Genomic DNA, 57,671 nt, shown 5'->3' with positions numbered 1-57,671 from the left:
TTGCTATTGCATTTATGCTATTTACTTGCTGCCATTTTAAACTTTCCATCATTCTTATTTCAACTAAAAATAGATGGATGGAAAGTTAGTGCGGCATCAACTATTTTTATGAAAAGCAAATTAATGCTATTTTGAACGAAATTTTAATATGCAGAATATTTTATTCTTAAACAGGGTTGCCCTAATGGGTAATCTTGCATTTATCATAGCAATTGTAATGCGTTTTTGGGGTGATATTTTTCAAAATGAAACAATCAGTAGTTATGTCATTACTGCAGGATTTGCTGTAATTGTTCTTAACTCAGTTCTTTTCATTCTATTTCTATATAAAAAGAGTAGGTTTTATTTTCAACCGGTTCCGGCATGGTTGATGATTACCAATTTGGTTTTCTACTTAACAGAACTGTGGTTCTATTTTACTTTTGTACTTTAAGCACACTTACTTTTGAGTATTTGCTATCAATTGCTGATTCAATAACATTTCTACCACCACTTTATCAATGGGTAAGTGTACCGATTCTATAGTTAATTCGGAGAGCGGCAACCAACGTAACATTTCATACTGCCCATTTACATCTGCAATTTGTTGGGGTGTGAACTGAAATGGAGTTGCTGCAGTTTTTAAGTTGCATATTTCAGAGATGGGTGCAGTTACTTTATAATAAATAGACATAATTTGATCAACCGTATTGAATGCAGAAATTTGAAAAAAATCGGTGGTATAAAAATGATCCTGAACTACAATGTGCAAACCGGTTTCTTCCAAAAATTCACGTTGTAAACAATCTCTTGTTCCTTCACCTAATTCTAATCCACCGCCCGGAAATTTGGTAAAATAATTGCCCCTTATATATTCATCACTTACCAATATGCGTTGGTGCCGGTCAATCAACAAACCGTACACCCGAATGGTAAATTTTTGTGGTTTGGGTAGTGTTTGATAAGCAATGGGCTGATGCATCATATTCATTTAAAATTGCAAAGGTATTTCCCCTTTAAATACAAAAGTTGCCGGTCCGCAAAGCCATATATTGGTAAATGTTTCGCCCAATTTATCAAATTCAACAGCTAATTTTCCGCCCAAAGTATTTACTTCAATTCTGTTAAACCCGGCTTCATTGTGAGCAAATACCAATGCGGCAGCAGTAACACCGGTTCCACAACTCAGGGTTTCATTTTCAACCCCTCTTTCATAAGTTCTAACGGTAATGGTATCTGCATCGGTTACTTCTACAAAATTTACATTGATACCTTCTTTTTCAAAATCTTTACTGAATCGAATGGCTCTGCCTTCTTTAAATACTTCATAATTGGCAATATCCGTTACTGTTTTAATATAATGCGGTGAGCCGGTATTTACCAAAAAATCGCCATAATAGCGTTCTATGGTATCTACATTTTTCATCAACAAATCTACCCATCCGTTTTTTTCGAAATGAGCTTCATGTGGGCCATCAATGGCTTTAAAATGATATTTTTCTTTTTTTAGGCCAATATCATACGCAAATTGTACTAAGCAACGGCCGCCATTTCCACACATGGTACTTTGTTTGCCATCAGAATTATAGTACACCATTTCAAAGTCAAAATCTTTGCTATGGCTTAACAGCATTAAGCCATCAGCTCCAATTCCAAATTTTCGGTTACATAAAAAATTAATTTGCTCTGTCGTTAATTGAATGGCACCATTTCTATTGTCAAGAATAATAAAATCGTTTCCGGTTCCCTGATACTTATAAAATGTTAACTGCATAATTTAAAGAGTGCTGATAATTGCTAATGCTTTTTTGATTAAATTTTCTACGGCCATTGCGCTATTTTTACTAAATTCTTTACGGATTCGGTTGGCTACAATAACATTTACGGATAAACAATGGTGACCTAATAATTTACCCAATCCATAAATTGCGCTGGTTTCCATTTCAAAATTACTGATTCGGTGCTGTCCGCAGCTAAAACTGCTAAAATTATCTACCAAACCGGGATTGGATAAACCCAAACGCAGTACACGACCCTGTGGGCCGTAAAAACCGGGGCATGTAACCGTAATGCCATGATGAAAGCCCTTTACAAAATGTTTCATGATGCTGATACTGCCTGTAGCCAGATAGGGCTGAATATTTCCGGATAACTGGGTATGTTCTATAAAATGTTTTAAAATTTGTTGTTCCTCTTCATTGTTTACCTGACGATAATAATGCAACAAATTGTCTAAACCCAGCCCATGTGTGCCCACTACAAAACTATCTACCGGAATATCGGCCTGTAAAGCTCCGGAAGTACCTAAACGAATTATTTTCAACGTACTTAATTCGGGTTTAATGGTTCTGGTTTCAAAATCAATGTTTTTTAATGCATCTAATTCATTCAGTACAATATCAATATTATCGGGTCCAATGCCGGTAGAAAGTACCGTTAATCTTTTTTTCCCGATAAAGCCGGTATGGGCAATAAATTCTCTGTGTTGCCTTTTTATTTCAATTGAATCGAAATGCCTGCTTACTTTTTCAACACGGTCCGGATCGCCTACAGTAATAACGGTATCTGCCAGTTCTTCCGGTCTTAGGTCAATGTGATAAACAGCGCCTCTGCTGTTGATAATTAATTCAGATGGTGCAATACTATTCATGTATTTTTTTTGAAGTTGCAAAATTAGAATTTTGTATTTAGTTACGATGCTTTATTTTCGCAGCCCGAATGGTCCTGTGGCCGAGTGGCTAGGCAGAGCTCTGCAAAAGCTCGTACAGCGGTTCGAATCCGCTCGGGACCTCTCATCAAACAAAGGATTACAACAGTAATCCTTTCTTGTCTTTATGAAGTATGCACAAACTATTGGAATTATTGCGGCCATATTGATGGTAGCTGTGTGTTTTATGCCCTGGATTTACATTCCATCCTTACAACTAACCATTAGTGGTGTACATGGAACAGTGAATGAACAATTTACTTTTGGAAAGCAAATTCTGGCACAGAGTTTTTTTTCTGTATTGCTGATTGCATTTTTTGCATTGCCAAAAGTTTGGGCAAAACGAACCAATTTATTTGTAGGCTTTATTAATATGGCATGGGCCATTAAAAACTTTACCTTGTTTTCATTATGCCGAGAAGGCGAATGCCCGGAAGTAAAACCCGGCCTGTATATTACAGTGGGCTTAGCTGTAATTGTATTGCTGATGACTTTATTACCCAGATTAAAACTGCCTGCCGGATCAAAATAAATAACTCATCAACTATCAATTAATTTAGCAATGCCGAAGGCTGCGGCTGCAGCGGCGGCTCCAATCAGCATCACACGAAGACCTCCTTTCCACGGGTTAATGCCGGTTATTTTACTTTTGAAATAACCGAAAATGTAAAGACAAATTAAAGTAACAACAACAGAAATTTTTAAACCATTGAGCGCATCGGTAACGAAGAAATAGGGGCTAAGGGGCACCAGGCCGCCCACTACATATGATAATCCGATATTAAAAGCACTTTTCCCTGCTCTTTTGGGGTCTGGTTCTTCTAAACCAAGTTCATGCTTCATCATAAAATTAACCCATTTGTTTTTATCTTTTACAATTTCTTGCATAGCTTGCTCTTGCAACTGCTCACTTAAACCCCAATTTCTAAAAACCTCCCGCACTTCTTCTTTTTCTACTTCTGCTTTGTTTTCAATTTCCCAAAATTCTTTTTTCTGTTCACTGTTATAATGATCCTGCTCAGTTTTGCCTGCTAAATAGCCCCCCAGTCCCATAGCAATGGAGCCGGCTGCAATTTCTGCAATACCGGCAATCCATATTAAAGTTACCTGATTGCCAACCGCACCACTTAAACCGGCAGCCAAAGCAAATGGAACGGTTAGTCCATCGCTCATGCCAATTACAATATCCGTTAATAAATCTGAGCTTTGTAAATGCTCTTCTTTGTGGTGAAGGTGGTTTTGTATCATTACTGTAAAATTACTTATAAACAAATATTTTAATGAAATGATTGTAATGTTTTACTGATAATTTCAACCGCTTCCACAATTTGGGGTGCTGTAATGATGAGCGGTGGTGCAAAGCGAATTTTATCGCCATGTGTTGGTTTGGCCAATAAACCATTTTCTTTTAAAGCTAAGCAAATATCCCAGGCTGCATCCGGATTAGGGTGTTGTATTACGATGGCATTTAATAAGCCTTTGCCCCGAATGGTTTGTACAAACGGATTTTTGAGTTTAGCCAGTTCTTCCCGAAAAATAACCCCCATTTTTTCTGCATTTTCTACCATGCCTTCGTCTTTTATTACCTGTAGTGAGGTAATAGCTACGGCACAGGCCAAAGGATTACCACCATAAGTGCTGCCATGTTCGCCGGGCTGTATGTTTAGCATGATTGCATCATCACATAATACAGCACTAACGGGCATGGTGCCGCCACTTAAAGCTTTTCCTAAAATCAAAATATCCGGTCTTGCATTTTCATGATCACAGGCCAGCATTTTCCCGGTTCTGGCTAAACCGGTCTGAATTTCATCGGCTATGAATAATACATTATATTCTGTACACAATGCGCGAACCCCCTTTAAATAACCCTCATCCGGTACAACCACACCTGCTTCGCCCTGAATGGGTTCTACCATAAAAGCAGCTACATTTTTATCCTGAAAAGCTTTTTCTAAAGCAGCTAAATTATTGTAAGGTACCAATTCAAATCCGGGCATATAAGGCCCAAATCCTTTATAACTGGATGGATCGGTAGAAGAGGAGATGGCTGCCAATGTTCTGCCCCAGAAATTACCTTCGGCAAAAATTATTTTCGCATTGTTTTCAGGTATTCCTTTTTTGGCATAACCCCACCTGCGAGCCAATTTTACCGCTGTTTCGCCACCTTCAACACCGGTATTCATGGGTAAAACCTTATCGTACCCAAAATATTCAGTGATGTATTTTTCATATTCACCCAAAACATTGTTGTAAAAAGCTCTGGAAGTAAGGGTAAGTTTTTGTGCCTGTTGCAATAAACTGTTAATAATTTTAGGATGACAGTGCCCTTGATTGACTGCCGAATAGCCACTTAAAAAGTCGAAATAACGTTTTTGGTCAACATCGTATACAAATACACCTTCGCCTTTTTCTAAAACTACCGGTAAGGGATGATAGTTGTGTGCACCGTATTTTTCTTCTAAAGAAAGATAGTAAGCACTTTTATGGGATAATTGTTGCGTTAACATAAAATTCTTTTTAAAATTTGAGGAAATCACATAAACCTGTTACATGGTAAAAAATACCAGAACAATAGCTTATAATAAATAACAATAAGATTTGAGAATAATTAGATAGAAGATTACCCCAAGGGATGATCTAAAAAATCGAGGTTATATTGCAGAAAGTGTTTCATGATTTATTGCTTGCAAGTTACGAATAATTGGTACAGCTCAAAAAAATTTAGTAAATTTCTCTGCAATATTTGTTTTGGTTCTTTGCAAAATTTTTACTGAAAGCGGATAGATTGAATGAAATGAGTAGTAATGTGTATAATTTAGCTTGATTATTACGGCAAAATCTATATTTCCACGGCATGTGTATATTTTCTCTAAAAAAGATGTGATTAATATGGATATTTCATTTGTGTTCCTTACCTTTGCCGTCCCGAAAAAAAATAGCATCATGGCAAGAGTATGTCAGGTTACAGGAAAAAAACCATTAACAGGTAACAGCGTTTCACATTCTAACATTAAAACAAAACGCCGTTTTCTGCCGAATTTACAAACAAAACGTTTCTTTTTTGCAGAAGAAGACCGTTGGGTTACTTTAAAAGTATCTTCAGATGCCATTCGTACCATTAATAAAAATGGTTTGGCCTCTGTTATTAAACAATTGAGAGCTGACGGAGTAAAAATTTAATTAAACCAGTAAATTACCCATTACAATGGCAAAGAAAGGTAATAGAGTACAAGTAATATTAGAGTGTACCGAGCATAAAACATCAGGAATGCCCGGCACCAGTCGTTACATCTCTGTAAAAAACAAAAAAAATACTCCTGAAAGACTGGAGCTGAAAAAGTACAACCCTATTTTGAAAAAAGTAACTGTTCATAAAGAAATCAAATAACCATGGCAAAAGCAGCAAAAACAGCGATTAAGACTAAAGACCAAAAAGCCGCCGCTGAAGCAAAGAACTGGACAAAAGTGATTAAACCCATCCGCAGCCCTAAAACCGGCGCTTATACATTTAAAGAAGCCATTGTGCACAAGGATAAGGTGAAAGATTTTTTGGCCAAATAGTTTGATTGCTATAATATAATTTCTTGTAAAGCTTTCCTTTTAGGAAGGCTTTTTTGTTGTGCTGCCAGAAAACAATCAATACTTTTTTATAAAATACCATTGTACAATATGTTATTGATTTCTTTTAATGCAATTGCACAAAAAATGATTTTTAATCTTACTTTGTGCCTTTAAACATTTTTTGATATTTATTCTATTAACCATGGGATTTTTTGATAAATTATTTGGCAAGAAGGAAAAAGAAAGCTTAGATCAGGGATTGCAAAAAACCAAAGAAGGGTTTTTGTCAAAAATTTCTAAAGCAATAGCAGGAAAAAGTACCATTGATGCATCTGTTTTAGACAATTTAGAAGAGGCATTAATTAATGCCGATGTTGGTATTGATACTACACTTCAAATTATTGAACGAATTGAAGAAAGGGTTAAAAAAGAGAAATATGTGGGTACATCTGAATTGAATCATTTGTTAAAGGATGAAATTCAAAATGTATTACAGGATGCTGATGAAACGTATAAAAATTTTGAAATTCCTGCCGATAAAAAGCCTTATGTAATTTTGGTAGTTGGGGTGAATGGGGTTGGTAAAACAACCACTATCGGAAAATTAGCATACAATTATACCAAAGCAGGTTATTCTGTTTTATTAGGGGCAGCAGATACATTCAGGGCAGCTGCTGTTGATCAGCTTACCATTTGGAGCGAAAGAGTAGGTGTTCCCATTGTAAAACAAGCCATGGGCAGCGATCCCGGTGCGGTAGCATTTGATGCGGTACAAAGTGCAGTGGCAAAAGGGGTTGATATTGTGATGATTGATACAGCGGGAAGGTTGCATAATAAAACTCATTTAATGGATGAACTTTCAAAAATTAAGCGGGTTATTCAAAAAGTAATACCAAATGCTCCACATGAGGTAATGTTGGTTTTAGATGGCTCAACAGGACAAAATGCAGTAGAGCAAGCCAAACAATTCATCGTTGCAACTGAAGTGAGTGCAATCACCATTACTAAGTTAGATGGCACTGCAAAAGGTGGAGTAGTATTGGCCATTGCCAATCAATTTAAAATACCGGTAAAATTTATTGGTGTGGGTGAGCAGATAAATGATTTATTGGTATTTGATAAAAAAGAATTTGTAGATAGCCTTTTTACTTTGCAGGATGCATAGCCAATAGCATTCAGTAAACTTAAACTATAAAAAAAGTTTGAGGTTAAAACTAACCCCAAACTTTTTGATTAAATGAATAAATTTAAGTTAAAAGGCATAACGAATACCGAGTCCGCCCCAGCCTCCTTCAAAATAAGAATACCCAACCAAATTAAATGAAGGCTGCCAGTCGAAACTAACATTGATGGGAGCACCTTTAATTTTATAATCCAAACCCAAAACGCCATCAATACCAATGGCTACTGAATTATCACGGTATGGATAGTCTCTTTTCCAGTTATCATTATATGAACCAATATGTGCGCCGGGACCAACATACCATTTTAAACCCGGTGCGCCATTAATATCACCATGTATTTCATACAAACCGGTTAATCTAAAACCATACTGCCAAAAATAACCCAATCCCTCAATAGCATTATTGCCATTTACGAAATGTTTTACAGAAACAGCACCCGGATAAATTTTTAAACCTACTGCTGTTTGATAAGAACTGCTTAAATTTTGGGCTTCTGTTTTAGCAATACCCAGTGTTAAAATAATCAGGCTCAGGATGAATATTTTTTTCATAAATAATATTTTAGCAAAATTATAAAAAAATCGTGCCAAAATTTTGTGCATAAAACTTTGATTCTTACAAGTTTATTTGAATTTTTTCCTGTTAGTTTGCGGTATGCATACATTTGAACAACTTACTGAACAATTTGGTAAATATTTTTCAGTGCATCATTTTCCAAAAACGCCTGAAACATTATATGAGCCCTGCCACTATTTTTTACAAATTGGCGGCAAAAGAATCAGGCCGGTTTTTTGCTTAATGGGTAACGAACTTTTTGGCGAAATTCATGAAGATGCATACCGTGTTGCTACGGCTATTGAACTGTTTCACAATTTTACTTTAGTGCATGATGATATTATGGATGAAGCAGATTTACGCAGAGGAATGGCCACTGTACATGCTAAATATGGTAATAACACGGCTTTGCTGGCAGGTGATGTAATGGTAATTAAAGCCTATCAATATTTAGAGCATATTCAAAATGATTTTCTGAAACACATTTTGTATATTTTTAATAAAACAGCAGTTGAAGTTTGCGAGGGGCAACAATTAGATATGGATTATGCGCATGCAGCACACATTGAATTAACCGATTATTTAAAAATGATTGAATTAAAAACCTCTGTTTTGCTGGCGGCAAGTTTAGAAATGGGGGCCATTATTGGTGGTGCAAGCGAAGGCAGTTGTAAACATTTATATGCTTTTGGAAAAAATTTAGGTATCGCCTTTCAAATTCAGGATGACTATCTGGATGCTTTCGGGAATCCTGAAAAATTTGGCAAAGCGGTAGGTGGTGATATTAAACAAAATAAAAAAACTTTTTTATTGTTACATGCATTAGAAGTAGCATCACCTGCACAAAAAACAGCATTGATGCAACACATGCTGGGTAATGAACCTGATAAAGTTGAAAAAGTTTTAGCCATATTTAAAGATTGCAATGTGCACGAATGGGCCAATGCTTTAAAAGAACAATACTTCAATATAGCACTGCATCATTTAGAAGAAGTTGCTGTGCAAAGTGTGCGCAAAAAACATTTAAAAGAGGTTGCGGCTTTCCTCATACAAAGAGATTACTAATTTAATACTTATCTTACCTTTTTTATAAAACAGACAATTGCATGTCTACATTGTTTAGAAAAAAATCAATTGAAAAAATTGTTGCTGATTCAGAAGCAGGAATTAAGGATGGTCATCAACATTCACTGAATAAGGTACTAACGGTTAAGGATTTAACATTTATGGGCATTGCTGCCATTATTGGTGCAGGTATCTTTTCAACAATAGGAACAGCAGCTTATAACGGTGGGCCCGGTATAGCATTTCTTTTTATTATTACTGCGGTTACTTGTGGCTTTAGTGCTTTATGTTATGCTGAATTTGCCAGTAGAGTACCCATTGCAGGAAGTGCATACACGTATGCCTATGTTAGTTTTGGTGAATTAGTTGCATGGATTATTGGTTGGGCACTTATTTTAGAATATGCTATTGGAAATATAGTTGTTGCCATTAGCTGGAGTGGCTATTTTAATAATTTATTGGTGGGTTTGGGCATTCATTTGCCCGGTTGGCTGTTAACAGATCCTTTCACAGCAGCTAAAGATTTTCAGGAAGCAACTATTTTAACAGCATCGCATCAACCTTTACCACAACATTTATTGTCTGCAACAGATACCTGGATGCAGGCTCCTGTTCTGTTTGGTAAACACCTGCTCATAAATCTTCCTGCATTTATCATTGTAGTGTTAATTACAACGTTGGCATATATAGGTATAAAAGAGAGTAAAAAATCAACCAATTTTATGGTGATTTTTAAAATCATCGTCATCCTATTTGTAATTGCACTCGGATTTTTTTATGTGAAAACAGATAACTGGGTGCCCTTTCTGCCAAATGGATTTGGTGGTGTGTTAGCAGGGGTATCTGCTGTTTTTTATGCCTATATTGGCTTTGATGCTATTTCTACCACTGCTGAAGAATGTAAAAATCCTCAACGCGATTTACCACGGGGGATGATTTATTCTTTAATTATTTGTACTGTACTCTATATTTTAATAGCATTGGTATTAACCGGTATGGTACATTATTCTGAACTGAAGGTAAATGACCCATTGGCATTTGTGTTTAGTAAAATCAGCTTAAAATGGGTGAGTTATATTATTTCAATTAGTGCAGTAGTGGCAACTACAAGTGTAATGCTGGTTTTTCAGTTAGGTCAGCCGCGTATTTGGATGAGTATGAGCCGTGATGGATTGTTGCCCAAAAAGTTTTCGCAAATTCATCCAAAATTTCAAACACCGGCCTTTGCAACCATTATTACAGGATTATTGGTTTCTATCCCTTCATTATTTTTACCGAGTAGTTTAATGACCGATTTAACCAGTATTGGAACTTTGTTTGCTTTTGTGTTGGTTTGTTTTGGTGTATTGGTATTGCCACGAATGCAAAATACTACACAGGGCCGATTTAAATTACCTTACATCAATGGAAAGTATATTATCCCAATACTGTCCATGATATTTATTATCGGATTTCATGAACGCTTTACTGATGCATTTCAACATCTTAACTCAGAAAGTTATCAGGAAATATTATTTATCGTTTTTGTTTCTATCACAGTAATTGTTTCCGTGTTAAGCTTTATCAGAAATTATTCAGTTATTCCTGTTTTAGGTGCATTATTTTGTTTGTATTTAATGATTGAAATTCCTGCCATTAGCTGGTTGTGGTTTTTTGTATGGATGGGTATTGGTTTATGCCTGTATTTCTTTTATGGAAGAAAACACAGTAAGTTAAGAACCGAAATTTAACTAATGCAGCAATTTCGTTTTTACATAATACAACCGCTCAACTAATGCTGAACGAAATAAGTCGGTCTGATTTTTTTGAATGGAGATTGTTTTCCAATTCGTTGTTGGATATATTTTAATATGTTCACCTGGTGGATTCCATAAACTCAATGGCAAATTGAATGTAGGCAAACAATTACTCCATCTGCAACGAATGGAATGATTTACTGAATCCATCTGATATTCCAAAACAGGTATTTGCGTGGTTCGTAAATATTGATCGAAAACATATTGATAATTAAACCCTGCATGCTGATTGATGTAATTTTCAATTTGAGCCGAGGTAACCGTTTGATGGTAAAAAACTTTATTTAACCCGTGCAGTATTTTCCGAAATAGAACATCATTATGCACAGAGTGGCGAATAGAATGTATTAATGCACTGCCTTTATAATACATATCGCTACTGCCTTCTTTGTTTACCCCATAGGGGCCAATAATGGGTTTATCATTCAAAATATTTTTTCTGCTGCCTACATTATAATCGGTACCTGCTTCTTTTCCGTAATAATATTCGGTAAACAATGTTTCGCTGTAATTGGTAAATCCTTCGTGTACCCACATATCGGCCACATCTTTGGTAGTAATATTATTTCCAAACCATTCGTGCCCGCTTTCGTGTACAATAATAAAATCCCAACGCAAACCCCATCCCGTTCCACTTAAATCGCGCCCTAAATAACCGTTTTTAAAATGATTGCCGTAAGCAACAGCGCTTTGGTGTTCCATACCTAAATGCGGCGCCTGTACCAACTGATACCCATCTTCATAAAATGGATAAGGCCCAAACCAATACTCAAATGCCCGTAACATTGGTTTTACCTGTTTAAATTGCTGCCAGGCAATACTGCTATCATAATCCAAAACCCAATATTGAAGCGTTAATAATCCTTTTGCCCCCAACAGCGTATCTCGTTTGTTTACGTATTTGCCTATATAGGGAATAATGTCATAGTTATTAATAGGATTCACCACTTGCCAGGTATATATTTTTTTGTTGAACGAAGTGTTTCCTGTAAAGATTAATCTTCCATTCCCCACTGCCATTAATGTATCCGGAGCAATGATAGTCAATGTGGCTCCATTATCGGGTTCATCTTCCTGATAATCTTTACACGGATACCAAACACTGGCGCCTAAACCCTGACAGGCAACACTCATCCACGGCCTGTTCAATGAATCTTTCTTCCAAATCCATCCACCATCCCAGGGTGGACGAACGGCTTCCCGAGGCCGGCCATGATAATACACGGTAATTGAATCATGGAATCCCATACGATGCGGAATAGTGTTTTTAATGAAAATTACATTATTGGTTCTTGTAAAATAAAGAATGCGTTTGTGCTGTACAATACTGTCTACTTCCAAAGGCTGTTGTAAATCAATCTGCATGGTGGTAACCGGCTTTACTACAGCATATTGAATGGTAACTTTACCCTGAATGGTTTTCGTTTCAAAATCAGGATTCACTGAAATGGAATAATGTAAAACATTCCACCAGTTTCGTTGTGCATTATCACTGCCTCTTAATGTATCGGCATGGGTAAAATTATTTTTAGCTTGTAATAATTGTCCAAAACCCAATACTGGAAATACGATAATTAGCGTGGCTAATAAAAATTTATTGTGCATCTTTATTATTTAAAAATTTGAAACGCCTATGCGGGCATTAAAGTTCATACAAAAATACGGTTTCACAGAGTGCAGATTTGTATGTTGGATTGCTCTATGTATTTTCCTATTGTCATGCAATGCAGCACATTTAACCAATCAACAGGTTTTTGAATACAATGAAAGTACCGGAATAGCCACTTTAGATCCTGCATTTTCCAAAAACCAATCCATTATCTGGGCAGTACATCAGTTATACAATACATTGGTTGAATTAGATAGCAATCTGCATGTAAAACCATCTGTTGCCAAAAGCTGGGAAATAAGTACCAACGGTTTGGTATACACCTTTCATTTACGAACTGACGTTTATTTTCAAGACAATCCGGTTTTCTCTGGCGGAAAAGGACGTTTATGTACAGCCGATGATGTGGCATTTAGTTTCAATAGAATTATTGATAAAAATACTGCCAGCAGTGGTGCCTGGATATTTAATGGACATGTGGCAGATGAACATCCATTTATGGCATTGAACGATAGTACCTTTCAGCTTACTTTAACACATCCTTTTCATCCAATTTTGGAAATTTTAACCATGCAGTATTGCAGTATTGTGCCCAAAGATGTGGTATTACATGAGGGTAAAAACTTTGGAAGAAATCCCTGTGGTACCGGACCGTTTCAATTGTTTTTATGGCAGGAAGGAGTGGCTTTGGTACTTCATAAGCATCCACATTATTGGGAGAAAGATGCAAACGGAAAGGCATTACCGTACTTAGATGCTGTTAAAATTAGTTTTTATCAGAACAAGGCTACCGAATTTTTACAATTCAGACAGGGAACCCTTTCATTTATCAACGATATAGATCCTGCATTTAAAGATGAAGTATTAACCAAATCAGGTACATTAAGAAAAGAATGGGAGGGTAAAATGCAACTGCAAAAACATCCTTATCTCAATACAGAATATTTAGGAATTTTAATGGATACCGCCAATCCACTGGTAAAACAATCGCCCCTGCGATTTAAGAAAATAAGACAAGCCATTAATTATGCTATTAACAAAGAACAAATGATGCTCTATTTGCGCAACTCCATTGGTTATGCTGCCAATGCAGGGTTTTGCCCCAAAGGGCTGCCTTCCAATAATACCAAATTTGTACATGGCTACACTTACCAACCTGAAAAAGCAAGACAATTGATAAGTGAAGCGGGCTTTGCAGGCAAAGATTTTCCCGCAATCAAATTACTCACCATTCCAACCTATGCAGACCTTGCCAGTTTTGTTGCAAAGCAATGTGAAGAAGCGGGCATTAACATCCAGGTTGAAGTGGTTCAGAAAAGTGTTTTGCTGGAACAAACAGCATTATCAAAGGTATTATTTTTTAGAGGTAGCTGGATGGCCGATTACCCGGATGCAGAAAATTACATGGCAGTATTTTATGGAAACAATCCTGCACCGCCCAATTACACCCGTTATAAAAATAAATTATTCGATACATTATACACAAAAGCAATAGCCACTGTGAATGATTCAGTACGTTATCAGTTATACCGGCGAATGGATCAAATGGTAATAGATGATGCGCTGGTAGTACCACTATTTTATGACATGGTGATACATCTTGTACAAAATAACATAGCCGGTTTTATGCCCAATGCATTGAATTTGTTGGAATTAAGAAGTACCAGAATACTACCATAAAGCAATTCTAAAAACTTTGCGTTCACAGCAATGCAACTATTCAACCCCTTTTTTTAATTTGTTTTTAAACACTTTTTCAAATTTTTCCAACTTGGGTCTGATTACAAAACGACAATAAGCTGCATCACCATTATTGTTATAATAGTTCTGATGATACTGTTCTGCTCTGTAAAAATTTTTAAAGGGATCAATTGCAGTAACAATCGGTTTATTAAATGCACCACTTTTATCTAAAGCAGCTTTGTATTGTTCTGCTTTTTCACGTTGCATTTCATTGGTATAAAAAATCACGCTTCTGTATTGTGGGCCAACATCTGCACCCTGTTGATTTAAAGTTGTGGGATCGTGGGTTTTCCAAAAAACTTCTAATAATTCATCAAAAGAAACCTCATTAGGATCATAAATAATTTGAGCCAATTCCACATGGCCTGTATTTTTATCACATACCTGTTCATAGGTTGGGTTGGCTACATGACCGCCGCCGTAACCACTATTAACTTCATATACCCCTTTTAATCGTTGAAAAAAAGCTTCGGTACACCAAAAACAACCTTCCCCAAAATAAGCGGTATCGGTTATTATACCGGTTGGTATTTGTTTATTATCCATATTATGTTGTGGATTTACGGTTTTATTCTTTTCTACCGGCTGTGCGCAAGATAGCAGATAGCAGGAAAAGAAAAAACAACTGAATATATATTTCTCGTAATGCATAATCAAATTAATTCATTTTTAGAACAGTATTCACGAAGAATTGTTTGCAAGAGATGTTTATAACCCTGTAAGACAGAAAATTTTTGCTCAAAGTATTCAAAAAATAGCGCTTCGCATTGTATGCACTACCTAATTAACTTTGCTTTATACTATTTGTTTTCCAATATTATGCGATTATACCCCGATTCAGCAGCATTTCAATTAGAGTTTGAAGCAATCCAGCAATTACTGGTTCATTTCTGTAAAACAGCATATGCCGGCCAAAAAGCAGCAGCATTACGTATTCATACAAAAAAAGATTTTATTGTGTTAGAACTGCAACAGGCTTATGAATTTAAATTACTGTTGCAACAAAACCAATATTTCCCTATTGATTGTACGGCCAATTTGCAAAGGGAAATAAAATTATTGGGCATTAGCGGGGCTACTTTATCGGGAGAAGAATTGATACAAATTAAACTGCTGGCTCAAAATATACAATCTGTTTTTCGCTGGTTCGATACAGAACGAAGAGTAGCTTATCCGGGTTTGGCGAAAGTAATTGAACAAAGCTATTTTGAAAAAAACATCATTGAATATATTGATGAAATTTTAGATGATGCAGGTAACGTAAAAGACAATGCCAGCGATGATTTACAAAGTATTCGACTACGATTATATAAAAAAAGAAACGAATTGCGAAGAGTGTTTGATAAAGTGCTGCAAAAACTATCAAAAGCAGGATATACGGCTGATATTGAAGAAAGTTTTAGCAGTGGCAGAAGGGTAGTGGCTATATTTTCAGAACATAAGCGCCAAATAAAAGGTATTTTACATGGCGAAAGTGACAGCAGAAAAACCACTTTTATTGAGCCCGAAGAAACCATTGAATTAAACAATGAAGTATACAGTTTAGAAAATGATGAGCGGGCAGAGGTACAACGTATCTTAAAAGCTTTAACTGCTAAACTAAGTACATATGCACCCTTGCTTTCCAATTACCTGCATCTGATAGGAATGTTTGATTTTATTAGAGCCAAAGCATTATTAGCAATGGATATAAAAGGTGAAATGCCTGATATTGTTGATAAATCAATGCTGGATTTGAAAGCAGCCTATCATCCTATTTTGTTTTTAAACAATCAAAAAAATAAAAAAAACACCATACCGGTTTCTATACAATTAAATGATGAAAACAGAATTTTAATTATCAGCGGGCCAAATGCCGGCGGTAAAACCGTTACTATGAAAACGGTTGGACTGATACAGCTAATGGTACAAAGTGGTTTATTGGTTCCGGTACACCCACATTCACAAATTGGTATTTTTAAACAATTGTTTATTCACATTGGCGATACGCAAAGTATTGAATTTGAGCTGAGTACCTATTCATCCCACCTAATACACATGAAGCATTTCATTGAAATGGGGAATGGGCGTACTTTATTTTTTATTGATGAATTGGGCAGCGGCAGTGATCCCAATTTAGGTGGTGCATTTGCTGAGGTAATTATGGAAGAGCTTTGCCGCAAACATGCTATTGGAATTGTAACTACCCATTATCTGAATTTAAAAATAATGGGGAATAAAACGCCGGGCATCATCAATGGTGCAATGGCATTTGATGAAAAAAAATTGCAACCACTATATCAGTTAATGATAGGAAAACCCGGAAGTTCATACACCTTTTCAATTGCAGAAAGAATTGGTTTGCCTACTGCTTTAATAAACAGGGCAAGAAAATTGGTAGATCAACAACATTTTAAATTAGATAAACTGCTCAACAATACCGAGCAGCATTTACAGCAATTACATTCAGAAAAAAATGAATTGAAACAATTGATGAAAGAAAATGTTGTACTCAAAAAAGAATTGGAAACCACCATTAACAGAGAAAAACACCGGCAACAAATTGAGTTACTTAAACACCAAAACAAACTTTCGGAAGAGAAATTAGAATATCTCAAAAACATGGAACGCAAGTTAAAGCAGATTGTGCTTGACTATAAAAAAGCAGAAGATAAAAACGAGGTAATCCGCAATTTGAAACATTTGTTATTTCATAAAAACGAAGTAGCACAAACCAAACAAGTAAAAAAAATAACCCACCAGTATAAAGAAATTGAAACCAACATTTCTGAAGGCATGTTGGTAAAACTGAAAAAAAATTATCAGGTAGGAACGGTTAAAGAAATCAGGGGAAAAAGAGCCATTGTTCAGGTTGGACTTTTACCCATGAATATAGAACTGTCTGATTTGGTGCCCGTTGAAAAGCAGGCAGAACAGGAAAAAGATAAACCGGCAATAACACAAAAACAGCCAAAATTATAAATCTTTCAGCATCCAGATAGTACAATCCGTATGGCCGGATGCCCCCATTGCAGCATCTAAATACTTAAAGCCAAATTTTTCGTACACTGAAACTGCTTTGCTTAACTCAGGCATGGTTTCTAAATATACCTGATGGTAGCCCATTTCCTTTGCCTTCTGCAAACAGGTTCCAATCAAAAAACGTCCTGTGCCTTTACCTCTGGCATTTTTGTGTAAATACATTTTCACTAATTCACAAACACCTTCAGGTAATCCATTCGTTGGATAAATACCTGCACCTCCTAATATTTCGCCATTACTTTCTGCCACATAATAAATTGCATCTTTATTGGCAGTAAACATTTCGTATAAGTGATCGGTACTCTCATCAAAATAAACCGTTCCGGGTTTATTGGCATTAAACTCTTCTAAAGCATTTCTAATAATTTTTGCAAGTGCAACATTATCTTTTGGCTGAATAAAACGAATTATAATGTCCTGCATTTGTTATTTTCTCATTTGTTTAAAGAGGTTAATTAATGCATTGGTAGAGGAATCATGTGAAGCAACCGGTTTGTCATCTTTTAACTCCGGTAAAATTTTTCCTGCCAACTGTTTGCCCAATTCAACGCCCCATTGGTCAAAACTGAAAATATTCCAGATTACCCCCTGCACAAAAATTTTATGTTCATATAAAGCAATTAAACTTCCTAATGAGTAAGGTGTAATTTCTTTCAATAAGAACGAATTGGTGGGCTTATTTCCGGCAAAAACTTTAAAAGGCACTAACTTTTTAACTTCTTCTTCATTGGGTATTACTTTCATCAGTTCTTCTTTCACTTCAGCTTCGGTTTTACCATTCATTAAAGCTTCGGTTTGGGCAAAAAAGTTAGAAAGCAGTTTTGTATGATGATCGCCCAAAGGGTTATGGCTAATGGCCGGTGCAATAAAATCGCAGGGAATAAGCGGTGTACCCTGGTGAATGAGCTGGTAAAAAGCATGCTGACCATTGGTGCCCGGTTCACCCCAAATTACAGGGCCGGTAGCATAATTTACAGGATTGCCCATTCTGTCTACACTCTTACCATTGCTTTCCATATTGCCTTGCTGAAAATATGCCGGAAACCGATGCATGTATTGATCATATGGTAATATTGCTTCGCTTTGCGAACCAAAAAAATTGGTATACCAAATACCTAGCAAAGCCATAATAACAGGAATATTTTTTTCGAATTTTTCTGTTTTAAAATGCTCATCTACTGCAAAAGCACCTTTTAATAATTGTTCAAAATTTTCATAACCAACAGTAAGGGCAATCGATAATCCAATTGCGCTCCATAAAGAATATCGGCCGCCTACCCAATCCCAAAATTCAAACATATTGGCTTTATCAATACCGAATTGCATTACTTCTTTTTCATTGGTACTTAAAGCCACAAAATGTTTGGCTATATGCGCTTCATCTTTTGCATGTTGTAAAAACCAATCTCTTGCCGAATGAGCATTGGTCATGGTTTCCTGTGTAGTGAACGTTTTAGATGCAATTAAAAACAGGGTTTCATCGGGTGTTACATTTTTCAAAATTTCTACCAGCTGGGTAGCATCTACATTACTTACAAAATAGGCTTGAATACCCTCTATCCAATAAGGCTTTAATGCTTCTGTTACCATCACCGGACCTAAATCGCTGCCTCCAATGCCTATATTGACAATATATTTAATTTTTTTGCCGGAATAACCTTTCCAGTCACCACTATGTATTTGTTGACAGAAAGTTTTCATGTGATTCAATACCTTTCTTACTAAAGGCATTACATCTTTCCCATCCACCAAAATGGGTGTATCAGAAAAGTTACGAAGGGCAGTATGTAAAACAGACCGATGTTCTGTTTCATTAATTTTTAACCCGGCAAACATGGCATGAATGGCTTCTTTCAAATGGCATTCTTCTGCCAGTTGCAGCAATAGCTGCTGTGTTTTTTGGTTGATGATGTTTTTAGAATAGTCAAATAAAATATCTTGAAAACGGATTGAAAATTTTTCAAACCTTTCCTTATCGGCCATAAATAAATCACGCATATGCCTACGATTCATTTCTTCATCGTGATGTTTTTTAAGCAAGAACCAGGCTTGGGTATTGGTAGGGTTTATTTTAGGTAACATAACGGTTAAATTTTATTCAGCAATATTGATTCTCTTCGATTACAATGAATTGATAACATCCATAGTTAATTGTACCATGGATGGATGGATATCTAAATGCAATACCATTCTTACCTGTGTTGGTGAAATGGCCATTACTTTAATATGATGTTTTTCCATTATTTCAGCAAATGCCTTTGGTGTAAACCGGCCTTTTACTTCAAAAATGATAATATTGGTTTCAACCGGCATTATTTGCCCAACGAAATCTTTCCTCTGCAGGCAAGTGGCAATAGCCTGGGCATGTTCATGATCCTGAGCCATTCTTTTCACATGATGGTCAAGTGCATAAATTCCCGCAGCAGCCAGATAGCCGGCCTGGCGCATTCCGCCACCAAAAACTTTTCTTACCCGTCTTGCTTTTTGAATGAAAGCATTGGTTCCTAATAAAACACTACCCACCGGTGTTCCTAAACCTTTGCTCAGGCAAATAGAGATGGAATCGAATAGCATACCATAGGTAGTGGGTACTTCATTGGTAGCCACCAAAGCATTAAACAAACGTGCTCCATCTAAATGAAGTGTAAGATGGTTGGATTCACAAATCCGTTTTATAGCGATAATTTCCTCTACTGAGTAACAGGCTCCACCGCCTCTGTTGCTGGTATTTTCAAGACTTACCAGCGTACTGACCGGTTTATGCACATCATTGGAATTAATGGCATCGGCAACCTGTTGCGCTGTTATTCTTCCTCTGTTTCCCTGTAATAACCGAACAGAAGCACCGCTATTGAATGCAATTCCGCCCCCTTCATACAGGTAAATGTGCGATAATGCATCGCATATTACCTCATCACCGGGTTGGGTGTGTACTTTAATGGCAATTTGGTTGGTCATGGTGCCACTGGGGCAAAATAATCCGGCTTCCATACCAAAAAGGGCTGCTGCTTTTTGTTCAAGCTCGTTAATGGAAGGGTCTTCTCCAAAAACATCATCTCCAACTTTGGCCGAAAACATGGCTTCTAACATAGCGGGAGTAGGCCGGGTAACCGTATCTGAGCGAAAATCAATAATAGATGGCATAGAATTGCGAAGATAAATGGGTTCAGATAAATTTTGATATTGGGCAGGGAGATTTAATTTTTTTTAAAAAAGCATTTTTTTCAGAAAACATTCGTTCAATAAGATGTTTTAACGTAAATTTGCACACTTTTGAAATTTATGAGGATAACTTTAACGCTACTATTGCAACCAAAATGCAACTTTTAGCGTCTATATGTCGTTAGTAAATAAATTGTAACTATATACTATGAGGCAGCTCAAAATTGCAACCCAGATTACCAACAGAGATTCTCAGGCCGTAGAAAAGTATCTGCAGGAAATTTCTAAAATTCCAATGATTACTCCCGAAGAGGAAACAACACTGGCCCAGAAAATTAAAATGGGTAATCAGAGAGCGCTCGACAAATTGGTGCAGGCCAATTTACGTTTTGTGGTATCTGTAGCTAAGCAGTACCAGCACCAAGGCCTATCACTTAGCGATTTGATTAACGAGGGTAACCTCGGCTTAATAAAAGCGGCGCAACGCTTTGATGAAACAAAAGGTTTCAAATTTATTTCTTATGCTGTGTGGTGGATTCGCCAATCGATACTACAGGCATTGGCAGAGCAGGGCAGATTAGTCCGCTTGCCTCAAAACAAAATTGGCACATACAATAAAGCCAATAAGGCTTATATGGCTTTTGAACAAGAGCATGAACGCGAACCTTCCACCGAAGAGCTGAGTGAAATTTTGGAAATGAGTGAAACTGAAATCAACAACATTTTCCAAAGCAACACCCGTCATACTTCGTTAGATGCACCGGTTCATGAAGCTGAAGATGTAGCAATGGGCGATTTACTGGAGGGTAGTGATGATACCGATGATGATGTGATGAAAGATTCTTTAAGAGAAGAAATCAGAAGGGTATTAAAATCACTCAGTCCACGTGAGGCTGAAATTGTGAACGCTTACTTTGGTTTAGATGGTGAAAATGGTGTAACTATTGAACAAATAGGCCAGAAATACGATCTTACCAAAGAACGCATCCGGCAAATTAAAGAAAGAGCGATTAAACGTTTACAAAAAGCCAGGTATAGCAATGCATTAAAAGCATACCTCGGTTAATCTCTCATAGCGTATTAAAAAAAACTCCCCCTGTTACTATGCAGGGGTTTTTTATTGGTTAACATTTCTCTGCTCTCACATTTCAACACTATCATTCCTTAACTTTGCAAAAATTTTTTAAGTATGGATAACGCACAATCAGAAAAAGTTCATGTATTAATAATAGGATCAGGTCCAGCCGGTTATACTGCTGCCATTTATGCAGCAAGGGCAAATATGAAACCCGTTTTATATCAGGGCATACAACCAGGAGGTCAGTTAACCATTACTACAGAAGTTGAAAACTATCCGGGGTATCCGAATGGTGTACAGGGGCCGGATATGATGATTGATTTTGAAAAACAAGCCACTAGAATGGGTGCCGATATTCGTTATGGTATTGCCACCAAAGTTGATTTTGGTGTACAACCTTATAAAGTATGGATTGATGATGAAAAACTAATAGAAGCTGATGCAGTAATCATTTCAACCGGTGCCTCTGCAAAATGGTTGGGTTTGGAAAGCGAACAACGCTTAAATGGATACGGCGTAAGTGCCTGCGCAGTTTGTGATGGATTTTTCTTCAAAGGTAAAGAAGTAGCTATTGTAGGTGCGGGCGATACAGCAGCCGAAGAAGCATTGTATTTATCTAAACTTTGCACAACCGTACATATGATTGTACGCAGAGATCAGATGCGTGCCAGCAAAATAATGCAGGAAAGAGTTTTGAATACCACTAATATCAAAATTTACTGGAATAGTGAAACAGACGAGATATTAGGCGATAAAAAAGTAGAAGCCGTTCGTATTAAAAACCGTATTAACAATACAGCAGAAACTGTTCCCATCAATGGTTTCTTCGTTGCAATTGGTCACCAGCCAAATAGTGACATTTTTAAACCCTGGATTCATATGGATGAAACAGGCTATATTCAAACCATTCCCGGTACTACCAAAACCAATTTGGAAGGCGTATTTGCTGCAGGTGATGTGCAGGATAAAAATTATCGCCAGGCAGTTACGGCTGCAGGTTCAGGTTGCATGGCTGCATTGGATGCAGAGCGTTATTTAAGTGCAAAAGGCCTTGTTTAAACATAAAATATGCTGTCAATTTACCTGAATAATGTGGTTTTCTGGGCATACCACGGTTTATACAAAGAAGAAAAGATAACTGGAAATGAGTTTGAAGTAAACCTTAGGGTTGATTATAATGCATCCAGACCGGCTTCATTTCAAAGTATTCATGATACCATTAACTATGTTGCATTATTTAAAATAGTGCAACATAGAATGGAAAAAGCCACACCCTTATTAGAAGCTATTGCATTGGACATTGCAACGGATATTTTATCTGAATTTGCAATGGCAGAGCGAGTTATAATTTCTATTAAAAAGTTAAATCCACCCATACCTGATTTTAAAGGTTCTGTAAGTGTTAGTTTTGAAATGGATCGCAACCACTTTAATCAGGCATCATAGCATGGCTTGAAAAAACTTACATATCGGAACCAATACATTCATTAGCAGATATGAAAAAAATTAGAATATTTTCAACAGCTATCTTTCTTTTGGCTGCACTGTTTGTTCAATATGCCGCTGCTCAGAATCTCCCATTATTATTTAAACAAGCCACCAATGCAGAAATTAATTTAAATGAACAGCAGGCTTTAGATATTTATAAGAAAATTCTGGTGATTGCTCCTGACAATCTCAATGCTTTGGTAAAAGCCACCGAGCTAAGTTGTTCTACCGGCGAACGATTACCTATTGCGAATGATAAACGCATTACCTTTCAATCGGCACTAGCATATGCTCAACGCGCTGTTGCAACACATCCGGAAGCTGCAGAAAGCTATTATGCACTTGCTTTGGCTTCCGCTAAAATGACGGAAGTAGAAAAAGATCGAAAACTTTTAGTTCAATATGTAAAAGACATAAAAACCAATGCCGATAAAGCATTAAACATCAATCCCAATTTAGGTATGGCCAATTTTGTAGAAGGCCGTTGGCATTATGAAATGAATAATTTGAACTGGGCTAAAAAATTAGCATTAAAAACCATGTATCCGGGTGGTATTCCACCCACCAGCTACGATTCAGCCATTGTATATTTGGAAAAATGCAGACAAACACAGCCCTACTATGTTATGAATTATCTCATACTGGCGAAGAGTTATCAGGCCAATAATAATCCCTCCAAAGCCATTGAAGTGTTAAAGCAATTGGTAAAATTGCCTGTTAGAACGCCGGATGATGCTGCTCTGAAAACAGAAGGCCAAAAAATATTGGATTCGCTGGAATAATAAGAAGGTTGCTCAACTAAAATTGCTTTTGCTGCCAGCTGCCTTTTTTAATGTACCAATAAGAGGGGATAAACAGTAATATCCAGTACACCCATTCACTTCCCCAACCAACGGTAATGGGTAAATGCCATTTTTCCAATATAAAATAACTGTACAGACAATACATGATGATGGCAAAAAACTCAATCAGCAGATTTACCTGGGTACTACCGGTTCCGGTAACGGCATTTAACCAAATAGTAGATACCGACATCAGTACCAATGCAGTAGAAACCACCCGTAAAACAGGAATGGCATGCGTAATAAAATCATTACCCTGGCCATAAAATGATAAAAATAATGTGGGAAAAATATTGATGATAATGCAAATACTACCTGCAAACAAAACAGACAGTTTCATAATTTTAATGATTAAGCCTTCTACTTTTATGTGCAAACCCTGGCCAATAATGTTACTAACCATTGTATTGGCAGCTGCTGCAAAAGCCCAGGTAAAGCATCCAAAAAAGCCAAAAATGTTGCGCATAATATTTGAAATAGCCAAATCCATTGAGCCATGGTGTTCAATTAAAATATAAAAAAACTCCCAGCTTACAATACTTAAACAGAATTGGGCTATAAGTGGTGCAGATAATCGTAAAATTAATGTAATATTATTTTTGTCAAATTCCCACGATTTAAAAAGTTGCAACTGCCTGTCAATTCCTTTTTTCCGAATAACAAAATAAATAGCCATTAATCCGGTAAACTCAGCAATAATGGAAGAGTAGGCGGCTCCATCAAACCCTAAATTGGGGAATCCCCATTTTCCATAAATCAAAACATAATCAAAAAATACATTGGCAATCGATTCTGCAGCAGTGCCAATAATTAAATATTTACTTTGATTGGTGCCCACCAATACAGCATTTCGTAATTGGTATAGGTATAAAAAAATAAGCCCGAAAATCCGGATACGCAAAAATTTTACAGCCATGCTAACATGCAGTGGATTGCTAAGTGTATGCTCTAAAATTACCGGTACCAAAAACCAGGTAATTAATATTCCTAAAAAGGCTAAAACAAATGAAATTCTAACACCTTGAGCAAATAAATTACCAATGGCTTCAATTTTATTTTCGCCGGCACGTCTGGCAATAATGGCCTGCATTCCATTATTTAAACCAATGCCTATTACTGCAAAAATTAAGTAATATACACCTGTAATACCAGCTACAGCAAGCGGCTGTTCGCCCAAATGCCCTAAAAATACATTGTTGATAATAAAATTTAACTGCGGTACCAAAGTGGCGGCAGCAATGGGTAATGCAATTTTTAATATTTGTTGATTAGAAGTTGTTACCCGATAATCGGCAGTAACAATAGCAGGCTCACTCATATTCATTGCAAATCTACAGTTTTGTTGATATTCGATTTAGACATTCTGAATGTATTCTTTTTTAAACAGTAATTGTATATTTGAACAATGGTTGAAAAAGAAATCAGTCAATACAGCCTTAACAGAGGGGAGCAGCCGGCTATAGAAAAGCAGCTCACTATTGAAGTAGGTTTGCATTATATCGCTTTAACTGAAACATCAATTGAATCTGCCTCTATTAGTGCGTTGGAATTATTTACTTTTCAAAAAATAGAAAGCGACTGGTATTTTATTTTTCAGGAAGTTCGCTTACAATCCATTTTATTTGATTTGCCCTACCACACCAAACAAATATTTTTAAATGGATTTGAGCAAACCATTATTCCTGAAAATTTGTATTCTGAATCTGCTGCTCAATCTTCATTAGAGTTGTTGTTTGGATGGAGTAATATGGAGATGAATACCGATGCCATAACATTACCTGAAACCAACTTGTATATTGCCTGTCAAATTCCGCAAAGTCTGCAACAAATGCTGGCAGGTACCTTTTCAGATACACCTGTTTACAATAGTTTGGGTAAACAAATTCAGCTTGCATTTCAAAGGGCAACCAGCTTTTCAAATTATTGGCTCATTTATTTTTATCCGGGTAGTTTTTCGATTGTAAGTATACAACAGCAACAATTGCAAACGGCAGCGCATTTCAGTTATACCTGTGCTGATGATGTGGTTTATCAAATTGTTGCTTTAGTGAATACCTATTCCAAACCCGAATTTGAACTGAAAGTAGAAATAAGTGGCATTATTAATGAAACAGATGAGGTTTATACTTCGTTACAAAAAATAATTCCTGACATGCAATGGCAGTGTGGTTTACCTGAACAGAAAATTTTAATTGAAAAAAACTATTATCCGTTACATTATTTACTACCTTTTTTTAATATTATTTTATGAGGATCATTTCAGGCCAATGGGGAGGAAGAAAAATTAAACCGCCTGCAAAAATGCCTTTTACCCGACCCACTACCGATATTGCCAAAGAAGGGCTTTTCAATATTTTACAAAACCGCATTAGTTTTGAGGGCATTCATACCTTAGATTTGTTTGGCGGTACCGGAGCCATTAGTTACGAACTGGCCAGCAGAGGTGCTGCATTGCTAACCATTATTGAAAAAGATCCTACAATGGCTGCTTTTATTGAAACAAACATGCAACAATTGGGAGCCCTACCCAATCAGTTTCAAATATTTAAACAAGATGTTTTTAGTTTTTTAAGTACCTGCACCGAACAATATCATTTTATTTTTGCAGGGCCGCCTTATGCTTTAGGCAATATCGATGATTTGCCGGCCATTATTGTAGCAAAAAAAATGATTCTGCCGGAAGGATATTTTGTGTTAGAACATACACCGCGTAATAACTATCAACATTTTAAAGGATACAGGTTTGAACGCAATTACGGCACCACCATTTTTTCTTTTTTTTCAATGGATGATGCAGATTGAGTAGTTGCTGTAAAAGAATTATTGATTCCGCAACATCTTCAAATACATTTTTTGAGTATAGTGTAGTTTTCATTTATGCAAACAAAATCAATTTTTATAACCGGTATTGGTACCGGGGTTGGTAAATCGGTAGTAAGTGCTATTGTAACAGAAGCATTACAGGCAGATTATTGGAAACCCATACAGGCAGGCCTTGACGATGGTACCGATGCAGCTACCATTCAACAATTAATTTCAAATACAGCTACTCAAATTCATAAAGAGGCCTATGTATTAAAAATGCCGGCTTCACCTCATATTGCTGCAGCTGCCGAAAATAAAATTCTGGAAATAAATAACATCCAAAATGCCATGCCCAAAACCAATAATCCATACCTGATTATTGAAGGAGCCGGCGGATTAATGGTTCCCATTAATCACCATCAATTTATGGCAGATGTTATAAAAGCACTTAAGGAACCGGTAATTTTAGTAAGTAGAAATTATTTAGGCAGTATTAATCACTCCTTATTAACGGCACTGGTGTGTAAACAATATAACCTGCCTGTTGTAGGCTGGGTTTTTAACGATCATTATTTGCAATATGAACAGGAAATTGTAAACTGGTCAGGTTTTCCTTATATTGGCAGTATCCCATTTACAGAAAAACCCAACCGGCAGTTTGTATTGGAGCAGGCAACAAAAATTAAAGAGCGATTGATTGAATTATTATGACCAAGTTAGAACTAAGAAATTTGTATTTACAAAAACGAAAATCAATTCCTGAAAAAGAGAAATTGATTGGAGAAGATTTAATGTTGCTGCAATTACAACAACTAAATTTTAACCACATACATTATGTATTGAGTTATTGGCCATTAGCAACCACCAATGAGCCCAATACACATTTATTTACGGGATATCTGAAACATTTTTATCCCAATATACGCATTGCCTATCCGGTTACCAATACAACCAACCACACCATGCAGGCAATATTAACAAATGAACATACCCAATTTGCCACAAACAAGTGGGGTATTTATGAACCAACGGAAGGGGATTTGTTAGTACCGGAAAGGATTGATTTAGTTTTTGTTCCACTAATTATCTGCGATAGGGCGGGTTACAGAGTAGGTTACGGCAAAGGATTTTACGACAGATTTTTAACAGATTGCCGCAAAAATGTTGTTACAATTGGCTTTTCTTATTTTGATCCCATAACTAAAATAAGCGATACCCAATCTTTTGATGTACCTTTAAATTATTGTATTACTCCCCAGAACAGATATGAATTTTAATGCTTTCTTTCTAAAATCATTCAGGGTATTGCTTTTACCCTTTGCTATTGTGTATGGTGCAGTTGTTTTTATCAGAAACAGAATGTATGATAAAGGAATTTTTCAGGAAACAACATTTAATTTTCCGATCATTTGTATTGGCAATATTGCAGTAGGTGGTACCGGTAAATCGCCAATGGTTGAATATTTGCTTACATTTTTGCAACCCCGCTTTAAAATAGCTACGCTAAGTCGCGGCTACAAACGTAAAACCAAGGGTTATGCTTTAGCCAATGAAAACACAACTGCATTAGAAATTGGAGATGAGCCGATGCAGTTTCATTTAAAATTTCCAAACGTGCCTGTAGCAGTAGGCGAGGAGCGTTTGATAGCTATTCCACAATTACTGCATGATGTACCCGATTTGCAAGCCATCATTCTGGATGATGCTTTTCAACACAGAGCTGTGAAAGCAGGTATAAACATTGTATTAACTGAATATAATAATCTGTACATATACGACTTTTTTTTACCTACCGGCGATTTGCGAGATGAATGGGGTTCGGTTAAACGTGCGGATATTATTATTGTAACAAAATGTCCTTCTGATTTGTCGGTTGAAAAAAAACAAAAATTATTACGTAACCTGCATCCATTACCCAAACAACAGGTATACTTTACTGCTATTGAATATGGAATTCCTTATCATATTTCACAGCACACAAAAAGGTCTATAACAGATAAAGATGAAATATTGTTGGTTTGTGGAATTGCCAATCCAAAACCGTTAAAAGACTATTTGGTGCAACGAGCCGCCACCTATTATCAAAAAAACTATACCGATCATCATATTTTTACCATCGATGATCTAAGGGAAATTATCGAAAAATTCAAATCAATTGATGTTCCTCAAAAAATGATTCTAACAACAGAGAAAGATGCAGTACGCCTCACTAAATTCAAACAAGAATTAGTAGATTTACCATTATATGTACTTCCCATCCGTCATCAATTTTTGTTTCATGAAGCCGCATTATTCGAATCTGCCATTGTGAATTACATTATAAATTTTAGCAACAACAAAAAAAATGAGTAAACAAAAAAATAAGAAACATAGTACCACAAAACATACCCATAAAGCATTATTAGAAACAGGCGTTTTAGAAATAACCAGAAGCGGTATTGGTTATGTGGTAATTGCAAACGGAACCGGTGATATATTAGTACGGCAAGGAAATTTTAACACAGCGCTTCATGGAGATACTGTAACAGTAAAAGTGATTAAAGAAAGTAGTACTACGAAAAAAAAAGAAGGAAGAATTGTGGATGTTTTAGAAAGAAGGCAAACAGAATTTGTAGGTCACCTGCAATTATCAACTAATTTTGCTTTTTTTATCCCGGATACAGAAAGGCCAATGCCCGATATTTTTATACCATTAGATAAGCTAAACGGAGCAAAACATAAAGAAAAAGTAATTGCCCGATTAGTAAAATGGGATAAAGACGATAGAAAGCCGGTTGGTGAAATTGTCAGTATTCTATCATCGGAAGATGAAAACGATGCTGCCATGAAAGATATTCTGGCACAGTCGGGCTTCCCTCTTTCATTTGATAAAACTGTATTGCAAGAAGCAGCCAGTCTTCCGGTAGTATTAGATAAAAAAGAAATTGAAAGTAGACGAGATTGTAGAGATATTTTAACCTTCACCATCGATCCCGTTGATGCAAAAGATTTTGATGATGCCATATCTATCAAAAAAATAAAAAATAATCTTTATGAAATTGGTATACACATTGCCGATGTAAGTTATTATGTAGTGCCTGAAAGTATTTTAGATGAAGAGGCTTATAAAAGAGCTACCTCCGTTTATCTGCCCGATAGAGTAAACCCAATGTTACCCGAAAAAATTTCGAATGAATTGTGTTCACTCCGTCCGCATGAAGATAAATTTACTTTTTCTGCAATTTTTGAAATTACTGCTGCAGGTGAAGTAAAAAACCATTGGATTGGCAGAACAGTTATCCATTCTAACCATCGCTTTACTTATGAAGATGTTCAAAGTATTATTGAAAATGAAGAGGGATTGTATGCAGAACAAATTTTATTACTAAATACCATAGCTCAAAAATGGCGAAAACAAAGGTTTCAAAAAGGCGCCATTAATTTTTCATCACAAGAAGTGCGTTTTATTTTAGACGAAAAAGGGAAACCCATCGGTATTACAGTTAAAGAAAGTAAAGAAGCCCATCAGTTGGTAGAAGAATGTATGTTATTGGCGAATAAAACAGTAGCTGAATTTGTTGCCCACACAAAAGTAAAAGATGATAAAGAAATTCCGTTTCCTTATCGCGTACACGACAAACCTAATGAAGATAAATTAACACCTTTTATCGCCTTTGCAAGAAAATATGGTCACCAATTCAATACTTCAACTCCCGAAAAAATAGCACAGAGTTTTAACGATATGCTAAAGGCAGTGCAAGGCTTACCTGAACAACATGTATTAGAGCAACTGGGTATTAGAACGATGTCGAAAGCTATTTACACCGAAAACAATATTGGCCATTACGGATTAGGCTTTACGTATTATTGCCATTTCACTTCTCCCATACGCCGTTATCCCGATGTGTTGGTACATAGAGTAGTAGCATCCATACTAAGAAAAAAACCATTACTGGATAAAAAAATGGAAGAAAAATGCAAACATTGCAGTGAAAGAGAACGAGCTGCAATGGATTGCGAAAGAGCCGGCAATAAATACAAACAGGTTGAATTTATGAAAGAACGATTGGGTGAAACTTTTGAGGGGATAGTGAGTGGTGTAGCCGGTTTTGGTTTCTGGGTAGAAACAGTTGAACACAAATGCGAAGGTTTGGTAACCATAGTAAGTTTGAATGATTATGATGAATTTAGACTGGTTGAAGCAGATTATGCTTTAGTGGGTAGAAGAAGTGGCCGGCAATTTAGAATGGGGGATAAAGTAACAATTAAAGTAGTAGCTGCTAATTTAGAAAAAAGACAATTAGATTATGAGTGGGTACCAGGTAGTGAGGTAAAAGCAGGCAAGGGTTTGGGAAGAAAAGTAGTAAAAGCCAAAAAAAGGAAATAGAAATATATTGTATCATCCTCAAAAACAACCAACATGCTTAACAAAAAAACAATACTGTCGGCGCTGGCTTTGTGTACCGCCTTCAGTTTATTTGCCCAAACCGATCCCAAAGAAACCGAACAATGGTCGCCTGTGCCGCCCATTGTTACGCCAGGTATGTCTGCATTTACCAACCCACCTTCAGATGCCATTATTTTATTTGATGGCAAAAATTTAAATGCATGGGAAAATGCCAATAACCCATCACAACCGGCTGATTGGATGGTATCGAAAGGCATACTTACTGTAAACAAAAAAGCAGGCAATATTCAAACCAAAGAAACTTTTACTGATTATCAGTTGCATATTGAATGGCGAATACCTGCCGATATTGAGGGGGAAGGACAGGCCAGAGGAAATAGCGGTTTATTTCTGGTTTCAACCGGACCGGGTGATGCAGGTTATGAATTACAAATTTTAGATAACTATAAAAATACTACTTATGTAAACGGACAAGCAGGTAGTATTTATAAACAATTTCCTCCGTTGGTAAATGCTTGTCGCAAACCTGGAGAATGGCAGTCGTATGATGTAGTTTGGACCGCACCACGTTTTAATGAAGATGGTTCGCTTGCATCTCCTGCACGAGTAACGGTTTTTCAAAACGGAGTGTTAATACAAAACAATACTGTTTTAAAAGGTCAAACTTTATACATTGGTAAACCTTTTTATAAAGCACATGGACCTGCCCCCATTAAATTGCAGGCACATGGTGATAAAAGTAAACCCATTAGTTTTAAAAATATATGGATTCGTAAGCTGAATTAGCTAATTTTAATTTGAAAAAATAGTTAAATAATGCCCATTTTTTTCATTAAAAATGTGGCATTTTTGTTTTGTGCAATGCCCTTACGCAATACATAATCAAAACTTAAATGGTTGTTTTCTATGGTGCTTTCAAAACAATAATTGGTAATGTTGTTTGGATACATTTCCTCCAATGAACTCAATTTTAAATCGTGTGTAGCAAATAAAACAATACAAGGTTGCTGTATTAACTGCAAAATAAATTGTACTGAACCTTCATATTTATCACATGAGTTGGTGCCTCTTAATATTTCATCAATTAAAATTAATGCAGAATGACGGGTTGATAATTGTGTTTTAATATCAGCCAATTTTTGAAGCTCAGCCATAAAATAGGAAGTATTTTCCTGCAATGAGTCTGAAATTCTGATACAGGTAAACAAATACATGGGCGTAAATGAAAATTGCGTAGCACAAATCGGCGCGCCTATTTCGGCCAACAAGATATTAATACCTACAGTTCTTAAAAAAGTACTTTTACCACTCATGTTAGAGCCGGTTATTAATAACACACCCGATTGTTGCAATTGAAATGAGTTTTTAACCAATTGCTTCCCGGATATCATGGGATGGCCTAAATTAGCTGCTTTAATGATAAATCCTTCTGTTTCAATTTCAGGATACACAAATGCGGGATGGTTATAAGCAAACAATGCCATACTATTCAGGTATTCAATCTCGCCTATGGCTTCCAACCATGCGTTGATTTTGTTTTTATTATTGTGGTGCCAGTTATCTAATAAAACAGTACAATGTACATCATACATCAATAAGCTATTTAAAAGGGTAGTGGCCAATAAATTGAATCGTTGATGAATCAGATTGGCAATGAATGAAAGTCTGACTATACTTTTACAGCCTTCATTTGCTTTTTCTTTTAGTTGTTGTAAAACAACTGCATCATTTACAGATACATTTTTAAATACATCTAAAAGCTTACTATAAGTATTCAGCACTTCCTGTTGCTTACCTAAAGTAGCAAATGCTTTACCGTTGTATTTTCCAGCAATTCCTACATGTAACCAATTCAATACAATACAAATGGAAAGCCATGCATAATTGCCGGTATCTAAAGTATAGATGAATGCCACAATAGAAAGGGCAGGAAGTATATACCTGATGCTATTCCAATAGGTACGGCCGGTTAATGAAGTAAAATTAGTTATCCATTGCTGAATGCCGTTGGTATGAACTGTTTCATCATTTTTGTACAGCATGGCTGTAGCAATCCAAGTTTCTATAATGCTGTATTGAGTGCTGTAAGTTTTTATGGCAGATTGATACAATAATATTTTTTCTTTTTGCAGCATTGGATTGCTCAATTGATGAAATAATACCTGTTTACCCAAGTAAGTAGTGGTTCTGTTCAACAAATGAAACAATGATTTTTTTCCGAAAATATCCAGATCGGCATAATAAGCTGTATTCATAAAAAATTCGTTCCCATCATCAAATGCATTGTCTTTTTCGTCCAATACATTCCATTCATTTTGTGCCAGCCATAATTTATTCTGGCAAATCTGTTTTTTGTTTTTAAAATTAAAATGAATGGAAATCAATGCCAGAAAACCGGCTAAACCAAGAAAAGACAATAATAGAATTACCTGATTGTTATTTGTAAAATATTGGTATAACAAATACAGCCATGCTACAAAAAATATAGCACGGAAAAATGCAACTGCATTTATTTTATTTTTTAACCGATGTACAGCTAAAGTATAATCCTGAATTTTATTTTGATAGAATACCTGTAACTGATGAATTGAATCACTCATAAATTTTAAATAGCATGCGTTGATGTAGTAAAACAAACTCCTTCCTGTTCTAATAAAGGCAAAACCGTGTTGTAAATGGCAGGATGTGTGGGTATATGCAGCCCTCTTACATTGAGCTGATTGTTTAACAGAAGTGTTGCTGCAATACCCAGTGGTAAACCTACTGTTTTAGCCATGGCAGTTTGCATGGCATTTTCACCTGTTATTTTTAATTCAGCAATATGATAAAATTTTTGGTCTTCAATTGTATACTCAATTTCATGAATCATCATCACCAAATCTTTATCGTTGGGTTGCAATGCCCATTTTTTTTCCAGAATAAATTGTAACACATCAGCAGCACTGCAAGTACCTTTGTTAATTTGAGTAGCAACATCATACCAGCCAATTTGTTGCAACTGACTTTGCATCAGTGGTGTTGTTGGGAGTTGATGGTACAGATCTTCCAAACCAATTTTTTCAAAATGCAGCTGATAAAATTCAGCAATACACATACCATCTGTTGCATATTGTAACTTTTCATCTGTTAATTGCCAATCAACCATCCATTGCCAGCCTTTACAAAAATCAGTATATCGAATGGTGGTGCGTTTAAAGGTTGCAGCATGTGATAACGCATATTTATTCATGTAATGCAAAGAATCTCTGTTTGAGTAATATACCAACCCGGGTATGGATGCATTTTTCAGTGGAGTACAATTGGCAAAAATTTGCTGATAAGGTATATGCACAATGGCATTATTTTCTTTAAATACTGCTCCGGCTTTTCCGGCCATCACTACATTTCGAGGGTTCCAACTAATTTTATAATGCCAGGCATTATCATCACTTTCCGGTGCCACCAAACCGCCACAATGCGATTGAAAGGAAGTAATTTTTCCGCCCTTTTTCTGAATGGAGGCGATCATTTGCATGGCACTCATATGATCAATGCCCGGATCTAAACCCATTTCACACAAAAAAAGCAATTGCTTTTCCTGAATGGCTGTAGCCATTTGCTGCAAATTTTCATCAACATAGCTGGCAGTCAGTAAATGCTTGTTGTGTTCTATACAATCTTTTGCCACAATATAATGTAAAGCCGGAGGAAGCATCGAAATTACAACGTTAGCCTGTTGTATCAGTGCAATACGCTGCGCTGCATTTTCAATAGCAACACCCACAGCTTTCACCAATGCATGCTGCCCAGCTTTTTCTGCTGCAATTGCAGCATTTGCATCTGCAACTGTAACCGACCAATTATATTGTGTGGCTGTTTTTTTTAAATATTCAATCAGTACGGTAGCCGATTTACCCGCACCAAGCAATAAAATATTTTTCATATGTATATGATTTGCTCCAATCCAATTTTATAATTTTATATTTACATCCGGGGTTGCAGCTATTCAAAACAAGCAACTGAAAACTTTCCTGTGTTTATAAAAAGTGAGTATTTAAATGGTTCGAAAGCGTTAGTACTTCCGCCATATTTAAATACCAAAACCTGTCTTTTTTTCAAAGATATGGCCATAAAATGGTTATTAAAAAGTGATACCTGAAATTGCCGGATAGAACCAACAATTTAATGTATATATCCTGTGGAAAAATCTATGAAAAAAGGGCTTTTAATGCCTGATTTTAGCAGCAAAAAAGCTATCTTCGCCATCCTGTTAAACTTGCACTTTGGGTTTACAGGGTTATTCATCTCATTAGTACTACAAAAGATACATGGAAGAAAATTTATTGCCCGAGAAAACAAACGATAACGACCGTATTATTCAGGTAAATATCGAGGAACAAATGAAAACCGCCTACATCGACTACTCAATGTCGGTGATTGTAGGCAGAGCCTTGCCGGATGTAAGGGATGGCTTTAAACCTGTACACAGAAGAGTGTTGTTTGCAATGCATGAATTAGGTAACAGCAGTAACAAACCTTATAAAAAATCGGCCCGTATTGTGGGTGAAGTAATGGGTAAATACCATCCACATGGTGATGCCTCCATTTATGATACATTGGTGCGGATGGCACAGGACTGGACGATGCGCAATGTAATGGTGGACAGTCAGGGAAACTTCGGTAATCAGGATGGAGATCCTCCTGCTGCGATGCGTTATACGGAGGTGCGTTTACATCGCTTTGCAGAAGCCATGCTGGAAGATATTGAAAAAGAAACTGTTGATTTCCAACTCAATTTTGATGATTCGCTTCAGGAACCTACTGTTTTACCTACTCGTATACCGCAATTACTTGTAAATGGCAGCAGTGGCATTGCCGTTGGTATGGCTACCAATATGATGCCGCATAACCTGAGTGAAGTAGTGGATGGTTGCGTAGCATACATTCAAAACCGATACATTACAATTGATGAATTAATGCAATATATTAAAGCACCCGATTTCCCGACAGGTGGTGTTATTTATGGCATGGAAGGCGTAAAGCAGGCATTTTTAACAGGCAGAGGCAGGGTAGTTGTTCGCGGGAAATGCCATATTGATACTAAACCCAGTGGCAGAGAGCAAATTGTGATAACCGAAGCACCTTATCAGGTAGGATTGGATGCGCTTACAGATAAAATTGGTCAATTGGTGAACGATAAAACCATTGATGGAATTGCACACGTCAACAATGAAAGCAACAGCAGGGAAGGAACCAGAATTGTATTGGATTTAAAACGCGATGCAGTTGCCAATGTCATCATCAATCAACTGTATAAATATACCGAACTACAAACCAGTTATGGTATTAATAATGTAGCTATTAGTCATGGTCGGCCTAAAATCATGAATTTAAAAGACCTTATTAGCGAATTTATTCAATTCAGGATGGAGGTGGTAACCCGCAGGGCTAAATTCGATTTAAGGAAAGCAGAAGAAAGAGCACATATTTTAGAAGGGTATCTGAAAGCATTGGATCATTTAGATGAGGTAATAGCACTGATTAGAGCCAGCCAAACCCCTGATGAGGCCAAGGCTGCTTTAATGCAAAAAAGCACCGAAGAAAAATGGTATCTGGCACAAGAATTATTTACAGATGTTTCATTAGAATTATACCAACAGGCAATTGGATTATCAGAATTACAGGCCAAAGCAATTTTAGAATTACGTTTACAACGCCTTACCGGCATGGAACGCAATAAAATTATTGAAGAATTCAATGGCCTGATAAATACTATCCGGCATTTAAAAGAACTGTTGGCCGATGAAGGTCTTCGATATGATTTGATTTCGAAAGAACTGATTGAAATTAAAGAAAAATTTGGTGATAAAAGACGCTCCGAAATTCAGTATTTGGCTGAAGAGATGAACATGCTCGACTTTATTAAGGAAGAAGATGTTGTAATTACCATCTCACATTTAGGCTACATTAAACGTACTACAGCAACAGAGTACCGTCAGCAAAAAAGAGGTGGAAGAGGAGCCATTGGTACTAAAACACGAGAGGAAGATTTTGTAGAACATCTTTTCGTGGCATCTACGCATGATACCATGCTCATATTCACCGAAAAAGGCCGTTGTTTTTGGTTGAAGGTTTACGAAATACCCGAAGGTGAAAAGCAAAGCAAAGGAAGAGCTATTCAAAATTTAATTCAAATTCCGCAGGATGATAAGGTAAAAGCCATTCTGAATGTGAATAATTTGGATGACAAAGCCTCGCTTCAGGATAAATTTATAGTGCTTTGTACCAAAAGAGGCATTATCAAAAAAACACATCTGGAAGATTTTAGTCGCCCCCGTGCTACCGGCGTAAATGCCATTACCATTAATGAGGGGGATGAATTATTAGAAGCCAAGATGACCAATGGCAATCATGAAATCATGTTAGCGGTAAAATCGGGCAGGGCAATACGTTTTCCGGAAATAAAAGTAAGACCTACCGGACGCGGTGCCATTGGTGTACAGGGTATTGAAGTAGATGATGCCACCGATGAAGTGGTTGGCATGGTATGTGTTGATAAAGCCGATAAAAGCAAAACCATTTTGGTAATTAGTGAAAAAGGGTTTGGTAAAAGAACGCCTTTAATTGATGCAGACGGAGAAGATGTTTATCGCATTACAAATAGAGGAGGAAAAGGGGTAAAAACCATTAATGTTACCGAAAAAACCGGTAAATTAGTCGGTATAAGAGCAGTGGAAGATACAGAGGATTTAATTATCACCTGCAAATCGGGTATTACCTTGCGTACGCCAATTGCCAATATTAAAGAAGCTGGCAGAGCAACACAAGGGGTAATTTTAATCAGATTGGATGCCGATGATGCCATTGCAGCCATATCAACTATTGAAGAACAGGATGCAGAACCAGATCCTTCAACTGAAAATACCGTGCTTTCAAGTGAGGTTAATTCGAATGCAAATAAACCCAATGATGATGCCTCAACCAATAACCTGGAACCAGATATTAACCCGAACGAACCTATTTCAGAAAATTAAAAATAAATTTAAAAATATCAGACACATATTCATAAAATCATTAACGCATAAAAAGTATGTAAAACTGATATATGATTTTATAAAACAATAAACATAAACACATGAAAAAACTTTTATTGGTTGCCTTTTTTGCAGTAGGCTTAACAGCTTTAAAAGCGCAGGATTTTAAAAAAGTGCAAACGGCATTGTTACTGAACCAGGTAGAAAATGCCAAGACAGAAATTGATAAATTAATGCAGGAACCCAAAGCACAAGCCAAAGCAGAAGGCTGGTTCTGGAAAGCCAAAGTGTATGCTGCCTTGTTTAAAGATGATAAAACCAGAGAAAAATATCCCAATACAGAGGTAACTGCTGCAGAAGCTTTTAAAAAATACAAAGAAATGGATCCGGACTATAAAATTTTAAAAGAAAATGGTGGTCAGGATATTCCATTTAACCTCTACGTTACTTCATTTAGCCAGGGTGTAAAAGAATTCAATTCCAAAAAATGGGATTCGGCCGCTTTTTATTTTGGTTATGCAGTTGATTACAGTGATGTAATTTTTGAAAACAAATGGAGTACCGCCAAAATGAATTTTGACACTACTTCCATTTTATATGCTGCTTATGCCAATCAGAATGACAAAAAATTAGATAAAGCGTATCAATACTATGGCAGACTTGCAGACAGCTCTGTTCATGGAAAAGAATATGAGGATATTTATAAATTTTTATTGGTAAGCGCCAGCAACAATAAAAACAAAGCCGATTTTGATAAATGGCTGGGCATGGCCAAAAAATTCTATCCAAATGGGGAATGGGATGATTATGAAGCCGATTATTTGAATAAAAATTATACCCTTCAGGAAAAAGCTGATTTATTTGATAAGGAAGATGCTGCCGGGACATTAACCGCTGCAAAATACCTTCAGTTTGGTGAGATGTTTGCCAATATACCCAAAGATGAGAAAGATAAATTAGACAGTACACAGGAAGTTTATTACAAAAACAAGGCAAGATTGGCTTTTGAACGTGCTTATACAAAAGATACTGCCAATGGTATTGCCGCTTACAATGCCGGTGTGTTGTATAATTTAGAGTTTAATGCATTAGATGATAAAATGAGAGACAATATTCGTTCACTCCAAAAATTAAATGCCGCAAAAGCCGATATTAAAGATCCAAAGAAAAAAGCAGCGTATGATGCACAAATTAAACCACAGGTAGATGCCATTAAAAAAGCCAATGCAGAATTAGATAAACCTGCTGCATCAGCTGCCGATAGCACTATTACATGGTTAGAAAACGCTTATAGGGCTTTAAAAGCTGTTCCTGATAAATCATCAGCAGAAAAAAATTGTTACAATAAGTCGTTAGATATTTTATACAATATGTATACTTACAAGCGTGATAAATCGAAGGCTGACCAAAAATTATTTGATGCCTACGATGCAAAAGTTAAATTCTATGATCAGTTAATTTCTGCAAACGGAAATTAATTAATATTTCAATTTCTCACTAAAAAAACTCATAAACATTTGTTTGTGGGTTTTTTTATGACTATGACTTATCAAAGTAACTTGATTTTTTGTTAGATATCCACCGCATTAAATAAGGTGATGGCCTTCCAATTTGTAATGCTATATTAATTTCTTAATTGTTTTATCCTGTTTAACATAATATAAATTATAGGATAAAATATAGCTGCACGAAATCCAATGCTCATTTTGTCAGCTATAATGTATATTATGTCTCCGCTTCGCTGCGGGCTGCGCCTAAATAAAAAGTGTTGTTGTTGTGGATAATATGTTTTGCTTTTTCAATTTGTTTTTCCATTTCATACTTATCCTTGCGGTATCGAATCGAAGAGTAGCTGCAAATCAGGTATCCATTATCTGTTTTTATTCTAATATTTTTACCATCTTCCCGAGTGATGCTTTTGTCAATTTGTTTCATCAGTTCATTTGACAAATTACCCAATCTCGCACCTACAATGTAATTGATTTCATTTTCCTTTAAAGCCTGAATATTTTCAGTGCTAATCATTGCTGCATCGGCAACTACCGTACCGGAATAATAGTATGTCCCTCGAAAGTGTTGCCTGCAAATACTTCATCAGCTATCGGAAAGCCTTCCTTTGTAACCATCAGGACAACTAAAATCTGTGGTTGCTGGGATTTGTTGTTTTTGGAAAACCCATCTTTGCATAACTCATCTTCGTCAAAGGTTTCAAAGTACAAAGTCGTTACATCTGTTGTGACATTTATTCAATAAGATCTTTGGCAATAAACAGCAAATCGGATTGCTCCTGCTCGTTATATGCAGTTCCAATATGCCTTACAATTACTCTCTTCCTGTTTTCTATCTTATAAACTTGAATCGAAACTGAGTTTGTAGCGTACTTTATTTGCCTGATTTTGTACATTTTGACCCATTAGGTCAGCAAATTATCAAAAAAATTAAAATAAATATCATATTATCAGTAACTTATAAATTAGCGAAAATATGGGTGGACAAGTCGGGCGCAATGCATGTACAAACTTTGTAACTTAGGTTAATTATTTGATTTAACTCTGGATGCTTCATCAATAGCACCGGCACTTTTACGGGGTGCTACACCGGCCTTTCCCTTGGCAAAGCGATAGGTAAAACTGATATTGAATACACGGTTATCCCATCTATTATATAATTGAACATCAACGTTTTGAAAATGGCTATATCCACTAAAATGTTGAAGATTCAGGAAGTCGCGGCAATTTAAACGTATGGTACCTTTATTTTTTAATACTTGTTTGCTGATGGCAAAATTTAACTGGCTCATTTCATTGGCAACTATGGTACCTTCCTGCGTTTGCGTTCTATAGAAGCCACCCAGTTCCATATTCAATCCTTTTTTTACCTCAAAACTACTGGTAAAGTTGGTATTGTAATTAATGCCTGAAACATGTATGGGTCCCTGATTAACAAAGCCATCATATTGGTTGATATTCAATTGATTATACCAGTTTATTTTCCAAAATTTAGTGATTGGTAAAGCCACATTTACACTTAGTGTATAATTCTGTACTTTAGCAATATTATCATTCTTTACATACGTAGTATGTGTGCTATCAACCTGGTTAAATACCTGCGTGATTAAATCATTAATCACTCCATAACTTAATCCGGTTGTCAATAATCCTTTGTAAATATGATTCAACTCAATATTCTGGCTGATTTGTGGCAGTAAATAAGGGTTACCTACACTGTATGTGTACTTATCTAAGAAATAATAAAACGGATTTAAATCTTGATAATCAGGACGTTGTATACGTCTTCCATAATTTAAAGAGAATTGATTCTTATCATTGGGTTTATAACTTAAAAAGAAAGTTGGAAATAATTGAGTATAATTCCTATCAAATGATACACCGTTAAACAATTGAATACCTTTTGCATGAGTGTTTTCAACCCTCGAACCCAATTGTATACTCCATTTTTTAGACAATTCCTTACTAAATGAAACATAAGCGGCATTAATATTTTCTTCATAAATAAAATGATTGCTTTGTGTACTATCCATCACCCACTGATTGTTTTGCTGATTATAGTAGCTGGAAACATTATCGGTTTTTACATAACTAAGCTTGAACCCGGCCTCCATTTTAATTTTATGCTTTAACATTTGTGTATAATCAGCTTTGGCTGAATATATATTGATATCTGAGGGCAAATTACCTTTCAATAATTGATCTGGCAGCATTTTATTGCCAGTATTATCGTAAAAAGAATTGATGAACATTTGGTCGTTTAGCGTATTATAATGCACATAATCAACATCCATGGTTAATTCCTTGCCGGTACTATCAAAAACATGTCTGCCATTTAAATTAAGGGCCACATTATTCAAATTGCTGTTTATTTGAGAAGCTGCTTTCGTGGTACTTTGTAATATACTATTCGGATCTAAAATATTGGTGGTATTTCCGTTATTTTCTGTTGATGGGTTAATAAAACCATTTACAACGAATCCCAATGTTGTTTTTTTAGAAGCATAATAATCCATGCCCACTTTATAGGAAACATTAGTTTGCCGGCGCTTCATGTTTGTTTGTTGTTTAAAGATGGAAAGAATATCTTCCCCATTATTGGTACGAAAATTTCGGGTAATATTTAACTCCTGATATCCGCCATAATAGTTGTACCCAAAATTTCCGAACAAATTCACCTTATTTCTACGATAATTCAGGTTAATACTGTTGTTGCTTTTGGGGTACACACCCTGGCCATAACCAACTGTTACACTACCATTATAACCCATCGTTTTTGATTTTTTGGTTTTAATATTAATGATACCGGAGTTACCGGCTGCATCATATTTGGCGGGTGGGTTGGTCATTAATTCAATTTGATCAATTGAACTACTTGACATGCTTTTCAATAAGTTAGCTAAATCTGTTGCACTTAAATAAGAAGGTTTTCCATCTATCAAAACCAAAACACCAGGCTTCCCTTTCATGCTGATATTGCCATCTTTATCTACTAATATGCCGGGCGACTTTTCCAACACCTCCATAGCAGTTAATCCGGTATTAGAGGGTGAAGCCTCTACATTGATAACAGTTTTATCTAATTTCTGCTCAATAAATGGCTTTTTTGTGGTTACAGTTACGCCAGTCAATTCCTTTTCTTCAGGTTTTAAACGGATATCAAGGGTTTGTGCAAATGCCAATTTAATTGGATTAGAATAATAAGTTTCATACCCAATGGCCATTACTTTAATGAGGTAGTTTCCTGTTTTGAGTTGCTGAAACATAAACTCGCCTGATTTATCTGAAACCGTCATTTTAATGGTTGCTGAATCTGATGCATTTAATACCATAATATTAGCAGCTTCAATAGCTCTTTTCTGAGCCGATACCTGGCCTTTTATGGTGAAGCTGGCAGTAGTTTGGGAACGTACAGTAGCAACAAAACCTGCTATTATGCTCACTAAGATGAATAAAAATGTATTTTTTTTCATGATGTTTATTTTTTTAGTTCTGGTATATAAATATTACATAACAAAACTAAGTAGCATGTTAAACATAGTACATTGTTTTATATCGGAAGGCATATTTTAAAGGATGAATGGCAGAAAAGTAGGAAGAAAGAAAAAGGACGATAGCATCATCAGTAGTTTAACGAAATACTTCTGCATTCGTTACACCCTTATAAACAAAATCTGTTAAAAAGATGGAGAAAAAAATGCCATCCCAAAAATAAATCGAAATGGCATGCATGTAATAATTATAAATGCGGTTTAGCTATGGGCCGGGTATTGTGGTAATTTAATTTTCTTTGAATAAAAATACAATACTATACCTGAAACAATCAATGCGGATGAAATAAGCTCGGCTTGTGTTGGTTGAAGTCCCCAAAAGTGGTATCGGGTATTTACCCGTATTTTTTCGATGAAAAAACGTTCTAACCCGTTCAAAATGAGGTATATGGCAAATATTCTGCCGGGCGTAGTAATTTTTTTGCGGATTATCCACAATACTGCAAACAATATCAAACACATTACTATTTCATACAAGGGTGTAGGGAAAACTCCAATTGGTAAATAAGAACAATAATTACCGGTACAATCAGCAAAACGAACGCCTTCATTTACTACATTGTGTGGATAATTATAAGCAAACAACCAATTGGGTAAACCCCAAAATGAATGCACAGAAAGGTGTTCTATTTTAAAGGTAGTAAACTGCTCGCTGTAATAATGCTGATTGGCTTGTAATGCCCTGGTAAACTGATCTACTGTTGCAGTCACCAATTTACCCTGAGCATTGCTTACATAAGCACTGTTCAAAATTCCCCAGTCCCCATCACCGGCAACCTGGCAACCAATTCTGCCCAAACCATACGCCAGCATTAAAGCAGGTGCTGCGGCATCGCAAAGGGCAATAAAAGGAATATTGTGTTTTTTGGTATAGAAATACAAAGCAATGGTTGCACAAATTAATCCACCATAAAAAGTAAGTCCGCTGAAAGATATAAGAGAACCAATAGGGTCACTGATAAAATCATCCCAGGTTTCAAGGCTATTAAAAATTTTAGCTCCTGCAAACCCAAATATGGCAGCATAAATTACAATATCACCCACCCGATCCTGCGGCCATACTCTAATAATTCTTTTTTCAGGTTTTGCTAATTTTTCTTTGTTTTTTTCCCGCCATTTTAATGCTGCAAATAATACACCCAACAAAATACCCATTGGTAAATTTCCCTGAGCAGATAAAATAAAACTTTGCGGATCCGTCAGAGCTGTTGGTATCAAAAATGCACCCACAATTTTAAATCCCATGATGAATCCAAGAAAAAAATTCAGCAATAATTCCTGCGTCGTGGCTGCCCCTCCTACTAAAATTGTTTTTTCTGTATAAGTTAAAATGCCTGCTGACTGTTTACGTTTCAATTCCAATGTTAATATCCATGCAGATATTACAAAAGAAAGGGCTACAAAAAAACCAAATGAATTAATTAATTTCAATCCGTTCCATTCAACCCCAAATAAGTCTTTGAATACATAATACAGGTTTGGATACATAGCCTTTTTTTGATGTGAAAATTTGAATTGCAATGTTAACTAGAAAATGCCAAAACTTTAAATTATTCTGTATGGTTGCATAAAGAAAAGTCCCGTAGAAACGGGACTTTGTACATTACTAACACATCTATAACAAAGTACAAAGAATTAGTTGCAATATTGTTCAAATTCATGAATTAAATATTGAGCAATCACTTGTGCCGGTCTTCCTTCAATTTGATGGCGCTCAATCATACTCACTAATTTGCCATCTTTAAAAAGCGCAATAGCAGGTGATGATGGCGGATAAGGCAATAAATGTTCTCTGATCTTGTTTACTGCCTCCATATCAAAACCTGCAAAACTGGTTACCAAACGAGTGGGTTTTTTGGTTGCATTATGCACTGCCATTAAAACCCCGGGTCTGCAGCTACCTGCTGCACAACCGCAAACAGAGTTTACAACTACAAGTGTTGTTCCTTCTTTTTGAAGGGTGGCATCTACATCGACCGCTGTGAGCATTTCCTCAAATCCACTTTCGGTTAATTCAGCCTTCATGGGTATTACAATCTCTTCGGGATACATATTTTCTGTTTTAGAAAGCAAAATTAATCAAAAACCGCATCATTGAATCAGTCAATTATTGCTTTTTACCTGAATCGAAAATGCCACAAAGACATACGAAATAAAAAAATAATGCCATTATGGCATAAATTATTTATATTTTTCTATTGGAATAAGATTTGAAAAGCTTTGTAAGAAAAAAAATTAAAAATTATGCACAATCGCACAACACAACACAGTTATATAAACCACGATCCATTTTTGAATACTTTAAATGGAATGAGTAGAAATTTTTCTGTTCCTGTTAATATTTATGAATCCTCCAATGCATTTGAAATTGAATTAATGGTACCAGGTAGAAATAAACAAGATTTTCAATTGAAAGCAGATAAAGGGCTATTGACAATTGAATACCAACCTACACCTGTTGAAAATGAAAAAAAGAAAATTGTACAACAGGATTTTACTGCCCACGCCTTTAAAAAAGTATTCAGTTTAACCGATGACATTCAAACTGATACTATTCAGGCAACTTATCAGGATGGTATTTTAAAGGTAGTATTGCCCATAAAAGCTGAAAAGACACCTATAACAAAAACCATTGCGGTTCAATAATTCAAAAATCATTATTTTTAAACTGCCTGTTGAAATGAACATTTTAGAACAGGCAGTTTTTTTAATGCAGGCGGTCTGTAATGCTCAAACCATTTTGTCGAAGCATTTCCAGCGCAGTATCGTAACCTGCATCTGCATGCCGAATTACGCCCATTCCGGGATCATTTCTTAACACCCGTTGTAATCTTTTTGCTGCGGCATCTGTACCATCCGCCACAATCACCATTCCCGCATGAATGCTATAGCCCATTCCTACCCCGCCGCCATGATGCAGACTTACCCAACTGGCTCCGGCAGCAGTATTAATTAATGCGTTTAAAACAGGCCAATCGGCCACAGCGTCACTTCCATCTAACATGGCTTCCGTTTCTCTGTTAGGCGAAGCAACAGAACCGGTATCCAAATGGTCACGTCCAATAACAATTGGTGCTTTCACAATACCCTTTCTAACCATTTCATTAAATGCTAACCCGGCCTTTTCTCTTTCGCCTTGTCCGAGCCAACAAATTCTGGCGGGCAACCCCTGAAAGGCAATGCGTTGTTGTGCCATCATAATCCATTTTTTTAAGCCTGCATTTTCAGGAAACAATTCAAGTATACATTGGTCGGTTGCAGCAATATCGGCAGGATCACCGCTGAGTGCTGCCCAACGAAAAGGGCCTTTCCCTTCACAGAACAATGGACGAATATAGGCAGGGACAAACCCCGGAAAGTCGAATGCATTTTGCAAACCTGCTTCCTTTGCCCTAGCTCTGATATTGTTGCCATAATCGAAAGTAATGGCACCATTTTTTTGCAGGGTTAGCATGTAGGTAACATGCAATTTCATGCTTTCATAACTTAAAGCAGTATAAGCCTCGTGGTTATCATGACGCAATACATTGGCCTGCTCATTAGTTAGGGTATGTGGAATATATCCGATTAAAGGATCATGGGCCGAGGTTTGGTCGGTTAAAATATCAACCGGAATATTTCTTTCAATCAATCGTTCCAGCAAATGAACTGCATTGCAAAGCACCCCAATACTTAAAGCTTGTTTATTCTTTTTTGCGTCTAAAGCTTTATCTATTGCTTCATCAATTGCCAGGCATTTTATATCCAGATAACGGGTTTGTAATCTTTTATCAATACGCCATTCTTCCACTTCGGCTACCAGACAAACACCATCATTCATAGTAACAGCCAGAGGTTGTGCACCACCCATACCGCCTAAACCGGCTGTAATAGTTAAAGTACCTGAAAGTGAACCATGGAAATGTTTTTTAGCTACAGCAGCAAATGTTTCAAATGTACCCTGTACAATTCCTTGTGAACCGATATAGATCCAACTACCGGCAGTCATTTGACCATACATCATCAATCCCTTCTTCTCCAGCAAATCAAAATGTTCCCAGGTAGCCCATTTGGGCACTAACTGCGAATTTGAAATTAAAACCCTGGGCGCATCTTCATGTGTGGTTAAAATTGCAACCGGTTTACCGCTTTGTATCAAAAGGGTTTCATTGTTATTTAAATCTTTCAGCGCTTTAATAATCAAATCGAGTGATGGGATATTTCTGGCAGCCTTTCCTCTCCCGCCATATACAATTAATTCTTCCGGCTTTTCTGCTACTTCAGGATTTAAATTATTCAATAACATACGCAAAGCAGCTTCCTGAACCCAACCTTTGCAGTTTAAATGATTTCCGACGGGTGTTTTATATTTCTCCGGATGAAATACAGCAGATTCAGTTGCTAACATGACAATCGTTTTAGCATTAAAGTTATAAAAAATTATATAGTCAGCACTTTTAAAATACCTTAATAAATCAAATCTTCATAAGCAGATTGCAATTCGTTATAAGTATGCTGATCATTGGCATTTTTTGCAGCCAGCATTCCTTTTTCATACCATTCAATAGCTAATGGCGTTTGTTCCAGCCTTTCCAGCAGTTTTGCCAGATGATAGTAACTGCCTACATAATCGGGCGAATCGGCTAAGATTTCTTCAAACAGTATTCTTGCTTTCAGATCATCTCCCATTTTTATGTATTCCAATGCAAGTGAATGTCTTAAAAAATTATCCTTTGGATTTTCTTTCAAAAAGTTCTTTAACTGCTCAATTCTATTCATTTTTAAAAATTTTGTGCAGCAATTTATTGGGTTAGAAAAAATAACAGGTACAAATTTTAAAATTAATGGAAGTTTTTTTGAACGGCACATGCTTTGTATAAAAAGCTTATTATATTTGCTAATAGTTGCATAAACAACTAATTTATTGAATTAGTGCACAAATGTAACAAATGGTTGAAAAATATTGTTTCATCTAAAAAACGCACATATGAAAATTTTGGTTTGTATTAGTAAAACACCTGATACTACTGCAAAAATTGCTTTTAAAAACAACAATACGCAATTTGAAGATGCAGGTGTTCAATGGATCATCAATCCTTATGATGAATGGTATGCATTGATAAAAGCGATTGAATTAAAAGAAAAAGATCCTTCTGTTATTTTACATTTAATTACGGTTGGTGGCGCTGATTGTGATGCCATTATTCGTAAAGCACTGGCCTTGGGTGGAGATGAAGCTATTAGAGTAGATACAGAAAGTGATGATAGTTATGTAATTGCTACACAAATTGCTGCTGTTGCAAAAGAAGGGAGTTATGATTTAATTTTTACAGGAAAGGAAACCATTGATTACAATGGCTCTGCATTAGGTGGCATGGTAGCTGAAATGTTGCAGATGCCCTACATAGCACTTGCTACACAATTTGAGTTGAATGGAAGTCAGGCAAAAGTTACGAGAGAAATAGAAGGTGGTGAAGAAGTTGATGAAGTAACACTTCCTGCTGTCATTAGTTGTCAAAAAGGAATGGCCGAACAACGCATCCCTAATATGCGTGGCATTATGGCTGCCAGAACCAAGCCGTTAAAAGTGGTTGCACCTGTTGCCACAGAGGCATTAACCCATATTGTTCAATATGAATTACCACCTGCAAAAGCCGGTGTTAAATTGGTGGCAGCAGATGATGTGGCTACGTTGGTTAAACTATTGCATGAAGAAGCAAAAGTAGTTTAAGTATTCAAATACATCCAAGGCATTGAAAATGCACTTGGATGCCAAATATATTTCATTCGAAAAATAAAAAAAATATGTCAGTTTTAATATTTATCGATCAGTCAGATGGTCATTTAAAAAAAGCATCTTTTGAGGCCGCAGCCTATGGGGCAGCTATCGCAAAACAATTCAATACCAATGCATTGGCATTGGTGTTGGGAAATGTGGCAGACGATCTAACGCAATTGGGTAATTATGGTATCAGCAAAGTATATCAGGTCCAAAATGACAGTTTCAATCATGTAGATGCGCTGGTATTTGCGCAAGTAATTGCTGCAGTTGTTAAACAATTAGAAGCTTCAGTAGTAGTATTCAGCCATACACAAACCGGTAAAGCGGTTGCACCCAGAGTGGCCGTTCAGTTAAAAGCAGGCTTGGTTGCAGGCGCCTGTGCATTGCCCGATACCACCAATGGTTTTGTAGTTAAAAAAACAGTATTTAGCGGAAAGGCATTTGCACTGGTAAATATTATTTCTCCAATTAAAGTGATATCATTAAATCCAAATAGTTTTGGTATACAAACCTTCTCTGGCATTGCTTCTATTGAATTATTGGATATTCCTGTACCACCTGCTTCAGTAAAAGTATTGGCCACCAACAAAATAAGTGGGGAGGTTCCATTAAGCGAAGCTGATATTGTTGTAAGTGGCGGGCGTGGTTTAAAAGGTCCCGAAAACTGGGGAATGATTGAAGATTTAGCACATGTATTACATGCTGCTACGGCTTGCAGTCGACCAGTAGCAGATGCACACTGGAGGCCACATCATGAACATGTGGGACAAACTGGCGTTCAAATTGCACCAAATTTGTATATTGCTATTGGTATTTCCGGAGCCATTCAGCATTTAGCCGGTGTAAACAGAAGTAAAACCATTGTGGTAATTAATAAAGATCCTGAAGCACCCTTTTTTAAAGCAGCTAATTATGGCATTGTAGGTGACGCATTTGAAGTAGTGCCCAAATTAACAGCTGCCATAAAGGAAATGAAAAGCAAATAACTGTTAATAAAAAAGCCTCGTTGCAATAACGGGGCTTTTAAATGCAATAGCTATAATGCTACACAGCAAATGAACTTCCACAACCACAAGTAGCTGAAGCATTGGGATTCGAAAAAGTAAAACCTCTGTTGTTCAATCCATCCTGCCAGTCAATTTGCATACCATACAAATACAATTCGTGGCTTTTATTCATTAAAAATGGTAAGCCCTCCACTTCATAAATATGATCTGCAGGTTCTTGTTTATCAAATCCTAAAACATAAGTCATGCCGCTGCACCCCCCTCCTTTTACGCCCACCCGCAAAAGTTTGCTGTTATCAAAACCTTCTTCCTGCATCAAACGCTTAATTTCCTGCAAAGCACTTGTTGTAAAACTTACCGGTACAGATGTTGTTACTGTTGACATACTAAAAATCAATTTCTATAAATACAATACAAATTTACATTCGTTTCACAATTTAATGAATCAAAGCATTTACGTTTAACGAAATTTAGTATATAAGTGAATGGTGGTATTCCATTTACTTTCATCTATTTTTGTTTAAAATATGACAGAATGAATAACACAGTGATTTTTAGTATATTAATAGCCCTTTTAATTTTGAATGTGTTGTGGAATAACTGGCCGGATAAAAATAAAACGAAGGAATCTGCATCCGGCCAAAATCTCGCAAATGATGCCAACACAAAACTAATGCAACTGCAGGCCTATGAAAGACTTGTTTTACTTGTTGAAAGGATTGCACTTCCCAACTTAATTGCCCGATTAAATACGCCGGGTATTTCTGCAAGAGAAGCACAAGTATTATTAACCCAAACCATCAAACAGGAATTTGAACATAATATTACGCAACAAATTTATGTAAGTGCCGATGCCTGGAAAGCTGTTAAAAATTTGAAAGATCAAAATATTTATATCATCAATCAATTGGCGAATAATTTACCACCCAATGCTTCGGGAGTAGACCTAAACAAATTATTGTTAGAATATTTAATGACAGATAAAAAAGGCAATTTATATGAAGTAGCCAGTGAAATTATTAGCCACGAAGCCAAACAGGTTTTGTAATAAAATGAATGCTATGAGTTTAGAAGAAAAAAAAACAGATGCAGGCATTACCATACAACCGGTGTATAGCGCAAAAGATATACTTCCACTAAAAGATAAAATAGTAACTGAAATGCCGGGGAAATTCCCATTTACCAGAGGAATTCAACCGGATATGTACCGGGGCAAATTATGGACAATGCGCCAATATTCCGGATTTTCAACGGCAGAAGAAAGCAATAAAAGATACCATTATCTATTGGCACAGGGTGTTAGTGGTTTAAGTGTGGCATTTGATCTTCCCACACAAATTGGGTATGATAGTGATCATCCATTAGCTGAAGGCGAGGTCGGGAAAGTGGGTGTTGCCATTAATAGTATTGAAGATATGGAACAATTATTTGCTGGCATTGCACTTGAAAAAGTATCTACTTCCATGACCATTAATGCAACCGGTTTTATTTTATTGGCTTTGTATGTAGCGCTTGCTAAAAAACAAGGGGCCGATTTGACAAAAATTTCAGGAACCATACAAAACGATATATTGAAAGAATATGCTGCCAGAGGCACTTACATATACCCCCCTAAACCCTCCATGCGCATTATTACCGATATTTTTGAATGGTGCTCAAAAGAATTACCTAAATGGAATACCATATCAATTTCAGGATACCATATTCGCGAAGCCGGCAGCACTGCCGTTCAGGAAATTGCTTTTACACTCAGTAACGGTAAGGCCTATGTGCAGGCTGCTTTAGAAAAAGGATTGGATATTAATGTATTTGGAAAACGGCTCTCCTTTTTCTTTAATGCACACAATCATTTATTTGAAGAAGTAGCCAAATTCAGAGCGGCCAGACGGATGTGGGCGCAAATCATGCAATCGCTGGGCGCAACCGATGAAAAAGCAATGATGCTTCGTTTTCATACACAAACAGGCGGTAGTACACTCACTGCACAACAGCCTGTCAATAATATTAGTCGTGTTACTTTACAAACAGTTGCAGCCGTTTTAGGTGGCACACAAAGTTTACATACCAACGGGTATGATGAGGCGTTAAGTTTACCTACAGAAGAAGCAGCCAGAACTGCTTTAAGAACCCAGCAAATTGTAGCGTTTGAGAGTGGTATTGCTGACACGGTTGACCCGCTTGCAGGTAGTTATTTTATTGAATCGCTTACCAATGAAGTGGAGCATAAAGCTTGGGAACTGATACAACAAATTGATGCTATGGGCGGAAGTGTTGCTGCCATTGAAGAAGGATTTATTCAAAATGAAATAGCAAAAAGTGCATACCATTATCAACAACAAATTGAATCGGGTGAAAAAGTTATCGTAGGCGTTAATCAATTTACAGTAGCAGATGATACCACCATACCTGGGTTTAAAATTGATGATAGTATTCGCTTAGTTCAGATAAAAAAACTAGAACAGTTAAGAGCAAAGCGCAATGCTGCTGACGTAGAACGTTGTTTGAATAATATTAAAACCGCAGCCATACAAAACACTAATTTAATGCCGGTAGTAATTGAGGCCGTTGAACATTATTGTACTTTAGGGGAAATTGCAGATACACTACGAGCTGTTTTTGGAGAATTCAAATAGAAAATTTCAATTGATATTTGTTAAAAATATTGGAACTATACAAAAAGGATTGTCTTAAAGTTTTAAGTTGTTCAATAAATGCCATAATTTAAATTGTTGAAAAATGATTAATTATACTGTTGAATTAAATTTGAAGCTTTTAAAAAATAAACCGGTACACCATTCAATACAATTAGATTACAATATTTTTAAACCCAATAAACATTAAAGTAACAACAATGATACCATCTAATTATTTTATTCACCATGTATATTTTTGGTTAAAAGAACCGCAGAATACTCAGGCACATCAGGAATTATACAAAGGTTTACAGGCACTCAGCAAAGTTCCTGAAATTAAAAGTTTTCATATAGGAGTGCCTGCTGCAACCAATAGAAGTGTAATAGAAAGAGGCTATCATTTTTCATGGTTGGCCATTTTTGAAAATATAACTGATGAAGAAATTTATCAAACCCATCCTATTCATTTACATTTTATTGAAACCTGCAGCCATTTGTGGGAAAAAGTAGTAGTATTTGATTCAGTAAAACCCGAATGAAAGCAATCAGTATTTTAAACTTTACACATTTCTATAAACTTGGGCAGATTTAATTTAAAAATTTCCAAACAAAATTATCATATCTGGCAACTCAATTTCATCATAATCTATTCATTGCAATATGAAAACGTTTTTTAAAAATATCATTTATTTATTCGCATTTGTATTCATAAGTTCTTTTTCAAAAAAAGAAGCGAAAGTTTTGGTATTCAGCAAAACAATGGGATATCACCATGAATCCATTGCTGCAGGTATTAAAGCCATTGAAAAGTTGGGAAAAGAGAATCATTTTATAGTAGATACTACTACCGATGGTGCTGCGTTTACAGAACAAAATCTGAAACAATATAAGGCTGTTATTTTTTTAAGTACAACAGGTACTGTTTTAAATGCTGAACAAAAACAGGCATTTCAACAATATATTGAATACGGAGGTGGTTTTGTGGGTGTACATGCAGCTACCGATACGGAATATGGCTGGCCTTGGTACAACCGATTAGTGGGCGCCTATTTCAAAAGCCATCCCGCACAGCAAAACGCTGAACTAAATATAGTAGATAAAAAATTCATTGCTACCAAACATCTACCGTCAACATGGAACCGTTGGGATGAATGGTATAATTTTAAAGATACACATTGGGACAGTGTACATGTATTGATAACCATTAATGAAAAAAGTTATAAAGGTGGTGAAAATGGCGATTACCATCCTATGAGTTGGTATCATTCATTTGATGGCGGCCGAGCATTCTACACTGCTTTAGGCCATACCGATGCATCTTATAGTGATCCACTATTTCTGGGGCATTTGTTGGGAGGTATTTTGTATGCCATGCATCAAAAACAATAACCATTTTTCTGCTTCATTGAATTCTAACATTACCTAATTGAAATGATGCATATAAGATCAGCTTCATTTCAATTAACTGCTTAAATAATTTGTATATGAGTGTTACCCACAAAAAAGAAACACAAAAATGGTTTTATCCGCTATTAGCATTTATGCATGATAGCAGGTCAATTGGTATTATATTATTGGCATGTACTGCACTTTCATTATTACTCAGCAATATTCCAAATTTAGGAGTGCACTTTACACATATCTGGCATATTCATTTTAATGGAACAGAAGCACACAGTTTCAATATATTCGGTATTCATTTACCCAATTCGCCTGTTTTGATAATCAATGATTTCTTAATGGCATTTTTTTTCTTCCTGGCAGGCATGGAAATAAAAAGAGAAGTTGTACAGGGCGAATTGAATACATTAAGAAAAGCTTTACTTCCTTCTTTAGGTGCTGTGGGCGGCATGCTGGTGCCGGCCATTTTATTCATTCAGTTTAACCGCGATACGGCATTTATGAGCGGATGGGCTATTCCAACTGCAACAGATATTGCTTTTTCATTAGGTATTGCTTCTTTATTAGGCAATAAAGTACCGGTAAATCTTAAAATATTTTTAACGGCATTGGCTATTATTGATGATTTGGGTGCTATCGTTGTTATTGCACTTTTTTATGGTGGAAAATTACATTTAGGCTATTTATTAGGCTGCACAATAACCATTGTTTTGCTCTGGTGGTTACAACGTTCCAATAAAAAATTTGGCTGGATGCATATTATATCAGGAATTTTACTCTGGTATTTTATGTTTAACTCAGGTATACATGCAACGGTAGCAGGTGTACTATTTGCATTTTTTATACCCATTAAAGACATTGTAAATTTTGAAGTTAAATTGCATCTTCCGGTTTATTTTATCATCATACCCATCTTTGCACTGGCCAATACTGCCATAATATTACCCAGCCACTTTACTGACGCATTGGATAGTTCATTAAGTTGGGGCATCATTGCCGGATTGGTGATTGGAAAGCCATTAGGTATTTGCGGTATTTCCTATTTAATTGTAAAACGAGGCTGGGCAGTTTTACCGGCCAAGGTAAACTGGCATCATATGATAGGTGCCGGAATGTTGGCAGGCATTGGCTTTACCATGAGTATTTTTATTGCGACACTTGCTTTTAAAACAACTACAGAACAAGATGTGGCTAAAATATCTGTATTGCTGGCCACCATTATTGCCATGCTGTTTGGTTATTTTTGGTTGAAAATAAACGGGAAACCTGTTATTATAAAAAAAACAAGTAAATAGGTTACCACATTTTAATGGCTACTATTTCAATAAAAATTATCATTACAAAATCCCTTTTGTGCTGGGTAAATAATTACTAAACGGATCTCTTTTAATAGCCATTTTAATGGCTTTTGCAAAGGCTTTAAAAATGGCTTCAATTTTATGGTGCTCATTTTCTCCTTTGCAGGAAACATTTAAGTTGCATTTAGCTGCATCTGTAAACGATTTAAAAAAATGAAAAAACATTTCAGTGGGCATGTCACCAATTTTTTCACGTTTAAATTCAGCATCCCAAACCAACCAGTTTCTACCGCCAAAATCAATCAACACTTTCGCCGAAGCGTCATCCATGGGTAATGCAAAGCCGTAACGCTCCATGCCTCTTTTATCCTGTAATGCCAAGGCAAATGCTTCGCCCAGTGCAATGCCTGTATCTTCTATGGTATGGTGTTCATCAATATGTAAATCGCCCTGTGCATTAATTTTTAAATCAATTTTGCCATGTCTGGCCACCTGATCTAACATATGATCAAAGAAACCAATGCCTGTATGAATTTCTGAAGTGCCATTCCCATCCAGATTTAACTCTATAAAAATTTTTGTTTCATTGGTTTTACGCTCATGAATAACAGTTCTGCTTTTTAATTTTAAGAATGCATAAATATCACTCCAGTCTAATGTTTTCAATGCAATACAGGGTTCTAACTCAGTACTGGCATGCTGTTGTATTTCATTACTTCCTAAGGTTTCATCCATATTCAGCCAAATAGCTTTGCAACCTAAATTTTTAGCCAACTGTACATCGGTAATTCTATCACCAATTACATATGAATGTTCCAGATCGTAGTTACTATTATTGATGTATTCAGTTAACATTCCAGTGCCGGGTTTTCTGGTTGGGGCATTTTCTTCAGGAAAACTTTTATCAATATGTACCGCACTAAATTCAATTCCCTCCTGTGATAAACATTCCATTATAAAATCTTGCACCGGCCAAAAACTATTTTCCGGAAAAGCAGTTGTACCCAGGCCATCCTGATTGGTTACCATCACCAATTCAAAATCTAATTCTGTTGCAATTAAACCCAAATAACGAAATACCTTTGGGTAAAAACTTAATTTTTCAAAACTGTCTATCTGGTAAGTGGGTGGAACTTCATTAATAATCGTACCGTCACGATCAATAAATAATATTTTTTTCATGCATGAAGAGATATAATCTGAAAAGAATAATTTGTAATTACTGTTTTTTAAATCTTACTAATCTCACTTCACTCGGAGTAATGGCACTGGCTTTGTTACCAAAATTGTTGCGTACAAAAGTGAGTACATCTGCAATTTGTTGATCTGTTAAATCATTATGAGGTGCCATATTATTCGAATAATAATCACCATCAATAGCAACTCTGTCGGTCATGCCATGCAAAACAATTGAAATCAATTTTGTTTTATCACCCAGTACATAAGAAGTTTGAATGAGTGGCGGATTCATATTAGGAACACCTCCCCCATCGGCCATATGGCAGGGAAGACAAACTTTATTATACACTTTTTCTCCGCGCTGCATGGATGCTTTATTGCTTGTATTTTGAAATGGGGGGATAGCAGCGGAAAATATCCAAATAAAAAACAAACCAATAATTAAAAAACTATATTTTTTTAACATGTATAAAAATTAATAATTTGGAATTCAGTAATTTTTTCAAACATCATGAGCACCCATCCTTAGTAAAGCATATTTTATGTCTTACAAAAAATCTATTATCATGTATATGGCATTATTCCTTACCGGTATAAATAATTCTGTAAATGGCACCTTTATTATCGTCGGTTACATATAAAGAACCATCAGGGCCTTGCGCTAAACCACAGGGACGGTGTGCATTTCGAGCCGATGTGATGGGTGCTTTTCCTGCAAAACCATTTGCAAATACTTCCCATTTTCCAGTAGGCTTTCCATCTTTAAAAGGTACAAATACTACATAATAGCCTTCCTGTGGTAAAGGTGCCCTGTTCCAACTACCATGAAATGCAATGAAAGCGCCATGTTTGTATTTTTCAGGAAACATATTTCCGGTATAAAATAATAAACCATCCGGGGCTAAATGACCGGGAAACGCAATAACAGGATTGATGGCATCTTCACCTGCTGTTTTTTTACCATCGCCACCATATTCGGGCGCTAAAATTTTTTTGTGTTGTATTTGATCGTAATAAATATATGGCCATCCGGCATTCGCACCTTTATACAATTCATACATACATTCAGCCGGTAATTCGGCACTTTGTTGTATGGTATATAAATTGGGCCAGTTATCATGCAACTGATCACGACCATGTTGCATAACAAACAGTGAATTGGTTTGTGTATTCCAGTCTAGCCCTACTGTATTACGCACACCAGTAGCATAATGTACACCGTTACCGTAAGATTGATGGAGTTGATCGGCTTTAAATTGCCAAATACCTCCGGCAGAATCTAATATGGGGCAGGGCTTCATACCCGGACTGCCGGCTACTCTGTCTTGTACCTGG

Annotated in this window: 53 protein-coding genes, 1 tRNA gene and 1 pseudogene (1 of these 55 cut by a window edge); 31 read left to right on the top strand and 24 right to left on the bottom strand. The window is 36.3% G+C overall.

From position 1 onward, the window contains the following. Positions 1-439: 439 nt before the first annotated feature. Genes EO766_RS00775 through EO766_RS00765 form a run of 3 tightly spaced genes read right to left on the bottom strand, consistent with a single transcriptional unit; the run spans position 440 to position 2,629 of the window. On the bottom strand, positions 440-964 hold the full coding sequence (locus EO766_RS00775) for an NUDIX domain-containing protein (RefSeq protein WP_287100607.1): 525 nt from the start codon (positions 962-964) through the stop codon (positions 440-442). A 6-nt stretch (positions 965-970) separates the two neighbouring features. Next, positions 971-1,753: a diaminopimelate epimerase gene (gene dapF, locus EO766_RS00770; protein WP_074417715.1), complete on the bottom strand. Its 783-nt coding sequence runs from the start codon at positions 1,751-1,753 to the stop codon at positions 971-973. A gap of 3 nt (positions 1,754-1,756) precedes the next feature. Then, complete coding sequence (locus EO766_RS00765; RefSeq protein WP_074417714.1) at positions 1,757-2,629, bottom strand: nucleoside phosphorylase; 873 nt, start codon at positions 2,627-2,629, stop codon at positions 1,757-1,759. Positions 2,630-2,699: 70 nt separating this feature from the next. Here EO766_RS00765 and EO766_RS00760 point away from each other — a divergent pair. Further along, positions 2,700-2,770, top strand: a tRNA-Cys gene (locus tag EO766_RS00760). A 43-nt stretch (positions 2,771-2,813) separates the two neighbouring features. Continuing rightward, positions 2,814-3,218 (top strand): hypothetical protein, encoded by a 405-nt coding sequence (locus tag EO766_RS00755; RefSeq protein ID WP_074417713.1) that lies wholly within the window; start codon positions 2,814-2,816, stop codon positions 3,216-3,218. A gap of 8 nt (positions 3,219-3,226) precedes the next feature. On the opposite strand, the gene EO766_RS00750 is transcribed toward EO766_RS00755, so the two are convergent. Both EO766_RS00750 and rocD read right to left on the bottom strand, forming a co-directional pair. After that, the gene (locus EO766_RS00750) at positions 3,227-3,934 is read right to left on the bottom strand and encodes a VIT1/CCC1 transporter family protein (protein WP_074419183.1); all 708 of its coding nucleotides are present in this window, start codon (positions 3,932-3,934) and stop codon (positions 3,227-3,229) included. A 29-nt stretch (positions 3,935-3,963) separates the two neighbouring features. Further along, on the bottom strand, positions 3,964-5,196 hold the full coding sequence (rocD, locus tag EO766_RS00745) for an ornithine--oxo-acid transaminase (protein WP_074419182.1): 1,233 nt from the start codon (positions 5,194-5,196) through the stop codon (positions 3,964-3,966). A gap of 436 nt (positions 5,197-5,632) precedes the next feature. Here rocD and rpmB point away from each other — a divergent pair, with 436 nt between their 5' ends. From rpmB to ftsY, 4 genes are all read left to right on the top strand, one after another. After that, a complete protein-coding gene (gene rpmB, locus EO766_RS00740; protein ID WP_068248283.1) occupies positions 5,633-5,869 on the top strand; it encodes a 50S ribosomal protein L28 in 237 nt (78 codons plus the stop codon). Between the two features lie 25 nt (positions 5,870-5,894). Then, positions 5,895-6,077 carry a 50S ribosomal protein L33 gene (gene rpmG / locus EO766_RS00735; RefSeq protein WP_068248002.1) on the top strand — a complete coding sequence of 61 codons (183 nt, stop codon included), beginning with the start codon at positions 5,895-5,897 and terminating at the stop codon, positions 6,075-6,077. 2 nt (positions 6,078-6,079) lie between these two features. Continuing rightward, a complete protein-coding gene (locus tag EO766_RS00730) occupies positions 6,080-6,250 on the top strand; it encodes a DUF4295 family protein (RefSeq protein ID WP_074417709.1) in 171 nt (56 codons plus the stop codon). Between the two features lie 202 nt (positions 6,251-6,452). Continuing rightward, a complete protein-coding gene (ftsY, locus tag EO766_RS00725; RefSeq protein WP_074419180.1) occupies positions 6,453-7,415 on the top strand; it encodes a signal recognition particle-docking protein FtsY in 963 nt (320 codons plus the stop codon). 87 nt (positions 7,416-7,502) lie between these two features. Here ftsY and EO766_RS00720 read toward each other — a convergent pair whose 3' ends face one another. Then, a complete protein-coding gene (locus EO766_RS00720) occupies positions 7,503-7,985 on the bottom strand; it encodes a hypothetical protein (protein ID WP_074419179.1) in 483 nt (160 codons plus the stop codon). A gap of 103 nt (positions 7,986-8,088) precedes the next feature. Here EO766_RS00720 and EO766_RS00715 point away from each other — a divergent pair, with 103 nt between their 5' ends. After that, the gene (locus EO766_RS00715; protein ID WP_074419178.1) at positions 8,089-9,054 is read left to right on the top strand and encodes a polyprenyl synthetase family protein; all 966 of its coding nucleotides are present in this window, start codon (positions 8,089-8,091) and stop codon (positions 9,052-9,054) included. Between the two features lie 41 nt (positions 9,055-9,095). Further along, complete coding sequence (locus tag EO766_RS00710; protein ID WP_074419177.1) at positions 9,096-10,784, top strand: amino acid permease; 1,689 nt, start codon at positions 9,096-9,098, stop codon at positions 10,782-10,784. On the opposite strand, the gene EO766_RS00705 is transcribed toward EO766_RS00710, so the two are convergent. After that, positions 10,785-12,455 (bottom strand): M1 family metallopeptidase, encoded by a 1,671-nt coding sequence (locus EO766_RS00705; protein WP_074419176.1) that lies wholly within the window; start codon positions 12,453-12,455, stop codon positions 10,785-10,787. It lies immediately after the preceding gene. Positions 12,456-12,564: 109 nt separating this feature from the next. On the opposite strand from EO766_RS00705, the gene EO766_RS00700 reads away from it, so the two are divergent. Further along, positions 12,565-14,139, top strand: coding sequence for an ABC transporter substrate-binding protein (locus EO766_RS00700; protein ID WP_245634884.1), 1,575 nt, complete (start codon positions 12,565-12,567; stop codon positions 14,137-14,139). 36 nt (positions 14,140-14,175) lie between these two features. On the opposite strand, the gene msrA is transcribed toward EO766_RS00700, so the two are convergent. Continuing rightward, positions 14,176-14,853 carry a peptide-methionine (S)-S-oxide reductase MsrA gene (gene msrA, locus EO766_RS00695; RefSeq protein WP_228733076.1) on the bottom strand — a complete coding sequence of 226 codons (678 nt, stop codon included), beginning with the start codon at positions 14,851-14,853 and terminating at the stop codon, positions 14,176-14,178. Positions 14,854-15,021: 168 nt separating this feature from the next. On the opposite strand from msrA, the gene EO766_RS00690 reads away from it, so the two are divergent. After that, complete coding sequence (locus tag EO766_RS00690) at positions 15,022-17,163, top strand: endonuclease MutS2 (RefSeq protein ID WP_074419185.1); 2,142 nt, start codon at positions 15,022-15,024, stop codon at positions 17,161-17,163. Here EO766_RS00690 and EO766_RS00685 read toward each other — a convergent pair. The 3 genes from EO766_RS00685 to EO766_RS00675 are packed head-to-tail and all read right to left on the bottom strand — an operon-like array spanning position 17,158 to position 20,367. Then, positions 17,158-17,646, bottom strand: a complete 489-nt coding sequence (locus EO766_RS00685) for a GNAT family N-acetyltransferase (RefSeq protein WP_074419174.1) — start codon at positions 17,644-17,646, stop codon at positions 17,158-17,160. The genes EO766_RS00690 and EO766_RS00685 overlap by 6 nt on opposite strands. A 3-nt stretch (positions 17,647-17,649) precedes the next feature. Further along, a complete protein-coding gene (gene pgi / locus EO766_RS00680) occupies positions 17,650-19,305 on the bottom strand; it encodes a glucose-6-phosphate isomerase (protein WP_074419173.1) in 1,656 nt (551 codons plus the stop codon). A gap of 39 nt (positions 19,306-19,344) precedes the next feature. After that, positions 19,345-20,367, bottom strand: a complete 1,023-nt coding sequence (locus tag EO766_RS00675; protein ID WP_074419172.1) for a threonine aldolase family protein — start codon at positions 20,365-20,367, stop codon at positions 19,345-19,347. Between the two features lie 226 nt (positions 20,368-20,593). On the opposite strand from EO766_RS00675, the gene EO766_RS00670 reads away from it, so the two are divergent. The 4 genes from EO766_RS00670 (at position 20,594) to EO766_RS00655 (ending at position 23,733) form a co-directional block, all read left to right on the top strand. Continuing rightward, positions 20,594-21,451 carry a sigma-70 family RNA polymerase sigma factor gene (locus tag EO766_RS00670; protein WP_068247969.1) on the top strand — a complete coding sequence of 286 codons (858 nt, stop codon included), beginning with the start codon at positions 20,594-20,596 and terminating at the stop codon, positions 21,449-21,451. 123 nt (positions 21,452-21,574) lie between these two features. Beyond that, the gene (gene trxB, locus EO766_RS00665; RefSeq protein ID WP_074419171.1) at positions 21,575-22,522 is read left to right on the top strand and encodes a thioredoxin-disulfide reductase; all 948 of its coding nucleotides are present in this window, start codon (positions 21,575-21,577) and stop codon (positions 22,520-22,522) included. 9 nt (positions 22,523-22,531) lie between these two features. Beyond that, the gene (folB, locus tag EO766_RS00660; protein ID WP_074419170.1) at positions 22,532-22,909 is read left to right on the top strand and encodes a dihydroneopterin aldolase; all 378 of its coding nucleotides are present in this window, start codon (positions 22,532-22,534) and stop codon (positions 22,907-22,909) included. Between the two features lie 50 nt (positions 22,910-22,959). Beyond that, positions 22,960-23,733, top strand: a complete 774-nt coding sequence (locus EO766_RS00655; protein WP_074419169.1) for a tetratricopeptide repeat protein — start codon at positions 22,960-22,962, stop codon at positions 23,731-23,733. A 16-nt stretch (positions 23,734-23,749) separates the two neighbouring features. Here EO766_RS00655 and EO766_RS00650 read toward each other — a convergent pair whose 3' ends face one another. Beyond that, a complete protein-coding gene (locus EO766_RS00650) occupies positions 23,750-25,117 on the bottom strand; it encodes an MATE family efflux transporter (protein WP_081298644.1) in 1,368 nt (455 codons plus the stop codon). Between the two features lie 81 nt (positions 25,118-25,198). Here EO766_RS00650 and EO766_RS00645 point away from each other — a divergent pair, with 81 nt between their 5' ends. The 7 genes from EO766_RS00645 to EO766_RS00615 all read left to right on the top strand — a co-directional run bounded on the left by EO766_RS00645 (position 25,199) and on the right by EO766_RS00615 (position 31,771). Further along, a complete protein-coding gene (locus EO766_RS00645) occupies positions 25,199-26,044 on the top strand; it encodes a DUF3822 family protein (protein ID WP_074419167.1) in 846 nt (281 codons plus the stop codon). After that, the gene (locus EO766_RS00640; protein ID WP_074419166.1) at positions 26,041-26,595 is read left to right on the top strand and encodes an RsmD family RNA methyltransferase; all 555 of its coding nucleotides are present in this window, start codon (positions 26,041-26,043) and stop codon (positions 26,593-26,595) included. The genes EO766_RS00645 and EO766_RS00640 overlap by 4 nt, the downstream gene beginning before the upstream one ends. 75 nt (positions 26,596-26,670) lie before the next feature. Further along, positions 26,671-27,309: a dethiobiotin synthase gene (gene bioD, locus EO766_RS00635; protein WP_074419165.1), complete on the top strand. Its 639-nt coding sequence runs from the start codon at positions 26,671-26,673 to the stop codon at positions 27,307-27,309. After that, positions 27,306-27,875: a 5-formyltetrahydrofolate cyclo-ligase gene (locus EO766_RS00630; RefSeq protein ID WP_074419164.1), complete on the top strand. Its 570-nt coding sequence runs from the start codon at positions 27,306-27,308 to the stop codon at positions 27,873-27,875. Before bioD ends, EO766_RS00630 begins: the two co-directional genes overlap by 4 nt. Continuing rightward, positions 27,865-28,950, top strand: a complete 1,086-nt coding sequence (gene lpxK, locus EO766_RS00625) for a tetraacyldisaccharide 4'-kinase (protein WP_074419163.1) — start codon at positions 27,865-27,867, stop codon at positions 28,948-28,950. The genes EO766_RS00630 and lpxK overlap by 11 nt, the downstream gene beginning before the upstream one ends. Further along, complete coding sequence (gene rnr, locus EO766_RS00620) at positions 28,943-30,964, top strand: ribonuclease R (RefSeq protein WP_074419162.1); 2,022 nt, start codon at positions 28,943-28,945, stop codon at positions 30,962-30,964. Before lpxK ends, rnr begins: the two co-directional genes overlap by 8 nt. A 33-nt stretch (positions 30,965-30,997) precedes the next feature. After that, on the top strand, positions 30,998-31,771 hold the full coding sequence (locus tag EO766_RS00615) for a 3-keto-disaccharide hydrolase (protein WP_074419161.1): 774 nt from the start codon (positions 30,998-31,000) through the stop codon (positions 31,769-31,771). A gap of 23 nt (positions 31,772-31,794) precedes the next feature. Here EO766_RS00615 and EO766_RS00610 read toward each other — a convergent pair whose 3' ends face one another. Both EO766_RS00610 and EO766_RS00605 read right to left on the bottom strand, forming a co-directional pair. Next, positions 31,795-33,585, bottom strand: coding sequence for a MutS-related protein (locus tag EO766_RS00610; protein ID WP_074419160.1), 1,791 nt, complete (start codon positions 33,583-33,585; stop codon positions 31,795-31,797). Positions 33,586-33,590: 5 nt separating this feature from the next. Then, on the bottom strand, positions 33,591-34,907 hold the full coding sequence (locus EO766_RS00605; RefSeq protein WP_074419159.1) for a saccharopine dehydrogenase C-terminal domain-containing protein: 1,317 nt from the start codon (positions 34,905-34,907) through the stop codon (positions 33,591-33,593). 385 nt (positions 34,908-35,292) lie between these two features. Between EO766_RS00605 and gyrA the strand changes: the two genes are divergently transcribed. Together gyrA and EO766_RS00595 are read left to right on the top strand one after the other, a co-directional pair. Next, the gene (gene gyrA, locus EO766_RS00600; RefSeq protein ID WP_074420284.1) at positions 35,293-37,998 is read left to right on the top strand and encodes a DNA gyrase subunit A; all 2,706 of its coding nucleotides are present in this window, start codon (positions 35,293-35,295) and stop codon (positions 37,996-37,998) included. Positions 37,999-38,099: 101 nt separating this feature from the next. Next, on the top strand, positions 38,100-39,476 hold the full coding sequence (locus EO766_RS00595) for a hypothetical protein (RefSeq protein ID WP_074419501.1): 1,377 nt from the start codon (positions 38,100-38,102) through the stop codon (positions 39,474-39,476). Between the two features lie 301 nt (positions 39,477-39,777). Here the strand turns inward: EO766_RS00595 and EO766_RS18530 are convergent. The 4 genes and pseudogenes from EO766_RS18530 to EO766_RS00575 all read right to left on the bottom strand — a co-directional run. Next, positions 39,778-40,229: pseudogene (locus tag EO766_RS18530) on the bottom strand (IS1634 family transposase); the annotation flags it as partial. Positions 40,230-40,531: 302 nt separating this feature from the next. Next, a complete protein-coding gene (locus EO766_RS00585; RefSeq protein WP_074419504.1) occupies positions 40,532-42,979 on the bottom strand; it encodes an outer membrane beta-barrel family protein in 2,448 nt (815 codons plus the stop codon). A 279-nt stretch (positions 42,980-43,258) separates the two neighbouring features. Then, the gene (locus tag EO766_RS00580; RefSeq protein WP_074419505.1) at positions 43,259-44,545 is read right to left on the bottom strand and encodes a prolipoprotein diacylglyceryl transferase; all 1,287 of its coding nucleotides are present in this window, start codon (positions 44,543-44,545) and stop codon (positions 43,259-43,261) included. A gap of 147 nt (positions 44,546-44,692) precedes the next feature. Continuing rightward, positions 44,693-45,109 carry a BrxA/BrxB family bacilliredoxin gene (locus EO766_RS00575; RefSeq protein ID WP_074419506.1) on the bottom strand — a complete coding sequence of 139 codons (417 nt, stop codon included), beginning with the start codon at positions 45,107-45,109 and terminating at the stop codon, positions 44,693-44,695. A 192-nt stretch (positions 45,110-45,301) separates the two neighbouring features. Here EO766_RS00575 and EO766_RS00570 point away from each other — a divergent pair, with 192 nt between their 5' ends. Continuing rightward, positions 45,302-45,703 carry an Hsp20/alpha crystallin family protein gene (locus EO766_RS00570; RefSeq protein ID WP_074419507.1) on the top strand — a complete coding sequence of 134 codons (402 nt, stop codon included), beginning with the start codon at positions 45,302-45,304 and terminating at the stop codon, positions 45,701-45,703. Positions 45,704-45,764: 61 nt separating this feature from the next. Here the strand turns inward: EO766_RS00570 and hutU are convergent, their stop codons facing one another. Further along, positions 45,765-47,444, bottom strand: coding sequence for a urocanate hydratase (gene hutU / locus EO766_RS00565; protein ID WP_074418118.1), 1,680 nt, complete (start codon positions 47,442-47,444; stop codon positions 45,765-45,767). Positions 47,445-47,503: 59 nt separating this feature from the next. Beyond that, complete coding sequence (locus EO766_RS00560) at positions 47,504-47,815, bottom strand: tetratricopeptide repeat protein (RefSeq protein ID WP_074418129.1); 312 nt, start codon at positions 47,813-47,815, stop codon at positions 47,504-47,506. Between the two features lie 208 nt (positions 47,816-48,023). Between EO766_RS00560 and EO766_RS00555 the strand changes: the two genes are divergently transcribed. Further along, the gene (locus tag EO766_RS00555; protein WP_074418119.1) at positions 48,024-48,767 is read left to right on the top strand and encodes an electron transfer flavoprotein subunit beta/FixA family protein; all 744 of its coding nucleotides are present in this window, start codon (positions 48,024-48,026) and stop codon (positions 48,765-48,767) included. A 74-nt stretch (positions 48,768-48,841) separates the two neighbouring features. Next, positions 48,842-49,804, top strand: a complete 963-nt coding sequence (locus EO766_RS00550) for an electron transfer flavoprotein subunit alpha/FixB family protein (protein ID WP_074420345.1) — start codon at positions 48,842-48,844, stop codon at positions 49,802-49,804. 58 nt (positions 49,805-49,862) lie between these two features. Here EO766_RS00550 and EO766_RS00545 read toward each other — a convergent pair whose 3' ends face one another. Next, positions 49,863-50,210: a HesB/IscA family protein gene (locus EO766_RS00545; RefSeq protein ID WP_074418121.1), complete on the bottom strand. Its 348-nt coding sequence runs from the start codon at positions 50,208-50,210 to the stop codon at positions 49,863-49,865. Between the two features lie 150 nt (positions 50,211-50,360). Between EO766_RS00545 and EO766_RS00540 the strand changes: the two genes are divergently transcribed. The 5 genes from EO766_RS00540 (at position 50,361) to nhaA (ending at position 55,154) form a co-directional block, all read left to right on the top strand. Beyond that, on the top strand, positions 50,361-50,873 hold the full coding sequence (locus tag EO766_RS00540; protein WP_074420339.1) for a DUF7935 family protein: 513 nt from the start codon (positions 50,361-50,363) through the stop codon (positions 50,871-50,873). Positions 50,874-50,886: 13 nt separating this feature from the next. After that, positions 50,887-52,458: an acyl-CoA mutase large subunit family protein gene (locus EO766_RS00535; protein WP_074420346.1), complete on the top strand. Its 1,572-nt coding sequence runs from the start codon at positions 50,887-50,889 to the stop codon at positions 52,456-52,458. Positions 52,459-52,676: 218 nt separating this feature from the next. Further along, the gene (locus tag EO766_RS00530; protein ID WP_074418123.1) at positions 52,677-52,997 is read left to right on the top strand and encodes a Dabb family protein; all 321 of its coding nucleotides are present in this window, start codon (positions 52,677-52,679) and stop codon (positions 52,995-52,997) included. A 121-nt stretch (positions 52,998-53,118) separates the two neighbouring features. Then, on the top strand, positions 53,119-53,847 hold the full coding sequence (locus EO766_RS00525; RefSeq protein WP_074420340.1) for a ThuA domain-containing protein: 729 nt from the start codon (positions 53,119-53,121) through the stop codon (positions 53,845-53,847). Positions 53,848-53,942: 95 nt separating this feature from the next. Then, positions 53,943-55,154, top strand: coding sequence for a Na+/H+ antiporter NhaA (gene nhaA, locus EO766_RS00520; RefSeq protein ID WP_074420341.1), 1,212 nt, complete (start codon positions 53,943-53,945; stop codon positions 55,152-55,154). A gap of 42 nt (positions 55,155-55,196) precedes the next feature. Here nhaA and hisB read toward each other — a convergent pair whose 3' ends face one another. The 3 genes from hisB to EO766_RS00505 all read right to left on the bottom strand — a co-directional run. Beyond that, a complete protein-coding gene (gene hisB / locus EO766_RS00515; RefSeq protein ID WP_074420342.1) occupies positions 55,197-56,339 on the bottom strand; it encodes a bifunctional histidinol-phosphatase/imidazoleglycerol-phosphate dehydratase HisB in 1,143 nt (380 codons plus the stop codon). 37 nt (positions 56,340-56,376) lie between these two features. Continuing rightward, complete coding sequence (locus EO766_RS00510; protein WP_074418127.1) at positions 56,377-56,802, bottom strand: c-type cytochrome; 426 nt, start codon at positions 56,800-56,802, stop codon at positions 56,377-56,379. Between the two features lie 112 nt (positions 56,803-56,914). Then, positions 56,915-57,671, bottom strand: partial view of a PQQ-dependent sugar dehydrogenase gene (locus EO766_RS00505; RefSeq protein ID WP_074420347.1) — the 3' portion only. Its footprint extends 545 nt past the window's final position; only the last 757 of its 1,302 coding nucleotides appear in the window; the start codon falls outside the window, past its right edge — the gene reads right to left on this strand; it ends in the stop codon at positions 56,915-56,917.

It is taken from the genome of Hydrotalea sp. AMD (assembly GCF_004100315.1).
GTDB lineage: Bacteria > Bacteroidota > Bacteroidia > Chitinophagales > Chitinophagaceae > Hydrotalea > Hydrotalea flava.
The sequence above is the reverse complement of the archived record's forward strand: the minus strand, read 5'-3'. Positions and strand labels throughout refer to the sequence as shown.

Excerpts from the sequence above, each read along its gene's own strand:
- EO766_RS00775 (WP_287100607.1), bottom strand. The coding sequence starts at position 964 with ATGATGCATCAGCCCATTGCTTATCAAACACTACCCAAACCACAAAAA.
- dapF (WP_074417715.1), bottom strand. The coding sequence starts at position 1,753 with ATGCAGTTAACATTTTATAAGTATCAGGGAACCGGAAACGATTTTATT.
- EO766_RS00765 (WP_074417714.1), bottom strand. The coding sequence starts at position 2,629 with ATGAATAGTATTGCACCATCTGAATTAATTATCAACAGCAGAGGCGCT.
- EO766_RS00755 (WP_074417713.1), top strand. The coding sequence starts at position 2,814 with ATGAAGTATGCACAAACTATTGGAATTATTGCGGCCATATTGATGGTA.
- EO766_RS00750 (WP_074419183.1), bottom strand. The coding sequence starts at position 3,934 with ATGATACAAAACCACCTTCACCACAAAGAAGAGCATTTACAAAGCTCA.
- rocD (WP_074419182.1), bottom strand. The coding sequence starts at position 5,196 with ATGTTAACGCAACAATTATCCCATAAAAGTGCTTACTATCTTTCTTTA.
- rpmB (WP_068248283.1), top strand. The coding sequence starts at position 5,633 with ATGGCAAGAGTATGTCAGGTTACAGGAAAAAAACCATTAACAGGTAAC.
- rpmG (WP_068248002.1), top strand. The coding sequence starts at position 5,895 with ATGGCAAAGAAAGGTAATAGAGTACAAGTAATATTAGAGTGTACCGAG.
- EO766_RS00730 (WP_074417709.1), top strand. The coding sequence starts at position 6,080 with ATGGCAAAAGCAGCAAAAACAGCGATTAAGACTAAAGACCAAAAAGCC.
- ftsY (WP_074419180.1), top strand. The coding sequence starts at position 6,453 with ATGGGATTTTTTGATAAATTATTTGGCAAGAAGGAAAAAGAAAGCTTA.
- EO766_RS00720 (WP_074419179.1), bottom strand. The coding sequence starts at position 7,985 with ATGAAAAAAATATTCATCCTGAGCCTGATTATTTTAACACTGGGTATT.
- EO766_RS00715 (WP_074419178.1), top strand. The coding sequence starts at position 8,089 with ATGCATACATTTGAACAACTTACTGAACAATTTGGTAAATATTTTTCA.
- EO766_RS00710 (WP_074419177.1), top strand. The coding sequence starts at position 9,096 with ATGTCTACATTGTTTAGAAAAAAATCAATTGAAAAAATTGTTGCTGAT.
- EO766_RS00705 (WP_074419176.1), bottom strand. The coding sequence starts at position 12,455 with ATGCACAATAAATTTTTATTAGCCACGCTAATTATCGTATTTCCAGTA.
- msrA (WP_228733076.1), bottom strand. The coding sequence starts at position 14,853 with ATGCATTACGAGAAATATATATTCAGTTGTTTTTTCTTTTCCTGCTAT.
- EO766_RS00690 (WP_074419185.1), top strand. The coding sequence starts at position 15,022 with ATGCGATTATACCCCGATTCAGCAGCATTTCAATTAGAGTTTGAAGCA.
- EO766_RS00685 (WP_074419174.1), bottom strand. The coding sequence starts at position 17,646 with ATGCAGGACATTATAATTCGTTTTATTCAGCCAAAAGATAATGTTGCA.
- pgi (WP_074419173.1), bottom strand. The coding sequence starts at position 19,305 with ATGTTACCTAAAATAAACCCTACCAATACCCAAGCCTGGTTCTTGCTT.
- EO766_RS00675 (WP_074419172.1), bottom strand. The coding sequence starts at position 20,367 with ATGCCATCTATTATTGATTTTCGCTCAGATACGGTTACCCGGCCTACT.
- EO766_RS00670 (WP_068247969.1), top strand. The coding sequence starts at position 20,594 with ATGAGGCAGCTCAAAATTGCAACCCAGATTACCAACAGAGATTCTCAG.
- trxB (WP_074419171.1), top strand. The coding sequence starts at position 21,575 with ATGGATAACGCACAATCAGAAAAAGTTCATGTATTAATAATAGGATCA.
- folB (WP_074419170.1), top strand. The coding sequence starts at position 22,532 with ATGCTGTCAATTTACCTGAATAATGTGGTTTTCTGGGCATACCACGGT.
- EO766_RS00655 (WP_074419169.1), top strand. The coding sequence starts at position 22,960 with ATGAAAAAAATTAGAATATTTTCAACAGCTATCTTTCTTTTGGCTGCA.
- EO766_RS00650 (WP_081298644.1), bottom strand. The coding sequence starts at position 25,117 with ATGAATATGAGTGAGCCTGCTATTGTTACTGCCGATTATCGGGTAACA.
- EO766_RS00645 (WP_074419167.1), top strand. The coding sequence starts at position 25,199 with ATGGTTGAAAAAGAAATCAGTCAATACAGCCTTAACAGAGGGGAGCAG.
- EO766_RS00640 (WP_074419166.1), top strand. The coding sequence starts at position 26,041 with ATGAGGATCATTTCAGGCCAATGGGGAGGAAGAAAAATTAAACCGCCT.
- bioD (WP_074419165.1), top strand. The coding sequence starts at position 26,671 with ATGCAAACAAAATCAATTTTTATAACCGGTATTGGTACCGGGGTTGGT.
- EO766_RS00630 (WP_074419164.1), top strand. The coding sequence starts at position 27,306 with ATGACCAAGTTAGAACTAAGAAATTTGTATTTACAAAAACGAAAATCA.
- lpxK (WP_074419163.1), top strand. The coding sequence starts at position 27,865 with ATGAATTTTAATGCTTTCTTTCTAAAATCATTCAGGGTATTGCTTTTA.
- rnr (WP_074419162.1), top strand. The coding sequence starts at position 28,943 with ATGAGTAAACAAAAAAATAAGAAACATAGTACCACAAAACATACCCAT.
- EO766_RS00615 (WP_074419161.1), top strand. The coding sequence starts at position 30,998 with ATGCTTAACAAAAAAACAATACTGTCGGCGCTGGCTTTGTGTACCGCC.
- EO766_RS00610 (WP_074419160.1), bottom strand. The coding sequence starts at position 33,585 with ATGAGTGATTCAATTCATCAGTTACAGGTATTCTATCAAAATAAAATT.
- EO766_RS00605 (WP_074419159.1), bottom strand. The coding sequence starts at position 34,907 with ATGAAAAATATTTTATTGCTTGGTGCGGGTAAATCGGCTACCGTACTG.
- gyrA (WP_074420284.1), top strand. The coding sequence starts at position 35,293 with ATGGAAGAAAATTTATTGCCCGAGAAAACAAACGATAACGACCGTATT.
- EO766_RS00595 (WP_074419501.1), top strand. The coding sequence starts at position 38,100 with ATGAAAAAACTTTTATTGGTTGCCTTTTTTGCAGTAGGCTTAACAGCT.
- EO766_RS00585 (WP_074419504.1), bottom strand. The coding sequence starts at position 42,979 with ATGAAAAAAAATACATTTTTATTCATCTTAGTGAGCATAATAGCAGGT.
- EO766_RS00580 (WP_074419505.1), bottom strand. The coding sequence starts at position 44,545 with ATGTATCCAAACCTGTATTATGTATTCAAAGACTTATTTGGGGTTGAA.
- EO766_RS00575 (WP_074419506.1), bottom strand. The coding sequence starts at position 45,109 with ATGTATCCCGAAGAGATTGTAATACCCATGAAGGCTGAATTAACCGAA.
- EO766_RS00570 (WP_074419507.1), top strand. The coding sequence starts at position 45,302 with ATGCACAATCGCACAACACAACACAGTTATATAAACCACGATCCATTT.
- hutU (WP_074418118.1), bottom strand. The coding sequence starts at position 47,444 with ATGTTAGCAACTGAATCTGCTGTATTTCATCCGGAGAAATATAAAACA.
- EO766_RS00560 (WP_074418129.1), bottom strand. The coding sequence starts at position 47,815 with ATGAATAGAATTGAGCAGTTAAAGAACTTTTTGAAAGAAAATCCAAAG.
- EO766_RS00555 (WP_074418119.1), top strand. The coding sequence starts at position 48,024 with ATGAAAATTTTGGTTTGTATTAGTAAAACACCTGATACTACTGCAAAA.
- EO766_RS00550 (WP_074420345.1), top strand. The coding sequence starts at position 48,842 with ATGTCAGTTTTAATATTTATCGATCAGTCAGATGGTCATTTAAAAAAA.
- EO766_RS00545 (WP_074418121.1), bottom strand. The coding sequence starts at position 50,210 with ATGTCAACAGTAACAACATCTGTACCGGTAAGTTTTACAACAAGTGCT.
- EO766_RS00540 (WP_074420339.1), top strand. The coding sequence starts at position 50,361 with ATGAATAACACAGTGATTTTTAGTATATTAATAGCCCTTTTAATTTTG.
- EO766_RS00535 (WP_074420346.1), top strand. The coding sequence starts at position 50,887 with ATGAGTTTAGAAGAAAAAAAAACAGATGCAGGCATTACCATACAACCG.
- EO766_RS00530 (WP_074418123.1), top strand. The coding sequence starts at position 52,677 with ATGATACCATCTAATTATTTTATTCACCATGTATATTTTTGGTTAAAA.
- EO766_RS00525 (WP_074420340.1), top strand. The coding sequence starts at position 53,119 with ATGAAAACGTTTTTTAAAAATATCATTTATTTATTCGCATTTGTATTC.
- nhaA (WP_074420341.1), top strand. The coding sequence starts at position 53,943 with ATGAGTGTTACCCACAAAAAAGAAACACAAAAATGGTTTTATCCGCTA.
- hisB (WP_074420342.1), bottom strand. The coding sequence starts at position 56,339 with ATGAAAAAAATATTATTTATTGATCGTGACGGTACGATTATTAATGAA.
- EO766_RS00510 (WP_074418127.1), bottom strand. The coding sequence starts at position 56,802 with ATGTTAAAAAAATATAGTTTTTTAATTATTGGTTTGTTTTTTATTTGG.